This window comes from Streptomyces griseiscabiei, assembly GCF_020010925.1.
In the GTDB taxonomy this organism is placed as follows: Bacteria; Actinomycetota; Actinomycetes; order Streptomycetales; family Streptomycetaceae; genus Streptomyces; species Streptomyces griseiscabiei.
On sequence record NZ_JAGJBZ010000002.1, the window covers coordinates 631,729 to 689,399 of the forward strand.

The window sequence follows — 57,671 nt, forward strand, 5'->3', positions numbered from 1 at the left end:
ACGACGAGTCGGTGAAGGGCACCGACCTCACCAAGGGGGACGCCGCCGAGGAGGGCGCCACGACGGAAGCCGTGGCGGACGCCGGTGGCGCGGCCGAGGCCGACGGCTCCGGTGACGCCGCCGACGACCCCGGCGAGGCCGGGGAGTTCGACGAGGAGTTCCCGCCGGCCGCCGCGAAGGCGACGCCGGGTGTGGGGCAGGGTGCCGCCGGCATCGTGTCCGTGGTGCTGGGCCTGGTCTCGCTGACCGGCGGCTGGGTCGGCACGGTCGCCTCCGCGCGCCAGGAGATCACCGGCCAGATCGAGATGCAGGCCGCGACGAACGCGACCGTCGCCACCCAGCTCCAGGCCGTCTACGGCGACGCCTGGCAGGCCAACGCGCTCTGGGGCGGCGTCTTCGCGCTCGTCGGCCTGCTCGTCGGTGTCGCCGTGCTGGTGCGGCCCGCGTTCGGCGACCCCGACCAGGTGCAGGCACCGTGGATCAAGTCGGTGGCCTGGGCGGGTGTCGCGGTCGGCTTCATCGGGCTGGTGCTCGCCGCCCTGAAGTACTCCGACCTCCTGCTGGCACTGCCGAGCACCTGACGCACCCGCCCCGCCCCGGACAGGGCGGCGGACGCGGCTTCTGAGGGGCCTTAGGCCCGCCGTGGGCATCCCTACGGCGGGCCTAAGGCCCCTCCCACGTGTGAAGATGCGGAACTCTCCCGATGTGGCGGACCCCCCTGGCGGACGAAGGTTGAGGCATCGCGACAACGCGATCCGAGACCGACTCTTCACCAGGGGTTACGAGATGTTCGAGCACGAGCTGCACCAGATCCGTTCCGCCGAACTGATCCGTGAGGCGGAGCACTACCGTCAGGTCCGCGAGGCCCGCCGCGCCCGCCGCGAGGCCGCACACGACTCCAGGACCGCACGGAGGTCCGCGTCGGGAGGGGGCGACAAGGACGCCGAGGGGCGGGTCCTCGGCGAACGCCTGCGCCGCCTCCGCTTCCCCCGCGCCGCGTGAGCGCGGGGCCGGCGACGGGTCCGGCTCCCCGGGCACTGCGGATAATCGGTGCCGCGGTGTCCGAGGGTCGTGCGATGCTCGGCGATGTGGAGACCAGGTCCGTCAGTCCGGTGTTCGTCGGTCGAGTCGGCGAACTGGAGGTGTTGCGTGAGGCGTTGACCCGCGCCGGCGGAGGCACCGCGCGCGGGACGGAGAACGGGGGAGCGGCCGACGGGCCGCAGGCGCTGCTGCTCGGCGGGGAGGCCGGGGTCGGCAAGACCCGTCTGGTCGAGGAGTTCACCGGTGAGGCCGCGCGCGGGGGCGCGGTCGTCGCCCTCGGCGGCTGCGTCGAGATCGGCGCCGACGGCCTGCCCTTCGCCCCCTTCTCCACCGCGCTGCGCGCCCTGCGCCGCCGGCTGCCCGACGAACTGGCCGCCGCGTCCGCCGGACAGGAACAGGAACTGGCCCGGCTGCTCCCCGAGTTGGGCCAGGCCGAGACCGGACGCCACGACGAGGAGGGCACCGCCCGCCTCTTCGAACTCACCGCCCGCCTGCTGGAGCGCCTCGCCGCCGACCGCACGATCGTCCTCGTCCTGGAGGATCTGCACTGGGCCGACGCCTCCACCCGCCACCTCCTCTCCTACCTCCTGCGCACGCTGCGCACCGGCCGCCTCGTCGTCCTCGCCACCTACCGCTCCGACGACATCCACCGCCGCCACCCGCTGCGCCCCCTCCTCGCCGAACTCGACCGGCTCCGCACGGTCCGCCGCGTCGAACTGCCCCGCTTCAACCACGCCGAGGTCGGCCGCCAGCTCGCCGGCATCCTCGCCGCCGAACCCGCGCCGGAGCGCGTGGACGAGATCTTCGACCGCTCCGACGGCAACGCCTTCTTCGTCGAGGAACTCGCCGTGGCCGCCCATGACGGCGGCTGCCCCGGCCTCACCGACACCCTGCGCGATCTGCTCCTCGTCCGGGTCGAGCGGCTCTCCGAGGACGCCCAGCGGGTCGTCCGCATCGTCGCCGAGGGCGGCTCCACCGTGGAGTACGCCCTGCTCGCGGCCGTGGCCCGGCTCCCCGAGGACGACCTCATCGCCGCCCTGCGGGCCGCCGTCGGCGCCAACATCCTGCTCGCCGCACCCAGCGGCGACGGCTACCGCTTCCGTCACTCCCTGGTCCGCGAGGCCGTCGGCGACGACCTGCTCCCCGGCGAACGCTCCCGCCTCAACCGCCGCTACGCCGAGGCCCTGGAGGCCGAGCCCACCCTCGTCCCCGCCGACGGCCGAGCCACCCGACTGGCCAGCTACTGGTACCACGCCCATGACGCCGCCAAGGCCCTGCCCGCCGTCCTCGTCGCCTCCGCCGAGGCCCGCTCCCGGCACGCCCACGCCGAGCAACTACGCCTCCTGGAGCGGGCGATGGAGCTGTGGGACGCCGTCCCCGACGCCGTCCGCGCCACGCTGCGCCCCGTCGACTACACCGAGGTCTACCCGCCCTGCGGCTGCGCCCCCGGCACCCATCCGCTGCGCTATCTCGACCTGATGGCCGAGGCGGCGGTCGCGGGACGGCTGTGCGGGGAGCGGGAGCGGGCCCTCAGGATCACCCGCCGGGCCCTCGACCGGCTCGCCGACGGCAGCAGCCCGCTGCGCGCCGCCTGGTTCTGGGTCCAGCGCTCCCTGCTGACCGAAGGCCTGTCCCGGGGCGACGGCTGGAAGGAACTCGCCACCGCCCAGGAACTCGTCCGCGGCCTGCCGCCCTCCGAGGTGCACGCCGAGGTCCTCTCCCGCGTCGCCTGCTGGTCCATGCTCCACGCCCCCGGCCCCGACGCGCTCAGTGACGCCCAGCGCGCCGTCGAGTACGCGCGCATGGTGGGCGCCGAGGACATCGAACTGAACGCCCGCATCACCCTCGGCGGTCTGCTCGTCGAAGCCGGTGACGTCGAGGCGGGCATCGCGGAGATGGAGGACGCCCGCCGCCGCACCCTGGAGCGCGGCCCCGCCGCCGTCACGGGACGCGCCTATGTGAACGTCCCATCCTGTCTGGAGAGCGTCGGCCGCTCGCAGGAAGCGGTGCAGATGCTGCGCGAGGGCGTCGAGGTCATCCGGAGCAGGGGCCTGTCGACGTCCGAGTCCTGGATCTGGTGCAACCTCGCCGAGTCGCTGATCTCCCTGGGCCGCTGGGACGAGGCGAGGGAAGCCGCCAGGCAGGGCCGGGCCACCGGACCGAGCCCCAAGCCGGGCGGCCTCAGCGCCCTGTGCACCGGCACCGTCGCGCTCGCCCGGGGCGACCTCGCCGAGGCCCGGCACCAGCTCGCCACCGCCCGCGACCTCTACGGCCGCCACAACCCCATGCCGCAGAACGACCTGCCCCTGTCCACCCTCACCATCGGCGTCGCCGCCGCCGACGGCCGCCTCCCCGACGCCCGCGCCGAACTGGCCCACGTCCTCGACACCGGCTTCCCCGTCGGCACCCAGCGCTACGCCTGGCCCCTGCTGCTCGCCGCCGTCACCGCCGAGGCCGACGCCCGCGCCCTGCCGATCGCCGGGCCCGGTCGCGCCGAGATCCTCGACCGGATCCTCACCGTGGCCAAGAGCCTCACCACCGGCGCACCGATCTGGCTCGCCCACGAACACTGGGTCCGCGCCGAACTCCAGCGCGCCGAGGGCGTGATGGCCCCGGACACCTGGTCCGACGTCGTCACCGCCTTCGAGCCCCTGGACCGGCCCTACGACCTCGCCCGCGTCCGGCACCGCCTCGCCGAGGCACTGCTGTCGGGCGGCCCCGACGACGAGGCCCGGGACCGCGCGACCGAGCTGCTGCGGCTGGCCGCCGCCGTCGCCGACCACCTCGGCGCCCGCCCGCTCGCCGACGAGGTCACCCAGCTCGCCCGCCGCGCCCGCCTCGGGCTGAACCGCGCCCCCGAGCCCGCCCTCGCCCCGGCCGACCCGGTCGCCGCACTCGGCCTCACCGACCGCGAACACGACGTGCTCCGCCTGGTCGCCGCCGGCCGCACCAACCGCCAGATAGCCGAGGCACTCTTCATCTCCCCCAAGACCGCCAGCGTGCACGTCTCCAACATCCTCGCCAAGCTCGGCGTCTCCGGCCGGGGCGAGGCGGCGGCGGTGGCGCATCGGGTCGGCCTGTCTCCGGCGGGGGAGGGGGAACGGCTCGTCGCGGGATAGTGGAGGCAGGGCCATGAATCCCGGAGGAGCCGTGTCGTACCAGATCGAGTTCACGGAGCGGGCTGCCGCACAGAGGGACGCGCTGCCCGAGGACAGGCGCAAGCTTTTGGAGCGGGGGCTTCACAAGCTGGCCGAGGACCCCTTCACTCCGGTGTCCCAGGCCGTGAGCGGTGAGGACATCCGCGTGGTGTCCGTGGCCCCAGGACTGACCGTCGGCTACATGATCCACCGAGCGTTCCTGATCCTGGTGTCGGTGGCGATCCTCGACCGGTCGCTGATCGACGACGAGTGACCCGGCCGGCTACGTCACCCTCAGCTCCAGGATCTTGTCGTCGCCCTTCTCCGGGCTGCCCCGGCCGTCCGTCTCGCTGGTGACCAGCCAGAGCTTGTCACCGCCGGCGGAGAGGACCGTACGGAGGCGGCCGTGGTCGCCCTCCAGGAAGGCCTCGGGGTCGGCTGCGGTTTCGGTGCCGTCGAGCGGGACGCGCCACAGGCGCTGCCCCCTGAGGCCCGCCATCCACACCGAGCCCTCCGCGATGGCGATGCCACTGGGGGAGGCCTCGTCCGTGGTCCAGACGGCCACCGGGTCGATGAAACCGGACCTGCCCTCCTTGCCCTCGACCTCGGGCCAGCCGTAGTTCCCGCCGGGCTCGATGAGGTTCAGCTCGTCCCAGGTGTTCTGGCCGAACTCCGAGGCCCACAGCCGCTGTTTGCCGTCCCAGGCCAGACCCTGGACGTTGCGGTGGCCGTACGAGTACACGACGGAGTCGTCGAAGGGGTTGCCCGGGGCCGGCTCGCCGTCCGGGGTCATCCGGAGGATCTTGCCGCCGAGGGAGTCCTTGTCCTGGGCGAGGGGGCCTTCGTACCGCTCGCCCGTGCTCGCGTACAGCATCTTGTCGGGGCCGAAGGCGAGACGGCCGCCGTTGTGGTTGGTGCCCTTGGGGATGCCCCGCAGGACGGTGTCGGGGGCGCCGAGCTGCTCGCCCGCGGGCTTCTCGGGGTCGTACAGCATCCGTACGATCCGGTTGTCGGACTCCGAGGTGAAGTACGCGTAGATCATGTGGTCCGAGGCGTACTCCGGGGAGACCGCGATACCCATCAGTCCGCCCTCGCCCGCCGGGGCGACACCGGGGACCTCACCGAGCACGGTCTTCTTGCCGGACTCCTCGTCGATTCTGCTGATCGTGGCCCCGTCACGGGACGACACCAGCAGTCCGCCCTCGGGGAGGGCCGCGAGGCCCCAGGGGGTGTCGAGGCCCTCGGCGACGGTGCGGACCACCTTCACCGAGCCCTTCGCGGGGGGCACCGGGTCCGCCGTCCCCCGGTCGGGCGGGGACGACCCGGCACTGCTGCTGCTCGGGGGTGAGCTGCCGGCCGCGTCCGTACCCTCCCCGTCGTCGGAGGAGCAGCCGGTCGTCACCAGAAGCACGGCTGCGGCCAACACGGCCGTCACCACTCGACGTTGCACCATCACGATCCCTTCGGCGTGGAACTTCTCCTTGTCTTACACCGCGGGTGCCCCACAAGTTCCGCCTCCGCCCGATCACGAGGAATTTCCGCCGAAGAGGCGGCCCGCCGTCGATGCCGCCGGCCGCCGTCCCCTCGGTCCGGGACCGCCCTCAGTCCCAGGATCCCCGCGCCGGCGGCAGCCCCGCCACCTCCGCCAGATCCCCGGCCGTGAGCCGTAGCGCGTGGGCCGCCGCGTTCTCCGTCACCCACCGCGCCTGCTTGGCGCCCGGCACCGGGACCACCTGCGGGCCGAGGGACAGGATCCAGGCCAGGGCGACCTGGGCCGGGGTCACCGCAGCCCCGTGCCGGGCGGCGATCCGGCGCAGCCCGACGACGAGGGGCTGGTTGGCGGCCATCATCTCGGAGGTGAAACGGGGATGACGGGCGCGGAGGTCGTCGGGCTCGAAGCCCCCGCCCGGAGTCAGGGTCCCGGTGAGGAAACCGTTCCCCAGGGGCATGGCGGCGAGAAAACCGATTCCGCGGGCCACACACCAGGGGAGGAGGGAGCCCAGCGCCTCCCGCGACCAGACCGACAGCTCGGCCTGCACGGCGCTCACCGGGAAGACCTGCTGGACCCGCTGGAGCTGGCGGAGCGTGGTGTCGTACATGCCCGCGCCCGGCCGTCGCCCGGCCCGCGCGCCCACCGCGCAGAGGCCCAACGCCCGTACCTTCCCGGCCTGCACCAGCTCCGCCATCGCGCCCCACGTCTCCTCGACGGGGACCTCGGGATCCGCCCGGTGCAGCTGGTAGAGGTCGATGACATCGGTCTGGAGCCGGCGCAGCGAGGCGTCACAGGCCCGCCGTACATAGCCGGGGCGGCCGTTGGCCACGATGTGCTGCTCGCCCACCAGCAGCCCCACCTTGGTGGAGACGAAGGCCTCCGCGCGCCGCTCCTTCAGCACCCGGCCCACCAGCAGCTCGTTGGTGAAGGGGCCGTACATGTCGGCCGTGTCCAGCAGCGTGGTGCCGAGATCGAGCGCCCGGTGCACGGTCCGCATCGACTCGTCGCCCCGTTGCCGCGACCCGGTGTACGCCCAGCTCATCGGCATGCACCCGAGTCCTACGGCCCCCACCTCGAGCGTCGCCGCGCCGATCGTCCTGCGCTCCACCTGGTCGTGACCCTCCCTCTCCCGAACCCCCAACCTAACCTCTGCCGTACCGCGTACCTGACATAGCCTCCGGAGCATGACTGCTGACGCGACTGGCGACCCGACCGCGGACGTGACCGGTGAGGTGTGGCTCTCCATCCCGCCGGACGAGATCGAGGGGCTCCCGCAGGGCCCCACCTACCTCTTCTGGGACGGGGGCGAGGACGGCACCCAGCCCTATCCCGGTGATCCCGCGGACTGTGTCCTGTACGTGGTCCCCTACATGAAGAGCCGGTCGATGACCGTGGCCCCGCTGGAGTCCATGCGCAGCCTGCAAGTCGTCCAGACCCTCACGGCGGGCGTCGACGACGTCCTGGGCCGGCTGTCCGCACTCGCCCCCGGGGTGCGGCTGTGCAACGCGCGCGGAGTGCACGAGGCCAGCACCGCCGAACTCGCGCTCACCCTGACCCTCGCCTCGCTGCGCGGCGTCCCCGACTTCGTACGGGCCCAGCAACAGGAGCACTGGCAGGGCGACTTCCGGCCCGCGCTCGCCGACAGGTCCGTCCTGATCGTCGGCTACGGCGCGATCGGCGCCGCCATCGAGGACCGGCTCGTGCCCTTCGAGGTGGCGCGGGTGGCGCGCGTCGCGCGCTCTGAGCGCACCACGGCGCGCGGACCGGTGCATTCGTTCACCGAACTGCCCTCCCTGCTGCCGCAGGCCGACGTCGTGATCCTGTCCACTCCGCTCACAGAACAGACGAAAGGCCTGGTCGGCGCCGATTTCCTGGCCCATATGAAGGACGGCGCCCTCTTGGTGAATGTTGCCCGCGGAGGCGTCGTCGACACCAAGGCGCTGCTGGCGGAACTGGACGCCGGGCGCATCACCGCCGCACTCGACGTCACCGACCCCGAGCCGCTGCCGCCGGGGCACCCGCTCTGGCGCGCGCCCGGCGTGCTCATCAGCCCTCACGTCGGCGGCCCCACGTCGGCCTTCCTGCCGCGTGCCAAAAGGCTGCTGGTGGACCAGTTGGGGCGATTCGTGAACCGGGAGCCCCTGCGCAACGTGGTCCTTACGACGGGCGAGACGGACGACGCGTAATCCACTTCGGGCACCCTCCGCGTTCCTTCGGAAGCGGACCGTGCTCGTGTTGCCAGAGGTGGTCACTGAGCGTAGAGGAACTATGTCCCTGAGTGACGAGACTGGTGTATCGTCCCGACAGGGGCTGCGCCGCGCACCGTTCGGCGCCGGGGACGGGACTTGAGACAGCGAGGGGGGCGACGGGCGATGCACGGCCTATGGACGAACGATCCGACGCGGCGGAGCCGCCGACGGCGGCCCTGGCGCGCCGCGACGCCGAGGCACCCGCACGGGAGTCACGGCGGCCCCGGCGGTCACGGTCATCACCGCAGGCACAGCAACCGCAGAAAGCACACCCACCCGACGCACCGCGACCGGCGGGACACCGCGGCGGCGCTCACCGGGGAGATCCGGTGAGTGCCCGCCCGTCCGCCGCCTCCACGCTGAGCCCCACGCTCCGGGCCGCCAAGCCGTCGGCCGGGCCGCTGACGCCCGGCGGGCAGGCGCCCGACCGAGGGGGCGCGAGCCTACGGGCCCAGCTCGTCCTCGCCCTGCTCTGCGCGGCCTACGCCGTCGGTGCCGCGCTCGGCTGGGGCAATGAGCAAGTCGCGCTCGTCATGGGCGACTTCGGGCTCAGCGCGGCCGCCGCCGCGGCCGCCGTCTCCTGCTTCCGCTACGCGCGCAGCCGCCGCAGCCGCTTTCGACCCGCCTGGCTGCTGTTCGCCCTCTCCTCCGCCATGGCGGCCCTGGGCAACGGCGTCTGGGGGTGGTACGAGGTCGTCCTGGAGCGGCCCGTGCCCGAGCCGAGCTACGCGGACCTGTTCTTCCTCTGCTTCGCGCCACCCGCCATCGTCGGTCTGCTGGTGCTGGCCAAGAGGCCCGTGACCAAGGCCGGCTGGATCTGCCTCGCGCTGGACTCCTGGCTCATCGGCGGCTCCCTGGTCACCCTCTCCTGGAGCCTCGCCCTGGCGCAGAACGCCCAGCTCGACGACTCCGACACCGCGCACACCGCGCTCTCCCTGGCGTATCCGCTGCTCGACATCGCCCTGGTCAGCATGGTGCTCGCCCTGCACTTCCGCCGCTCCTCGATGCACCGCTCCGCGGTCAACACCGCGATCGGGGCCCTCGCGCTCACCGTGATGTGCGACGCCCTGTTCACCTCGCCCCTGCTGCACACCAGCTACCAGTCCGGTCAGCTCCTCGACGCCGGCTGGTTCGCGGGATCCCTGCTCCTCGCCTACGCCCCCTGGGCCGGCCAGCGGCACGGACAGCCGGACGAGGGCGGGCACGCACGCGTGGTGCACGAACACATCCCGGGCCAGCGGCACGACCTGAAGCCGGGCCGCCGCCACGAGGTCCAGCCCGGCCACCGGCACGACGGCCCCCAGGCAGGACACGTGCATGTGCTCCTCCAGGGAGGAGGTCACAGTCGGTATCCGGCCACCCGCCCGATCGCCGGATCCCTGGCCGCGCTCACCCCCTACCTGGCCGCCGCCGTCTGCACCCTGGGCATCCTCTACAACGTGCTCAACGGCCGCAGCGTCGACCGCGTGGTGCTCATCACCGCCTGCACGGTAGTGCTCGCCCTCGTCGTCCGCCAGGGCATCATGCTCCTCGACAACATCACCCTCACCCAGGAACTGGCCCAGAAGGAGAACCACTTCCGCTCCCTGGTGCAGAGCTCCAGCGACGTCATCATGATCGCCGCACCGAACGGCATCCTCCGCTACGTCAGCCCGGCCGCCGCCGGGGTCTACGGACGCCCCGCGGAGGACCTCGTCGGCAAGGAGCTGGCCTCGATCATCCACCCCGAGGACCTCGGCTGCGTCGTCCACGAGGTGCGCCGCTTCCTCGCCGCCAGCCCCGCCGACGAGCCCACCACCCGCATCGAGTGCCGCTTCAAGTCCGGCGGCGGGGGAGGCTGGCTGAACGTCGAGTCCACGGTCAACCGCCACCACGGCGGCCTCATCTTCAACAGCCGGGACGTCACCGAGAGAGTGCGCCTGCAGGCCCAGCTCCAGCACAACGCCGAGCACGACCCGCTCACCGACCTGCCCAACCGTGCCCTGTTCACCAAGCGGGTCCAGCAGGCGCTCTCCGGCCGCCGCTCCTCCGACCGGGGCGTCGCCCTGCGCAACACGGCGGTCCTCTTCATCGACCTCGACGGCTTCAAGGCCGTCAACGACACCATCGGGCACCAGGCCGGGGACGAACTGCTCGTCCAGGCCGCCCGCAGACTCCAGGACGCCGTCCGGCAGGGGGACACCGCCTCCCGTCTCGGCGGCGACGAGTTCGCGGCCCTCATCGTCGGGGACGGCTCCCGCGACCGCACGGCCCGGGAGCAGCACATCCTGGAGCTGGCCGACCGGCTCCGGATCGCCCTGTCCCAGCCGTACACCATCGACGGCAACGATGTCCGGGTCGCCGCCTCCATCGGGGTCTCCTTCGCCGAGCCCGGTCTCGGCGCGGGCGAGCTGCTGCGCAACGCCGACCTGGCCATGTACCGGGCGAAGGCGTCCGGCAAGGGCCGCGTCGAGCTGTACAAGCCGCAGATGCAGCAGGACGTCGTACGCAAGGCCGAGCTGGCCACCCGGCTGCGGGCCGCGCTGCACGACGGCGAGTTCATGCTGCTGAACCAGCCCGTGGTGGAGCTGGAGACCGGCCGGATCTCATCGGTCGCCACCGCGGCCCGCTGGCGCTCGTCCCAGGGGGTGCTGTTCACGCCCGCCGAGTTCCTGCGGGTCTCCGAGGACAGCGAGAAGACCGCCGAGCTGGGCCGCTGGATGCTGGAACAGGCCGTCGAGCAGGCCGCCGACCGCCTCACCGGCGGCCTGAACGTCCCGGTCTCGGTCCGGATGAGCGCCCGGCGTCTGCTGGACCGCTCCCTGCCCCCGGGCTCGATCGAGACGCTTCTGACCCGCCACGGGCTGCCCTCCGGTTCGCTGGTCGTCGAGCTGTCCGACACCGAGCTGAAGTGCCCCCTGGACGAGTTGGAGCGCCGGCTGAACCAACTGCGGCGCCTCGGTGTCCGGATCGCCCTGGACGGCCTCGGCAGCGGCCACGCGGCCATCACGGCGCTGCGCCGGCTCCCCGTCGACGTCCTGAAGCTGGACCGCGGCCTGATCGAGGGGGTCGTGGAGTCGACCCGGCTGCAGAAGATCACCCGAGGGCTGCTGCGGATCGCCGACGACCTCGGGCTGCAGTCCGTGGCCGACGGGGTGGATCTGCCCGAGCAGGTCGTCGCCCTGCGCGCGATGGGCTGCACCCACGGCCAGGGCGCCGCCTTCTCCGGACCGCTGGACGAGTACCGGCTCCGCCGGGCCCTGTCCCTCGGGCACTACCCGGTGCCCAGCGGACCGGCGGAACCCGCCTTCGCGGGCGGCGCGCGCGAGCCCGAAGGACGCGTCGGCGCCGAGAGCGGCGGAGTGCGGAGGTCCGAGGCGCTGAGCGCGGTCGTGGCGTCGCCACCCCTGACACCTCGGAGGTGAGCGGGCATCGACGGGCTCGGGGGTGTACACAAGGGGGGTATTCGCTGTCGACGGAGGCAGACGTGCCCATCGCTCACATATTGAGACTCCCGTCCCACGCGCTTGACACGCGGTGCGCGCCGGGGGGAGGGTCAGTGCCATGCGCACCCGAATCCTCGTACTTGGAAAGCGCGTCGGCTGAAGCTGGGACCCACCGGACCATGTTCCGGAATCCCCGGCGACCGTACCCGGCGCGCTCCCCTCGCTTGCCTCGTGGCAAGGAGGGGTTTTTTGTTGCACGGGCACCAGTCGGCGTGAGCCGCACACCGCACGAACCTCGCAAAACACCCTCAGCATCGAGAAGAGAATGCCGATGACCGAGCAGGCCACCGGGGCCCACCATCCGCAGCCGCGGCCCCGATCCGGAGGACCGTCCACCCCTGTCGAGCACGTCACGGGTGCGCAGTCCCTCATCCGCTCGCTTGAGGAGGTCGGGGCCGACACCGTATTCGGCATCCCCGGGGGCACCATCCTGCCGGCGTACGACCCGATGATGGACTCCAAGCGGGTGCGCCACGTGCTGGTCCGCCACGAGCAGGGCGCCGGCCACGCGGCCACCGGCTACGCGCAGGCCACCGGCAAGGTCGGGGTGTGCATGGCGACGTCCGGGCCGGGCGCCACCAACCTGGTCACCCCGATCGCGGACGCGCACATGGACTCCGTGCCGCTCGTCGCGATCACCGGTCAAGTCGTGTCCAAGGCGATCGGTACGGACGCCTTCCAGGAGGCGGACATCGTCGGCATCACCATGCCGATCACCAAGCACAGCTTCCTGGTCACCAAGCCGGAGGACATCCCCAAGGCCATCGCGCAGGCGTTCCACATCGCCTCCACCGGCCGCCCCGGCCCGGTCCTGGTGGACATCCCCAAGGACATCCTCCAGGCCAAGACCACCTTCAGCTGGCCGCCCGCCATGGACCTGCCCGGCTACCGGCCCGTCACCAAGCCGCACGCCAAGCAGATCCGCGAGGCCGCCAAGCTGATCACCGCCGCCAAGCGGCCCGTCCTGTACGTCGGCGGCGGCGTCCTCAAGGCGCACGCGACCGCCGAGCTGAAGGTGCTGGCCGAGCTGACCGGCGCGCCCGTCACCACCACGCTGATGGCGCTCGGCGCGTTCCCCGACAGCCACCCGCAGCACCTGGGCATGCCGGGCATGCACGGCTCGGTGGCCGCCGTCACCGGACTGCAGAAGGCCGACCTGATCGTCGCCCTCGGCGCCCGCTTCGACGACCGGGTCACCGGCAAGCTGGACAGCTTCGCGCCGTTCGCCAAGATCGTCCACGCGGACATCGACCCGGCGGAGATCGGCAAGAACCGCGCCGCGGACGTGCCGATCGTCGGTGACGCCCGCGAGGTCATCGCCGATCTGATCCAGGCCGTGCAGAAGGAGCACAGCGAGGGCGTCCGGGGCGACTACAGCGCCTGGTGGAAGGACCTCGACCGCTGGCGCGAGACCTACCCCCTCGGCTACGACCAGCCGGCCGACGGCTCGCTCTCCCCGCAGGCGGTCATCGAGCGCATCGGACAGCTCGCCCCCGAGGGCACGATCTTCACGGCGGGCGTCGGCCAGCACCAGATGTGGGCCGCCCACTTCATCCAGTACGAGAAGCCCGCCACCTGGCTGAACTCGGGCGGCGCCGGAACGATGGGCTACGCGGTCCCGGCCGCCATGGGCGCCAAGGCCGGTGCCCCGGACCGGACCGTCTGGGCGGTCGACGGCGACGGCTGCTTCCAGATGACCAACCAGGAACTGACCACCTGCGCCCTGAACAACATCCCGATCAAGGTCGCCATCATCAACAACGGCGCCCTCGGCATGGTCCGCCAGTGGCAGACGCTGTTCTACAACCAGCGCTACTCCAACACCGTCCTGCACAGCGGCCCGGACGACGTGAACCCCAACGCCCGCGGCACCCGCGTCCCCGACTTCGTGAAGCTGTCGGAGGCCATGGGCTGTTACGCGATCCGCTGCGAGTCCCCGGACGACCTCGACAAGGTCATCGAGGAGGCGAACTCGGTCAACGACCGCCCGGTCGTCATCGACTTCGTCGTCCACGAGGACGCGATGGTGTGGCCGATGGTCGCCGCCGGCACCTCCAACGACACGATCATGGCCGCCCGGGACGTCCGCCCCGACTTCGGCGACAACGAAGACGACTGAGAGCCGTAGGTAAAGGAACCGACCATGTCCAAGCACACGCTCTCCGTCCTGGTGGAGAACACCCCCGGCATCCTGGCCCGGATCGCCGCCCTGTTCTCCCGTCGCGGCTTCAACATCGACTCCCTCGCGGTCGGTGTCACCGAGCACCCCGAGATCTCCCGGATCACCATCGTGGTGACGGTGGTCGAGGAACTGCCGCTGGAGCAGGTGACGAAGCAGCTCAACAAGCTCGTCAACGTCCTGAAGATCGTCGAACTGGAGCCGGGCTCCGCCGTTCAGCGGGAACTCGTTCTGGTGAAGGTGCGCGCCGACAACGAGACGCGCTCCCAGATCGTCGAGATCGTCCAGCTGTTCCGCGCGAAGACCGTCGACGTCTCCCCGGAGGCCGTCACCATCGAGGCGACCGGCTCCAACGACAAGCTGACCGCCATGCTCAAGATGCTGGAGCCCTTCGGCATCAAGGAGCTGGTCCAGTCCGGCACGATCGCGATCGGCCGCGGCGCCCGTTCCATCACGGACCGCTCGCTGCGCGCGCTCGACCGCTCGGCCTGAACACTTGAACACGGGCGGCCGGCCGTCGACCATCGACTCGGCCGCCCGTATGCCGAGACCCGCAGACTTTCATTCCGCCCGCCGTCATACGGTGGGACGCAACACCTGCACTCAAGGAGAGAACCCAAAGTGGCCGAGCTGTTCTACGACGCCGACGCCGACCTGTCCATCATCCAGGGCCGCAAGGTCGCGGTCATCGGCTACGGCAGCCAGGGCCACGCCCACGCGCTGTCCCTGCGCGACTCGGGCGCGGACGTCCGCGTCGGTCTGCACGAGGGCTCCAAGTCCAAGGCGAAGGCCGAGGAGCAGGGCCTGCGCGTGGTGACCCCGTCGGAGGCCGCCGCCGAGGCCGACGTCATCATGATCCTCGTCCCGGACCCGATCCAGGCCCAGGTCTACGAGGACCACATCAAGGACAACCTGAAGGACGGCGACGCGCTGTTCTTCGGCCACGGCCTGAACATCCGCTTCGGCTTCATCAAGCCCCCGGCCGGCGTCGACGTCTGCATGGTCGCCCCCAAGGGCCCCGGCCACCTGGTCCGCCGCCAGTACGAGGAGGGCCGCGGCGTTCCGTGTATCGCCGCCGTCGAGCAGGACGCGACCGGCAACGCCTTCGCGCTGGCGCTCTCGTACGCCAAGGGCATCGGCGGCACCCGCGCCGGCGTCATCAAGACCACCTTCACCGAGGAGACCGAGACCGACCTCTTCGGTGAGCAGGCCGTCCTCTGCGGTGGTACGGCCGCGCTGGTCAAGGCCGGCTTCGAGACGCTGACCGAGGCCGGCTACCAGCCGGAGATCGCGTACTTCGAGTGCCTGCACGAGCTGAAGCTGATCGTCGACCTCATGTACGAGGGCGGCCTGGAGAAGATGCGCTGGTCGATCTCCGAGACCGCCGAGTGGGGCGACTACGTCACCGGCCCGCGGATCATCACCGACGCCACCAAGGCCGAGATGAAGAAGATCCTCGCCGAGATCCAGGACGGCACGTTCGCCCAGCAGTGGATGGACGAGTACCACGGCGGTCTGAAGAAGTACAACGAGTACAAGACCCAGGACTCCGAGCACCTGCTGGAGACCACGGGCAAGGAGCTGCGCAAGCTCATGTCGTGGGTCAACGACGAAGAGGCCTGATCCTGTGAGGCCGGCCGTGGCGGGGTTCACCCGGTGCCACGGCCGGCCTTGTTTCACGTCCGGGTGATCCTTCCGCAGTGGCGTGAGGCGACGCCCCCGGCGCCACTACACTGCTGCACTACATACGCGTCGGGCCCACAGCGTCGTGCGTCTTCCACGCGGACACCACCCTCCACCGCCTGCGGCCGTCGGGACGGCCGTCCGCAGCATTGGACTTGTGAGGACTCACGTGAGCTCGAAACCAGTCGTACTGATCGCTGAAGAGCTGTCGCCCGCCACCGTCGACGCGCTGGGCCCGGACTTCGAGATCCGGAACGTCAACGGAGCGGACCGAGCCGAACTGCTTCCGGCCATCGCCGACGTCGACGCGATCCTGATCCGCTCGGCCACCAAGGTCGACGCCGAGGCGATCGCCGCCGCGAAGAAGCTGAAGGTCGTCGCGCGTGCCGGCGTCGGCCTGGACAACGTGGACGTCTCCGCCGCCACCAAGGCCGGCGTGATGGTCGTCAACGCCCCCACCTCGAACATCGTGACCGCCGCCGAGCTGGCCTGCGGTCTGCTGCTCGCCACCGCCCGCCACATCCCGCAGGCGAACACGGCGCTGAAGAACGGCGAGTGGAAGCGCAGCAAGTACACGGGCGTGGAGCTGGCCGAGAAGACCCTCGGTGTCGTGGGTCTCGGCCGCATCGGCGCGCTGGTCGCCCAGCGCATGTCCGCGTTCGGCATGAAGGTCGTCGCCTACGACCCCTATGTGCAGCCCGCGCGGGCCGCGCAGATGGGCGTGAAGGTCCTCTCGCTGGACGAGCTGCTGGAGGTCTCCGACTTCATCACCGTCCACCTGCCGAAGACCCCCGAGACGGTCGGTCTGATCGGCTCCGAGGCGCTGCAGAAGGTCAAGCCGTCGGTGCGGATCGTCAACGCCGCGCGTGGCGGGATCGTCGACGAGGCCGCGCTGTACTCGGCGCTCAAGGAGGGCCGGGTCGCCGGCGCCGGCCTCGACGTGTACGCGAAGGAGCCCTGCACCGACTCGCCGCTCTTCGAGCTGGACGAGGTCGTCTGCACCCCGCACCTGGGCGCGTCCACCGACGAGGCGCAGGAGAAGGCCGGTATCGCGGTCGCCCGTTCCGTGCGTCTCGCCCTCGCCGGTGAGCTGGTCCCGGACGCGGTGAACGTCCAGGGCGGTGTCATCGCCGAGGACGTCAAGCCGGGCCTGCCGCTCGCCGAGCGCCTCGGCCGGATCTTCACCGCGCTCGCCGGTGAGGTCGCGGTCCGCCTCGACGTCGAGGTGTACGGCGAGATCACCCAGCACGATGTGAAGGTGCTGGAGCTGTCCGCGCTCAAGGGTGTCTTCGAGGACGTCGTCGACGAGACGGTGTCGTACGTCAACGCTCCGCTGTTCGCGCAGGAGCGGGGTGTCGAGGTGCGGCTGACGACCTCGTCCGAGTCGCCCGACCACCGCAATGTCGTCACCGTGCGCGGCACGCTCGGCAGCGGCGAGGAGGTGTCGGTCTCCGGCACGCTTGCCGGGCCGAAGCACCACCAGAAGATCGTCGCGGTCGGTGAGTACGACGTGGATCTGGCGCTCGCCGATCACATGGTCGTCTTCCGGTACGTCGACCGGCCCGGCGTCGTCGGCACGGTGGGGCGGATCTTCGGCGAGGCCGGGATCAACATCGCCGGAATGCAGGTGGCGCGGTCCGCGGCGGGCGGGGAGGCGCTGGCCGTGCTGACCGTCGACGACACGGTGCCGCAGCCGGTGCTCGTGGAGGTCGCGGAGGAGATCGGCGCGACGTCCGCGCGGTCGGTGAACCTGGTCTGAGGTTCGGTCTGTCGTTTTCGGGTGGGGCCTGGTCGCCGGGGGCGACCGGGCCCCTTCCTTTTCGCTGCGCGGACGGGGTGCGTTGTCGGGCGCGGGTCCGGTGGGGCTTCTCGCGCAGTTCCCCGCGCCCCTAAAAGCTTCAGGCCCCTGCGGGCCTGAAAAGACCAGCCCTCCACGGCCTGAAAGGCGAGCGGTGGCGGGGCCGAAAGGCGAGCGGTGGCGGGGCTGAAAGGCGAGCGGTGGCAGGGCTGAAGGCGACCGGCGGCTGGGCTGAAAGGCGGTCGGTGGCGGGCCTGAAAAGTGACCGGCGGCGGGGCCGAAAGGCGAGCGGTGACGGGGCTGAAAGGCGAGCGGTGGCAGGGCTGAAGGCGACCGGCGGCTGGACTGAAAGGCGGTCGGCGGGGGCCTGGAAAGTGACCGGCGGCGGGTCTGAAAGGTGACCGGTGGCGGGGCTGAAAGGCACGGGGCGTAGCCCCTGCTTTTCAGGGGCGCGGGGAACTGCGCGACCAGCCCCCACCGGACGCGCGCGTACCCACCCACCCCCGCGCGGAGCGCGAAAATGGGGGGGCGAAGGGGCGCAGCCCCTGGGGCATGGGACGGGTAGGGGCGGCGGGGGCGAGGAAAACCCGGTGCGTGCCAGGATGGCCGGGTGGCTCAGAACATCGTTTACGCGCCGTTCGTCGGGCGAAATGCCGAGATGGCTCGGCTGAGAGACGTGGTGGACCGGGCAGGCCGCGGAGAACCGCGGGCCGTACTGGTGGCAGGCGACGCGGGGGTCGGAAAGAGCCGCACGCTGACGGAGGCCGCGGCGTACGCGACCGCCAGGGGGACCGTCGTCTTCACCGGGCACTGCGTGGACCTAGGCGACGTAGGTCTGCCCTATCTCCCGTTCACCGAGATCCTCGGCGCCCTCGCCGCGGACGACCGGTTCGCACCGCTGCTGGAGGCCCACCCCGCCGCGGCCCGCCTCCTCGGCGGCGGAGCCGACGGCGGCGACCGGCTCCAGCTCTTCGAGGGCGTCGCCGCGCTGCTGACCGACCTCACCGCGACGACTCCCGCCCTGCTCGTGCTGGAGGACCTGCACTGGGCCGACCAGTCCTCACGGGACCTGCTGCGTTTCCTGCTCAGCCGGGGCGTCCTCCAGCGCCCCACCCCCGGCACCCCCGTCCACCGCCTCGCCGTCTTCGCCTCGTACCGCGCCGACGACCTGCACCGCCGCCACCCCCTGCGCCCCCTGCTCGCCGAGCTGGTGCGGCTGCCCGCCGTGGAACGGCTGGAGCTGCGGCCGATGCCGGACCAGGAGGTCGCCCGGCTGGTGCGTTCGCTGCGTGCCGAGCCGCTGCCCGAGGCCACGGTCGGCCGGATCGTCGAACGGGCCGAGGGCAACGCCTTCTACGCGGAGGAACTGCTGGCGGCGACCGCGGACGAGCCGGAGGCGGTCCTGCCGAGCGGGCTGGCCGACGTCCTGCTGATCCGGATCGAGCAACTGCCCCCCGCCGCCCAGCAGGTGCTGCGCACGGCGGCCGTGGCGGGCCGCCGGGTCGGGCACGACCTGCTGCGGGAGGCCGTGCAACTCTCCGACGACGAGCTGGAGTCCGCGCTGCGGGAGGCGGTCGGCCGCCAACTGCTGGTGCCGGGCCGGGAGTCGACGTACGAGTTCCGGCACGCCCTCACCCGGGAAGCGGTCTACGCGGATCTGCTGCCGGGCGAACGGGTGCGCCTGCACGGGGTGTTCGCGAAGCTGCTGGCCCGCCGGGGCCGGGCGGCGGAGAGCGCCGAGCGGGCGCACCACTCGCGTGAGAGCCATGACCTCGCCGACGCGCTGACCGCGTCCGTGGAGGCCGCCGACCACGCGCACGGGATCGGCGCGCCCGCCGAGGAGTTGCGGCATCTGGAGGGCGCCCTCGATCTGTGGTCGTCCGTGGAGTGCGGGGCCCGGCCCCGGGACCTCGACACGGTCACCCTCACCCTGCGGGCCTCGTCCGCCGCCGCGCGCGCCGGGGAGAACCACCGCGCGGTCTCGCTCTCCCGCTCGGCGCTCGCCGGAGCGAGCCCGGACGCCGACTCCGAACTCGCCGCCCGGGTGCGCTACACCCTCGCCGGTGACCTGATGCGCGTGGACAGCCTGCAGGCCGCGTTCCGGTACAGCAGCGAGGCGCTGGCGATGATCCCCGCCGAACCCCCGTCCCGTACCTGGGTGTGGGCGGCGGCGACCCATGTGATGGCGGCGCGGTACGTGGGGGAGGACGAGGAGGCCGGGCGGGTCGCGCGACAGGCGCTGGGCGTCGCCGGGCGGCTCGCGCTGGCCGACGCGGAGGCCGACCTGACCATCTCCGTCGTCGGTCTCGACCCCGGGAGCAACCGGCGCTCCCGGGAGGGCCGGGCCCGGCTGAAGGACGCCCGGGAACTGGCCCGGCGGGCGGGCAACGTCCCGGTGGAGATGCGCGCCCTGTTCAACCTCGCCGTCGGCTGCTTCGAGTCCGGCGACCTGGACGACTGCCTCGGCTGGCTCTCCGAGGGGCTGGAGCGGGCGGGCAGCACCGGGCTGCTCTCCTCCCCGTACCCGGTGGAGATGCGCTACCTCCACTCCCTGTGCCTGTACACGCTGGGCCGCTGGGACGAGTGCGTCCGTTCGGCCGCCGACGCCGACCGGCTGCCCGCGACCGCCGGTTACGCGGTCGGCCCCGCCCTGTACGTCGCCCTCGCACGCGGCGACGAGAGCGCGGTGGAGAGGGCGCGGGCGCTCCTGGACGGGCCGTACGACTTCATGGCCGCCCTCGTCGCGGGGATCACCCTCACCGAGGCGGCCGTCCTGCGGCACGACCCGGAGGGCGCCGTCGCACAGTTCCGTACGAGTGTCGCCGTCCTCACCGAGCAGGCCGGGGCGCGGCCCGACGCGACCGTACGGCTCGCCGCGCTCACCCTCGGGGCCGTCGCGGACGCGGTGGCGGAGCGGCGGTCGGCCGGGGACGAGACGGGGGTACGGCACTGGGTCCCCACGGGCGAGGAGCTGGTGGAGGCCGCGCGGATCACCGCGGCCGAGGGGGAGGACGGGGGCCGGCAGGGTCCGGAGGGGCTGGCCTGGCTGGCGCGGGCCGAGGCCGAGTGGACGCGGATGACGACCGGCCCCGATGTGCGGGCCTGGCGCAGGGCGGTGGACGCGTTCGCGTTCGGTGATCCGTACGAGCGGGCGCGGTGCCGGCTGCGACTGGCGGAGGCGCTGCTGGGCGCGGGCGCGCGGGAGGAGGCCGGGGCCGAGGCGCGGGCGGTGGGGGAGGCCGCCGACCGGCTGGGGGCGGTGGCGCTGCGCGCCGACCTGGACGCGCTGGTCCGTCGGGGACGGCTCGCGGAGGCGTCGGCGGCCGGGGACCTGCCCGCGCTCACCGCGCGGGAGAGCGATGTCCTGCGGCTGCTCGCCCTCGGGCGCACCAACCGGCAGATCGGCGACGAACTGTTCATCACCGGGAAGACGGCGAGCGTCCACGTGTCCAACATCCTGGCCAAGCTCGGGGCGGCGAGCCGTACGGAGGCGGTGGCCATCGCGTACCGGGAGGGGCTGATCACGGCGGGCTGATCACGGCGGGCCGGCCCTGGGGCCCTTGCGGGTCCTGGTCCTAGTCCGTCGGCCAGACCGTCATGTCGCCGTTGACGAAGCTGACGCCGCTGTCCGGCAGCGCGGTGGACTTCACCTGGACCACGAACAGGGCGATGTCCCCGGCGGGGGTCTTGAAGCACAGCTCGCTGCCGGCCGCCGCCGCGGCCAGCGGGAAGCGGTGGCTCGTGGCCCCGGTGAGGGCGATGCGGCACGATTCGAGCGTGGCGCCCGGCTCGGCGTACAGCATGGTGAGCACGCTCTTCTCGCTCTCCAGAGCGCAGCTGTCCTGCGCGCAGGTGAAGCGGATGTCGCCCTTGCGGTCGTCACGGACGTTCTTGTAGAGCGGTGCCCTGATGTCGAGGGAGTTCTTCTGGTTCAGGAACACCAGAGGGTTGGCGATGCCGCGGGGCTCGGCGGACCCGGTCGGGGAGGAGCCGGACGCCTCGGACGTGCCGCTGTCGGCCCCCTGAGATCCCGTGGTCCCCTCGGATTCCTTGGTTCCTCGGGATTCCTCGGTTTCCTTGGCCGACGAGGACGAGGACGAGGACGACGAGGAGGTCGTCACCCGGTCGCGGATCCGGTCCACCCCCTGCGCGACCGTCCAGACCAGGCCCGACAGCAGCAGGGAGCCGCCGACGACGGCCACGGCCGTGATCAGCGCGGTCCGGCGGCGTCGGGCGCGCCGCTGCTGAGGCCCCTCCGGTCTCGCGGGCCCGTGCGGACCCGTCACCGTCATGGGCCCGTGCAGCACCAGCGGCCCGTGCGGACCGAAGGACCGGGTCGGCGACAGCGGCGGCACCGGGTGGGCGACGGTGGGCCGTTGGGACGCCGCCGGGGGCGGTACCGGGACCTCCGGGCCCGTGACCTCACGCCAGACGGCCGGGCCGCCGCCCGTCCCGGTGTCCGGGCCCAGCTGGTCACGGCACCACGCGACGATCTCCGCCGGGCCGGGCCGCCGCGCCGGGTCGACGGCGAGACACCGGGCCATCATCGGGCGGAGCCGCTCCGGCAGCAGGGAGAGGTCGGGGGCCGAGTGCACGATCCGGTACAGCACGCCGACCGAGGGCCCGTCGCCGTACAGCGGTTCGCCGAGCGCCGCGAACGCCGCCGTCTGCCCCAGCGCGAAGACATCGGTCGCCGTCGTGACGTCACCCCCGGTCGCCTGTTCGGGGGCCATGAACTGGGGGGTGCCGACCGCGGTGCCGGTGGCCGTGTGCGAGGTGAGGTCGGCGGCCACCGAGATACCGAAGTCGATCACCCGGGGCCCGTCGGCGGCCAGCAGCACGTTCGACGGCTTCAGGTCGCGGTGCACGATGCCCTCGTCGTGGATGGCCTGCAGCGCCTCGGCCACCCCCGCCATCAGCCAGAGCACGGCGGGCACCGGCAGCGGGCCGCGTCTGCCGACGGCCTCCGCCAGGGAGGGGCCGGGCACGTAGAGCGTGGCCAGCCAGGGCGGTACGCCGTCCGCGTCGGCGTCGATCAGCTCGGCGGTGTACGCGCCCCGGACCCGCCGGGCCGCCTTGATCTCCCGGCCGAACCGCCGCCGGAAGGCCGGATCGTCGGCCAGCTCCGGGCGGACCACCTTGATCGCCACCGGTCTGCCGCCCTGTGTGTGCGACAGATAGACCCGGCCCATGCCACCCGCCCCGAGCCGGGCGGCGAGACGGTAGCCCGCCACCTGTGACGGGTCGTCCGACTGGAGCGGCTGGAACACCTCGGTCGCGTTGTTCAACGGTGTACGTCCCCCTGCTGTCCTGATCTCCCCCGAAGCATCGGTCCGATGATCCGACCGACAGGAGCAGCCTAAAGGTTGTTGTGTGCACGCTGATCCGAGTTGCGTCGGAAGGGGACCGAGGCCGGCCCGACCGGACGTCAGAGCCGCGCTCCCTTGAGCGCCATGTGCAGCAGCAGCCGGTCCTCGCCGTCCGTCAGGCGCAGCCCGGTGAGCGCTTCGACGCGGGAGAGGCGGTAGTAGAGCGTCTGACGGTGGATACCCAGCTCGGCGGCGGTGTGCCCCGCCCGGCCCGCGTGGTCGAGGAACGCCTCGGCGGTGCGGGCGAGTTCGCGGTGGGCGGGGGCCAGGAGGGCGCGGACGGACGGGTCCTGCGGGGTGTCGCGGGGGAGCGCGGTGAGCAGGCGGTACGGGCCGATGGAACGCCACTGGGCGACCGGGCCGAGCCGTGGCTCCGCCAGCGCCGCGCGGGCCGCCGCCGAGGCCTCCCGCCAGTCGGTGCCCAGTTCGGAGAGCCCGGCGCGAGCGCCCGAGACACCCGCCGCCGCGTGCGCGCCCGCGCGCTCCAGGAGCCGGGCCGCCGCCGTGAGCGCCGGGGCAGGAACGTCCGCCGAGCGGAGCCGCACCAGCAGGGCCAGGCCCTGGCCCGCCGCACCCCACGGCACCGTGCACAGCGCGGTCGCCCCCGGCACCGTACGGAACGACGGGGCGTCGTCCGGGTCGGCGGACGGCCAGGGGGCGACGCACACCATCGTGTGGACGCCGTCGGCGCGGGGGCCGAGGGCCGCGCGCAGCTCCGCCACCGCCATGTCGTGCTCCCAGTCGCGCTCCGCGGTGAGCACCGCGCGCAGCTCGCGGGTGAGGTCCGCGCCGGCCTGGGCCTCGTCCGCGAGGAGGGCGCCGATCCGGGAGGCGACCGCCATCGCGGCTTCCAGCTGGGCGTGGGTCGGGCCCGGGTCGCCGTCCAGGAGCCAGACGTAGCCGAGGACGACACCCCGGTGGCGTACGGGGAGGCAGACGCGGCCCCGGAGCACCCCGGCCTCCGGGGTCGGCGGGATACGGACCGGGGCCGTCGCCCGGGTGATGCCGAAGCCCTCGAACCACTCCCGGACCGCCGCCGTCGAGCGGCGGGTCAGGATCGAGCGGGTGCGGACCGGGTCCAGGGCCGACGGATCGAGATCGCCCTCGCTGTCGTACGCGCCGAAGGCGATCAGCTCGAAGTCGCGGTTCTCCAGCGTCGCCGGGGCGCCGAGCAGCCCGGAGATCTCGTCGACGAGGTCCTGGTAGGCACCCACGGGGTGGGGCGAGGGGCTTTCGGGCGTCACCCGGGCATTGTCGCGTACTCCCGGGGATCCTTCATACATCTGTCTGAGATCTGCGGCACGGATACGTGACAGCTGTCGATGGCCGCCGTACGGGGGGATCCTTAGGTTTCACGGTGGTTCTATCTGCTGGTCTGTGGAGGTGCCCCGTGCTGGGTCCCGTGATTCTCGCCGCGTCGCGCAGCGACCGGATGCGACGCCTGATCTCGGCGGCGCCCGTCACCAAGCAGGTCGTCGACCGCTTCATCCCCGGTGAACGGGTCGACGACATCGTCCCGGTCGTCCGGGACCTCACGGGCAGGGGCCTGGAGGTGACGCTGGACGTCGTCGGCGAGGACATCACCCGTCCGGAGCAGGCCGCCGCCGCCCGTGACGCCTATCTGGAGCTGATCGACCGGCTGAAGGAACTGGAGCTGGGCGAGCGCGCCGAGATGTCGGTCAAGCTCTCCCTCTTCGGCCAGGCGCTGGAGCGCGGTCACGAGCTGGCCCTCGCCAACGTCCGCCCGGTCGTCGAGGCCGCCGCGGCGATCGGGACCACGGTCACGCTCGACGCCGAGGACCACACCACCCTCGACTCGATGTTCGCCATCCACGACGAGCTGCGCCGGGACTTCCCGCAGACGGGGTGCGTCATCCAGGCCTACCTGTTCCGCACCGAGGCCGACGCCCGCCGCCTCGCCGAGAACGGCAGCCGGGTGCGGCTGGTCAAGGGCGCCTACAAGGAGCCCGTCTCCGTCGCCTTCCAGCAGAAGGCCGAGATCGACAAGGCGTACGTCCGCGTCCTGAAGATCCTGATGGACGGGGAGGGGTACCCGATGATCGGGTCCCACGACCCGCGCCTGATCTCCATCGCCCAGGAACTCGCCCGCCGGGCCGGGCGCAAGCCCGACGAGTACGAGTTCCAGATGCTGTACGGCATCCGCGGCGACGAGCATCTGCGGCTCGCCGCCGAGGGACACCGGATGCGGGTCTACACCGCGTACGGCACCGACTGGTACGGCTATTTCATGCGCCGCCTCGCGGAGAAGCCGGCGAACCTGCGCTTCTTCGCCCGCTCGATGGTCAGCAAGGGCTGAGCCGCCGCTCGCCGAGGACACCACCCGGCACACGACACCGCTCACGACACCGCTCACGTCAAGGAGACATGGAAACCATGGACGCTGTGACCCAGGTCCCCACCCCCGTCAACGAGCCGGTGCACGGCTACGCCCCCGGCTCGCCCGAGCGGGCCCGGCTGGAGGCCAGGCTGAAGGAGCTGGCCGAGAACCCGGTCGAGCTGCCGATGACCATCGGCGGGGAGAAGCGGATGGGCGGCGGCGACCGCTTCGACGTCGTCCAGCCGCACAACCACAAGGCCCGCCTCGGCACCTACGCCAACGCCACCCGGCAGGACGCCCGGGACGCCATCGACGCGGCCCTCGCCGCCGCGCCCGCCTGGCGCGCGATGTCCTTCGACGACCGCGCCGCGATCATCCTGCGCGCCGCCGAACTGCTCGCCGGCCCCTGGCGCGAGACGCTGGCCGCCTCCACCATGCTGGGCCAGTCGAAGACCGCCCAGCAGGCCGAGATCGACTGCCCCTGCGAACTGGTCGACTTCTGGCGCTTCAACGTCAAGTACGCCCGTGACCTGCTCGCCGAGCAGCCGCCGGCGAACTCCCCGGGCGTCTGGAACCGCCTCGACCACCGCCCCCTCGAAGGCTTCGTCTACGCGATCACGCCCTTCAACTTCAGCGCGATCGCGGGCAATCTGCCGACCGCCCCGGCCCTGATGGGCAATGTCGTCGTCTGGAAGCCGTCGCCGACCCAGACCCACGCCGCCGTGCTGCTGATGCGGCTGCTGGAGGAGGCGGGGCTGCCCAAGGGCGTCATCAACCTCGTCACCGGCGACGGCATCGAGGTCTCCGAGGTCGCCCTCGAACACCGTGACCTCGCCGGCATCCACTTCACCGGCTCGACCAAGACCTTCCAGTACCTGTGGAAGACGGTCGGCGCGAACATCGAGAAGTACCGCTCCTACCCGCGCCTGGTCGGCGAGACCGGCGGCAAGGACTTCGTGGTCGCCCACCCGAGCGCCGACCGCGCGGTGCTCAAGACCGCGCTCACCCGGGGCGCCTTCGAGTACCAGGGCCAGAAGTGCAGCGCGACCTCCCGGGCGTACATCCCGGCGTCGATCTGGAACTCCGGCTTCAAGGAGGAGTTCGCCGCCGAGGTCGACTACCTGACCATGGGCGATGTCACCGACCTCGCCAACTTCGTCGGCGCCGTCATCGACGAGCGCGCCTTCGCCAAGAACAAGGCGGCCATCGACCGCGCCAAGGCCGACCCGACCTGCACGATCGTCGCGGGCGGCTCCTACGACGACTCGGTCGGCTACTTCGTCCGCCCGACCGTCGTGGAGTGCACCGACCCGGCCAACGAGGTCTTCACCACCGAGTACTTCGGCCCGTTCCTCGCCGTGCACGTGTACGAGGACGACGAGTACGACGCCATGCTGGCCCAGATGGAGTCGGTCTCCGACTACGCCCTGACCGGCGCGGTCATCTCCGGGGACCGCGCGGCGGCGGCGTACACGATGGAGAAGCTGCGCTACGCGGCCGGCAACTTCTACATCAACGACAAGTCCACCGGTGCGGTCGTCGGGCAGCAGCCCTTCGGCGGCGGGCGGGCCTCCGGCACCAACGACAAGGCCGGGGCCCCGCAGAACCTGATGCGCTGGACCCTGACCCGCGCGATCAAGGAGACCCTGGTGGCGCCGACGGACTACACGTACCCGCACATGGGCTGAGATCGGCCACGCCCCTCTTCCGTGACCCCCTGAGCGCGTTCCGGCTCGGGGGGTCCGGTGCGTGGGCGGCTGCGGGTGCGCGAGAAGCCCCCACCGGACCCGCACCCGACATGTGACGCAACCCGCCGTCTCAGATAGTAGGAAGTCCGACTACTTGTAGAGACAGACGCGCGCCTCTCGCCTAGCTTTGTAGGAGCCGAACGTCTCGCTCGATCCAGCGAATGGCGGTCGTGAGCCGGAGCCCGAGGCAGGCAACCCCTGCGGCCCCGCTCCCCGCCCCACCCGGCGTCTCGTACCCCTCCCGTTTCCGTACTCCGGAATGCCTCGAAGGAGTCGATTCCCCATGGCCGAGACGACCGTCCGCCGCCGAGTCCGTCACATCTCCCGGACCACCGAGTCCGACCGCAAGAACGCCGCCGCCGCCCTTCAGCGCGCCCTCGACCGCAGGGACAACGGCGGTTCGACCGGGCACTGAGCGCCCCCGTCAGCCGGGAGCCGCACCCCTTCGGCGTGCGGCGCGGCCACGGGTGGACGCCCGCGCCGCGCCGTACCCCGAAGCGGACTCACGCCCCGCGCCGCACCTCGAAGTGGTCCACGCGCTCGCCGTCCTGGGCCAGCGCCGACACCTTCAGGACCGGGCGCGCGCCGCTCTCCACCTCCACGGAGAGCAGGGAGAAGCCCCGGTAGCGCACCCGTGACCACTCCACCGTCTCCGCCTTCGACCTGCGCGACTTCGTCCACTCGAAGGTCTCGACGGCGTCGTGGCGGGTGACGTGCCCCTCGTAGCTCTCCTTCACGCCCGACGGGAAGCCGTACAGGTCGCGCCCGCCGCCGCCCGCCGTGACGTACACGATCCCGTCCCGGGTCGGGTCGGTCGACGCGCCGATCGGGACCGCCCTGCCGACCTCGCCGTCCTTGACGGCGTCGGTCCGCTCGTAGACATGGTTGTGGCCGTTGACCACCAGATCCACCTGGTGCTTGGTGAACAGCGGCAGCCAGGTGTCGCGGACACCGCCGTCGGAGGCGTGCGCGGACGTCGAGTAGGCGCAGTGGTGGAAGAAGACGACGATGAAGTCGACGCCCTTCGCCGCCCGCAGCTCGCCGAGCTTCCGGTCCAGCCACGCGGTCTGCCGGCCGCCGGAGTAGCCGAAGTTGGCGGGGATCTCGTACGAGACGTCGTTCGCGTCCAGCGCCACGAAGCCGACGTTGCCGTAGGTGAACGCGTACACCCCCGGGGACGAGCGCGGGTCGAAGCCGTTGTCCGGGAGGGACCAGCGGGCGAGCTGGCCGCCGTAGCCGTCCGGCGAGTACCAGGCCTCCATGTCGTGGTTGCCGGTGGTCACCATCCACGGCACGGACCGGGCCACCGACTCGTTCTGCTTGAGGAACAGGTCCCAGAACGCGGGGTCGTAGCCGTCCGACTCCACCCCCTTGCCGTTGCCGTTCGCGTAGCAGATGTCGCCCGCGTGGAGATGGAAGGCGGGCTTCTGGCGGACGATCAGGTTGTCGTTGGCCGCCGCGGCCTTGCCGACGCCCTGGTCGCCGAACGCGGTGAACACGAACGTCCCGGGCGCGGCCGGCGCGGTGCGGAAGCTGCCGATCGTCGAGCGGCGCTCCGGGGAGGCCGGGTCGAAGCCCTCGTGCCCGACGCCGTAGTAGTACGTCGTGCCGGGGCGCAGCCCGTCCAGCGCCGCGTGCAGGTAGTACTGCTCCAGTTCCAGGCGTACGCCCTCGACGCCCGGCGTGTGCAGGGCGCGGACCTCGGCCTCGATCCTCCGGGTCAGCTCCTCCGGCTTCAGACCCACCCGGAGGTACGGCTTCCTCACCGCGAGCGGTACCTGCCAGGAGATCCGCATCTGGGTCTTCGGGTCGCCGCCGAAGGCCAGATGGCGGCCGAAGGGGGTGACGGCGGAGCCGGGGAGCCCGGACGTGGCGGGCGACGGGGACGAGGACGACGAGGTCGTCGCGTTCGGCGAGGCCGACGATCCGGAGCCGCCGCAGCCGGTCAGCAGCCCGCCCGCCGCGAGCGAGCCGGCCGTCACCAGCGTGCGGCGGCGCGTCAGCTTCGTACGCAGGTACTCGTGCTGCTCGGCCATGCTCATCCGGCGCGCGAGCTGCGGCGGGATGCCGAAGTCGGGTATATCCATGCAGTCGAAGTTCCCAGCGAATCCCAACACCCGCCCCCCGTACGGGTGAACGCGGGGTGACGTGTGGGCACCGTCACCCTCCGCCGCCGCCCTCCGGTCACCCCTTCGCGCGTCCGTATCGCGGACACCCCATGTCATCCCCTGGGACAAGGAGTACGGTGCCGTCATGTCTCGCAGCCTGAATCTCGCAGTGATCCCCGGTGACGGCATCGGTCAGGAAGTCGTGGCGCAGGGGCTCAAGGTCCTCTCCGCCGTCCTTCCGCAGGACGTGAAGCTGGAGACCAAGGAGTTCGACTTCGGCGCCCGGCGCTACCACGCCACCGGTGAGACCCTCACCGACGCCGACCTCGACGCGCTGAAGAAGCACGACGCGATCCTGCTCGGCGCCATCGGCGACCCGAGCGTCCCCTCCGGGGTCCTGGAGCGCGGCTTCCTGCTCAAGCTCCGCTTCGCCTTCGACCACCACGTGAACCTGCGTCCGTCGAAGCTGCTCCCCGGTGTCGCCACCCCGCTCGCCGGTCAGCCCGAGATCGACTTCGTCGTGGTCCGCGAGGGCACCGAGGGCCCGTACACGGGCAACGGCGGCACCATCAGGAAGGGCACCGAGCACGAGGTCGCCACCGAGGTCTCCGTGAACACGGCCTTCGGTGTGGAGCGCGTGGTCCGCGACGCGTTCGCCCGCGCCCAGGCCCGCCCGCGCAAGAAGCTCACCCTCGTCCACAAGAACAACGTGCTGACCTTCGCCGGTCACCTGTGGACGAACATCTTCAACAAGGTGGCCGAGGAGTTCCCCGAGGTCACCACCGACTACATCCACGTCGACGCGGCCACCATCTACCTGGTCACCGACCCGGCCCGGTTCGACGTGATCGTCACCGACAACCTCTTCGGCGACATCATCACCGACCTCGCCGCGGCCGTCTCCGGCGGCATCGGCGTCGCCGCCAGCGGGAACATCAACCCGTCCGGCGAGTACCCCTCGATGTTCGAGCCGGTGCACGGCTCCGCGCCCGACATCGCCGGCCAGGGCAAGGCCGACCCCTCCGCCACGGTCCTGTCCGTCGCCCTGCTCCTGCGCCACCTCGGCTACGAGACCGAGGCCGCGCGGATCGAGGAGGCCGTCTCCACCGACCTCGCGGAGCGCGTGGGCAAGCCCGCCCGTTCGACGGACGAGATCGGCGACGCGCTCGCCGTACGAGTAGCCGGCTGACCCGCCGCGCCACTCGAAGTTCTTTCGAAGCCGCCGGGTCGCACCAGCACCCGGCGGCTTCCGTATGACTTCCCCATGGTCCCGCCGGGTGTCACCATCATCCCTGGGTCGCATTCACGCCGTTTTCGTCCGCCGACTCCGCTTGCGATAATCGAACGCGGAGCCGCCGAATGAGGCAATGCTCGGACGTCCTAGCAGTCGCCACCGGCAGTGCGGACGTGAGCGCGGCCCGTCACACACAACCGGTGAAGGACAACCACTCATGACGACGCCCACGATCGAGCTCAAGCCCTCGGCCTCGCCACTTTCCGACGCGCAGCGCGACGCGGTCCTGGCCGACCCCGGCTTCGGCCGCCACTTCACCGACCACATGGTCGTCATCAAGTGGACCGAGGGCCGCGGCTGGCACGACGGCCAGCTCGTTCCGTACGCGCCGCTCTCCCTCGACCCGGCCACCATGGTCCTGCACTACGCGCAGGAGATCTTCGAGGGCCTGAAGGCCTACCGGCAGCCCGACGGCTCCGTCGCCACCTTCCGCCCGGAGAAGAACGCGGCGCGCTTCCAGGCCTCCGCCCGCCGCCTCGGCATGCCGGAGCTGCCGGTCGAGACGTTCATCGAGGCCTGTGACGCGCTGGTCCGGCAGGACCAGGCCTGGGTTCCGGCCCATGGCGGCGAGGAATCCCTCTACCTGCGCCCCTTCATGATCGCCACCGAGGTCGGCCTGGGCGTCAAGCCCGCCAACGAGTACCTGTTCCTGGTCATCGCCTCCCCGGCCGGCGCCTACTTCCCCGGCGGCGTGAAGCCGGTCTCCATCTGGGTCTCCGAGGACCACGTCCGCGCCGTCCCCGGCGGCATGGGCGACGCGAAGACCGGCGGCAACTACGCGGCCTCCCTGCTCGCCCAGGCCGAGGCGGCGGCCGAGGGCTGCGCCCAGGTCTGCTACCTCGACGCGGTCGAGCGCACCTGGGTCGAGGAGCTGGGCGGGATGAACCTGTACTTCGTGTACGGCGACCGCATCGTCACCCCCTCGCTCACCGGCTCCATCCTGGAGGGCGTCACCCGTGACTCCCTGCTGACCGTCGCCGCCGACCTCGGGTACACCGCCGAGGAGGGCCGGATCTCCGTCGACCAGTGGCAGGCCGACGCCGAGAGCGGTGCCCTCACCGAGGTGTTCGCCTGCGGTACGGCCGCCGTCATCACCCCCGTCGGCACGGTCAAGCGCACCGGCGCCGCCTGGCAGCAGTCCGCCGGCGAGCCCGGCCCCGTCACCCTCAAGCTCCGCGAGGCGCTGCTGAACATCCAGCGCGGCACGGTCGAGGACAAGCACGGCTGGATGCACGAGCTGGGCTGACCCCGGCCGCACCACTTCCTCGTCAGGGCCGCCACGGACGCCTCGTCCGCGGCGGCCCTGCCGTGTTCGGGCCCGCTTCTCCTGGCGCCCGCCTCTTAGAGCGTTGCTCAATCGAGAGCCGCCCTTGCATCTCGCACCCTTCCCTGCTCGGGTTCCCTCTGCTTAGAGTGGCGTTCTAAGACATGGTGAACGAGGGCGCAAGGAGGTGTCGCCGTATGCGACTCACCCCCACCGAACGCGACCGGCTGCTCCTCTTCGGCGCCGCCGAGCTGGCCAGGGCCCGCCGGGCGCGGGGCCTGCGGCTGAACGTGCCCGAGGCGACCGCCCTGATCGCGGACACGGTGTGCGAGGCGGCCCGGGACGGGGTGCGGCTCGCCGAGGCGATCACGCGGGCGCGGAGCGTGCTCGGCCCCGACGACGTCCTGCCGGGTGTCGCGGACATCGTCACCGAGGTCCAGGTCGAGGCCGTCTTCGACGACGGGTCACGGCTGGCGGTGGTCTCCGACCCCCTCGCCGCCGCGGGGCTCGGGTCCGGCGCGCCCGGCGCACTCCTGCCGGGTCCGGCACACACCGAACCCGAGGCGGTCGTCCGGCTCACGGTCACCAACACCGCCGGTGTGCCGGTCTCCGTCACCTCCCACTTCCACTTCTTCGAGGCCAACCCCCGGCTCGACTTCGCGCGGGCGGCGGCGTACGGGATGCGGCTCGCCGTCCCCGCCGGGTCGTCGGTGCGGTTCGGGCCGGGGGAGAGCGCGGAGGTCGGGCTCGTGCCGATCGGGGGCGCCCGGACCGCGATCGGCTTCGCCGGTCTCGTCGACGGGGAGCTGGACGCGCCCGGCGCCAAGGAGGAGGCCCTGCGCCGGGCCGCCGCCTGCGGCTACCTGGGGGCGGACCGATGAGCGCCGATCCCCATGCCTACGCGGCCACCCACGGCCCCCGCGCCGGCGACCGCCTCCGGCTCGGGGACTCGGGGCTCGTGATCCGCGTCGAGTCGGACTCCCAGCGGTACGGCGACGAGTTCCTGGCCGGCTTCGGGAAGACCGCGCGGGACGGGCTGCACCTCAGGGCGGCGGCCGTCCGGGAGACCTGTGACGTCGTGATCAGCAATGTCGTGGTGATCGACGCGGTGCAGGGCGTCCGGAAGGTGTCCATCGGCATCCGCGAGGGGCGGATCAGCGCGATCGGGCGGGCCGGGAACCCCGACACCCTCGACGGGGTCGAGGTCGTCGTCGGCACGGGCACCTCCATCGTCTCCGGCGAGGGGCTGATCGCCACCGCCGGGGCCGTCGACACCCATGTCCATCTGCTGTCGCCGCGGATCATGGAGGCCTCGCTCGCCTCCGGGGTGACCACGATCATCGGGCAGGAGTTCGGGCCGGTGTGGGGCGTCGGGGTCAACTCGCCCTGGGCGCTGCGGCACACCTTCAACGCCTTCGACGCCTGGCCGGTCAACATCGGCTTTCTGGGCCGGGGTTCGTCGTCCCACCCGGCACCCCTGGTCGAGGCCCTCGCCGAGGGCGGCGCCTCCGGTTTCAAGGTGCACGAGGACATGGGCGCCCACACCCGGGCGCTGGACACGGCCCTGCGGGTCGCCGAGGAGCACGACGTCCAGGTCGCCCTGCACAGCGACGGGCTGAACGAGTGCCTGTCGGTCGAGGACACCCTGCGGGTGCTGGAGGGCCGGACCGTCCACGCCTTCCACATCGAGGGCTGCGGCGGCGGCCATGTACCGAACGTCCTGAAGATGGCCGGGGTCCCGAACGTCATCGGCTCCTCCACCAACCCGACCCTCCCCTTCGGCCGGGACGCCGTCGCCGAGCACCACGGGATGATCGTCTCCGTCCACGGCCTCAAGACCGACCTGCCCGGCGACGCGGCGCTGGCCCGCGACCGCATCCGCGCCGGGACGATGGGCGCCGAGGACGTCCTGCACGACCTGGGCGCCATCGGCATCACCTCCTCGGACGCGCAGGGCATGGGCCGCGCGGGGGAGACCGTCCGGCGGACCTTCGCGATGGCCGGGAAGATGAAGGCCGAGTTCGGCTCCCCGGACGACGGCGACGACAACGAGCGCGTCCTGCGCTACATCGCCAAGCTGACCGTCAACCCGGCCGTCGCCCACGGCCTTTCGCACGAGATCGGCTCCATCGAGGTCGGCAAGCTGGCCGACCTCGTGCTGTGGCGGCCCGAGTACTTCGGCGCCAAGCCCCAGCTCGTGCTGAAGTCCGGCTTCCCGGCGTACGGCGTGGTCGGCGACCCGAACGCGGCGACGGACGTCTGTGAACCCCTGGTCCTGGGGCCGCAGTTCGGGGCGTACGGCGCCACGCCCGCCGACCTCTCCGTGGCCTTCGTCGCACGGGCCGCCCTCGACCAGGGCGGTGACACGCTGCCGACCCGGCGCCGCAGGGTCGCCGTGCACGGCACCCGGGGGATCGGCCCGGCCGATCTGCGCCTCAACTCCCGTACCGGATCGGTCGACGTGGACCAGCGCACCGGACTGGTCACCCTCGACGGCGAACCGCTGCGCTCCGCGCCGGCCGAGTCCGTCTCCCTCAACCGCCTCTACTTCCTCTGAGGACCGCCATGTCCGCTGCCGCCGACGGTTTCCGTATGCCCCCCGAGTGGGCCCCGCACGAGCGCACCTGGATGGCGTGGCCGGGGCCGAACCCGACCTTCGAGGACCCGGACGACCTGGCGGAGGCCCGGCGGGCCTGGGCGTCCGTCGCCCGTGCCGTGCGCCGGTTCGAACCGGTGACCGTGGTGTGCGGGCCGGGGCAGTCGAGGCAGGCGCGCACCCTGCTGGGCGAGGACGTCGACACCGTGGAACGGGAACTGGACGACGCCTGGATGCGGGACATCGGGCCCACCTTCCTCACCGACGGAAGTGAACTGGCCGCCGTCGACTGGACGTTCAACGGCTGGGGCGCCCAGCCCTGGGCCCGCTGGGAGCACGACGCGCGGATCGCCGGGCAGGTCGCCGAGCTGGCGGGCGCCCGGACGTACACCTCGAAGCTGGTCAACGAGGGCGGGGCGATCCATGTCGACGGCGAGGGGACGGTCCTGCTCACGGAGACCGTGCAGCTCGGCCCGGAGCGCAACCCCGGCTGGAGCCGCGAGCAGGCGGAGGCGGAGGTGCACGCCCTGCTCGGCACCCGCAAGGCGATCTGGCTGCCGTGCGGCCTCACCGGCGACTATCCGCCCCACGGCTACGGCACCCTCGGCCATGTCGACATCGTGGCGGCCTTCGCCCGGCCCGGCGTGGTCGTGGCCCACTCCCAGCCGGACCCGGCCCACCCCGACCACCGGATCACCCGGGAGATCATCGGCCTGCTGCGGGCCGAGACCGACGCGTGCGGGCGGCGCCTGGAGGTCGTCGAGGTCCCCGCGCCGACCGTGCTGGAGGCGGACGGCCGCTGGGCCGACTACTCCTACATCAACCACTACCTCGTCAACGGCGGAGTCGTCCTGTGCGGCTTCGACGATCCGCGCGACGAGATCGCCGCCGGGATCTTCCGCCGCCTCTTCCCGGAGCGGACGGTCACGCTCGTCGACGCCCGCACCGTCTTCGCGGGCGGCGGCGGCATCCACTGCGTCACCCAGCAGCAGCCGAGGACAGCCCCCCGGCGTCAGGTAGAAACGTACGGATGACCACGCCACCGCCCCCGCCGCAGCCGCCGCTCACCACGGCCCGGCGCCGCAACACCGCCCCGCCCCGCGAGGACGTCCTGGCCGCCGCCATGGGCATGATCGCCGAACGGGGTCTGGAGAAGCTGACCATGGCGGCGCTCGGCCGCGAGGTCGGCATGAGCAGTGGCCATCTCCTCTACTACTTCCACTCCAAGGACGAACTCCTGCTGCGGACCCTGGAGTGGAGCGAGGGCCGGCTCGGCGCCGAACGCGCCCGGCTGCTCACCCGTACGGACACCGCCCGCGAACGGCTGGAAGCGTACGTGGACCTGTATGTCCCGGACGGCCACCGCGACCCGCACTGGACGCTCTGGCTGGAGGTCTGGAACCGCTCGCAGAACGCCGACGACGACGCCCGCGACCGGCAGGCCGCCATCGAGGGCGCCTGGCACCGCGACCTGGTGGCCCTGCTCGCGGAGGGTGTGTCGAAGGGGGAGTTCCGCGAGGTCGACCCGGACCGGGTCGCCGCCCGGCTGCGGGCCCTGCTCGACGGCTTCTCCATCCATGTGGCCATCGGGCTGCGCGGGACGGACCGTGGCCAGATCCTGTCCCACGTAGGGGAGTTCCTCGACGAGTCACTCGGCTGAGCGCACCGGTCATGGCGCGTGCGGTGTTCGCGGACAGGCGATCAGCCGCCCGGGTTGTACGTAATCGAGCGCATTGACCCGGGGTGGGTGATGCGTTTGTATCGCCGTGAGCCCTCGGCGAAGGGCCGGGGGACGACAAGGTTTCGGGGGAGCCGTGTCCAGAGCCGCACAAGTGTCCAAGCACCGCGACGCCCGCTCAGGTGCCGTGTCACCGGTCTCCTTGGCCTCGGCGCTGCTGCTCGCGCTCACCGCCGCCCCGAGCGCCACCGCGGCGACGCCGCACCCCTCACCCGACGGGCACGCCCCGCGCGTCGAACGCGTCAGCACCGCCCCCGACGGCGGCCAGCTGCCCGGCGCCTCCTCCGGCGCGGCCGTCAGTGCCGACGGCCGGTACGCGGTGTTCGCCACGGCCGACCCCGGCGGCGGCTCCGACCAGCTCCTGTACGTCAAGGACCTGCGCACCGGACGGCTCACGCAGGTCCCCGAGGACCTGCAGTACACCGGCGGCCCGATGATCGGCGCCGACGGCCGCCGTATCGCCTACAACAACAGCAACCGCTTCCCGCGCCCGTACGTGTACGACCGCGCGACCGGCCGGACACAGGCGCTGTGGCCCGCGCGGGAGCCGGACGGCAGCTCCTACGAACTGGGCACGGTGAGCGCGATCAGCGCCGACGGCCGGCCCGTCGCCTACACGATCGGCAACCGCCACGGTGACCAGTTCGCCCGGGTGCTGTACGTCCGCGACCTGGTCACCGGCACCGACGAGCAGATCACCGCGCTGCCGCCCGAGGGCATGATCACCCACGCCCGGCTGAGCGCGGACGGCCGTACCGTCGCCTACGGTGTCCTGGTGCGCACCGCCTCGGGCCCGCTCGGCCGGGTCTACGTCAAGGACCGGCGGACGGGCACGACCCACCGGGTGGACCCCGACCCGGCCGCCGGCTCCACCCTCGCCCAGCTCTCCGACGACGGCCGCCGGGTCCTCCTCACCACGACACCGGCCACGTCACCGACCCCGGGCACGCCCCAGCCGTACGTCCACGACCGGCGCACCGGCCGCACCGAACCGGTGGGACCCGCGGGCAGTACGGCGGTCGCCGGCGACGCCACCGGCCGGTACGCCCTGCTCGGCCGGGACGGCGCACTGACCCTCCTCGATCTGCGCACCGGCGCGCACCGGCCCGTGACCACGACCGGTACCGCGCTCCCGGGCGCGGTCACCCGTCACGGCCGCGCCGTGGTGTTCACCTCCACGGCTGACGACCTGGTCCCGGACGACACCAACGGCGTCGCGGACGTGTTCATCCGGTGGGGCCGCTGAACCGGCCCTCCACACACCGGAGTTCACCGGGCACACAGGGGGAACGGATCTTGTACGCCAGCACACGCATCGCACTCGGCGCCGCGTTCGTCGCGGTCGCGGTGGCGCTCACCGGGCTTCCGGCCGGTGCCGCGCCCACCGCTCGGGCCGCGGCACCGCACACCGAACCGATCAGCGTCACACCCGGCGGGAAGGCGGGCGGCGGCGACTCCGGGCACGCGGTGATCAGCCGCGACGGCCGGTACACGGCCTTCTCCTCGACCGCCACGGACCTCGTACCGGGCAAGCCCGGCGGTGTCTTCGTCCGCGATCTGCGCACCGGGAAACTGGAGCGCGTGGCGGCCGGCCTCGCCCCGTCGATCAGCGCCGACGGCCGGTACGTCGCCGTCGGCAGCACCTTCAGGCTGCACGACCGGCGCACCGGCCGCACCGAACGGCTCGACACCGGCCTCCCGAAGGGCTTCACCCCCTCCGGCGAGATCTCCCTCGGCGCCGACGCCCGCCACGCCGTCTACGTCGCCTCCAGCGAGGAGGAGGGCTACGTCGTCTTCCTGCGCGACCGCGCCAAGGGCACCACCGAGCGGATCAGCCACCCGAAGCCGACCTGGGAGACCCGCAACGCCTTCGCCCCGACCGTCAGCGACGACGGCAACCGGGTCGTCTACCAGTACACGTACGCGGGCGGACCGCGCGGCGACGACTGGGGCGACATCTGGATGCTCGACCGCGCCACGGGTAAGCGCACCCTGATCGACCGCTCGTACGACGGCTCCCCGACCGAACGGGAGTCCCTGGAACCCTCGATCAGCGGCGACGGACGCACGGTCGTCTTCGAGTCCCGCGACACCCACCTGGTCCCCGGCGACGACGACGGCAGCTGGAACGTGTTCGCGCACACCGTCGCCACCGGCAAGAACCGCCGTCTGCACGCCACCCACGGCGGACCGCACGCCGCCCACACCCGCAACCCGGCGGTCGGCGCCGACGGCCGTTTCGTCACCTTCACGTCCTGGGTGGAGGAGGCGGGCAGCCAGGACGGCGCCGAGTACCCGGTGTACCTCCGGGACCTGAAGAAGGGCACCACCGTCCTGCTCACCCCGGACACCACCGGCGGCACGGCCACGGCGTACGTCGAGCCCGGCATGATCGCGGACGGCGCCGCCCGGATCGCCTTCGAGTCCCAGGACCCGTCCCTGGTCCCGGGCGGCGACACCAACGACGCCCGGGACGTCTTCGTACGCCACACGCGGTGACGGGGTGCCCATGAGGTGATCGGCGCGCTGTTCGCATCCTGAGACGGACGGTGAGCACGGGGGCGGTCTGTGCCAGACTGCCCCCGTGCTCTCGTTCGCCACGATTATTGGCAGCAGGCGCGCCGGTCCGCAGTGACCGCCACGTACGACCAGGTACGGGCGGACACCGTCGTCCTCGACCCGCGCGCAGACCTCTCGCACCCGCGAGGGGTTTTTCGCTTTTCTGGCCCATCTTCAGCCGGGAGCGCAGCGCGAGGGACCATTGGGGGCGGTGGAGCCGGTCATTCCGGTACAGACCGAGATCCAGCGGGATCCAACAGCAGGAGCCTTGACACCATGACGGACACCAGCGAACTCGACGACTCGTTCCACGTCTTCGACACCACCCTGCGCGACGGCGCCCAGCGTGAGGGCATCAACCTCACGGTCGCGGACAAGCTGGCCATCGCACGGCACCTGGACGACTTCGGCGTCGGTTTCATCGAGGGCGGCTGGCCCGGCGCGAACCCGCGGGACACCGAGTTCTTCGCCCGCGCGCTGAAGGAGATCGACTTCAAGCACGCCCAGCTGGTCGCGTTCGGCGCCACCCGCCGCGCGAACGCCAAGGCGAGCGAGGACCCGCAGGTCAAGGCCCTGGTCGCGTCCGGTGCGCCCGTCGTCACGCTCGTCGCCAAGTCCCACGACCGCCATGTGGAGCTGGCGCTGCGCACCACCCTGGACGAGAACCTGGAGATGGTCCGCGACACGGTGTCCTACCTCCGGTCCCAGGACCGCCGGGTCTTCGTCGACTGCGAGCACTTCTTCGACGGCTACCGCGCCAACCCCGAGTACGCCAAGGCCGTCGTCCGCGCCGCCTCGGAGGCCGGCGCCGACGTGGTGATCCTCTGCGACACCAACGGCGGCATGCTCCCCGCCCAGGTCCAGGCCGTCGTCGCCACCGTCCTCGCCGACACGGGCGCCCGCCTCGGCATCCACGCCCAGGACGACACCGGCTGCGCGGTCGCCAACACCCTCGCCGCCGTCGACGCGGGCGCGACCCACGTCCAGTGCACCGCCAACGGCTACGGCGAGCGCGTCGGCAACTCCAACCTCTTCCCGGTCGTCGCCGCGCTGGAGCTGAAGTACGGCAAGCAGGTCCTCCCCGAGGGCGCGCTGCGCGAGATGACCCGTATCTCCCACGCCATCGCCGAGGTCGTCAACCTCACGCCCTCGACCCACCAGCCGTACGTCGGTGTCTCCGCCTTCGCGCACAAGGCGGGCCTGCACGCCTCCGCGATCAAGGTCGACCCGGACCTGTACCAGCACATCGACCCCGAGCAGGTCGGCAACACCATGCGGATGCTGGTCTCCGACATGGCCGGCCGCGCCTCCATCGAGCTCAAGGGCAAGGAGCTGGGCGTCGACCTCGGCGGCGACCGCGAGCTGGTCGGCCGGGTCGTCGAGCGGGTCAAGGAGCGCGAGCTGAAGGGCTACACCTACGAGGCCGCCGACGCCAGCTTCGAGATCCTGCTGCGCGACGAGGTCGCGGGCGAGCCGCGGCGGTACTTCCGCACGGAGTCCTGGCGGGCGATCGTCGAGGACCGCCCCGACGGCAGCCACGCCAACGAGGCCACGGTCAAGCTGTGGGCCAAGGACGAGCGCATCGTCGCCACGGCGGAGGGCAACGGGCCGGTGAACGCGCTCGACCGCGCCCTCCGGGTCGCCCTGGAGAAGATCTACCCCCAGCTCGCCAAGCTGGAGCTCGTCGACTACAAGGTCCGCATCCTGGAGGGCAAGCACGGCACGAACTCCACGACGCGGGTGCTGATCTCCACGACGGACGGGACGGGCGAGTGGTCCACGGTGGGGGTCGCCGACAACGTGATCGCCGCGTCGTGGCAGGCGCTGGAGGACGCCTACACGTACGGGTTGCTGCGGGCGGGTGTCGAGCCGGAGTAGCAGGGCGCCCGACAGCTCGGGGGTGCGGGTTCTTCGGCGGGTGCGGGTCCGGTGGGGCTTCTCGCGCAGTTCCCCGCGCCCCTGAGAAGCAGGGGCTGCGCCCCGTGCTTCTCAGGCCCGCCGCCGGTGGTCTTTCAGGCCGCGGAGGGCTGGTCTTCCAGGCCCGCAGGGGCCTGGGCTCCCAGGGGCGCGGGGAACTGCGTGACCAGCCCCCACCGGACCCGCACCCGACAACCACCCACCCACCCCGCCCGGCGGAGCCCTCAGCACGAGTCCGACGCCAGTTCCTCGAACTCCGCCACACTCATCGCCCGGTAGTCCGCCCACACCTGCCCGCTCGCCAGCCGCCCCAGATCCTCCGTGGTGAAGACGACCGCCCCGTTCGCGTAGTCGTCCGTCTGCCCGTAGAAGACGAACCGGTACGCGTGGCCGGACCGAAGCCGCCGCTCCCCCCTCACCTCGGCCTTCCACGCACCCGGCGGCGAGAAGAGCGGGAACTCCCGGTCCCCCGACCACTCACCGTCCGCCGCCCAGAGCGTCGTGTCCGTCTCGTCGTCACTCGGCTCGTCCTCGTACGCGCCGGCCCAGCCGGAGAGGGCCGGCGCCTCGTAGGAGTCGTCGTCGCACGGCCGCATCAGCACCCGGGGTGTCCCGTCCGCGTCCACGGTCACGGCCGCCAGCGGCAGATCCTCCGCCGAGCAGCCGCTCAACAGCACCGCCCCGGCCACCGCGCCCACCACCGCGAGAACCCTTCGCCGCATCCTGTCCGCCCCCGTCCACATCCCCGTCGTGCCGGATGACCCGCACCCTCTCGAACGGTTGTACAGCCGTCCCGCACCCTCCCGCAGCCCCGCCACCGATCGGATCGTCCTTTTCGCGCCGATCGAGGTAGCTTCGAAGGTATGAAGGGCGCATCGGTCCGACGTCTGCTCCGCCTCCTCATGCTGCCGCTCGCCGCGACGGCACTCGCGACCCTGGCGGTGCTGTCGGCCGGTGCGCCGGGCGCGCACGCGGCCACCGATCTCTCGACGGTGGCCGCGGCCCTGCGCGAGAGCCCCGTCTATGTCGATCCGGACGCCTCCGGTCTGCTCTCCTCGGCGGACGCCGAGGCCCTCGCCGACAAGATCGAGGACGCCGACGAGCCGATCTTCGTCGCGGTCCTCCCGGCCGATCAGCCGACCGCGAACCTCTTCCAGAACCTCCGCACGGAGACGGGCGTCACCGGTCTCTACGCCGTCCGCCTGGGCGACCGCTTCGACGCCCGCGCCGACAGCGGAGTCCTGAGCCGCGAGGCCGTACGGAACCTGGTCACCTCGGTCCAGGGCGCCGGGGACCCGAAGGCCCAGCTCAACGACTTCGTGGACGACGCCCTGCGCAGCAACCCCGGCGGCACGGCCCCGGCCGGCTGGAGCGACGGCGGCGACACGGGCGTGGACGCGGGCGCCCTGGCCGTGGCGGGCGCGGTGGTGGCCGCGGGCGGCGTGGGAGCGTACGCGCTGGTCCGCCGGAACCGGCGCAAGAAGGAGGAGGAGCGCCGCGAGGCGCTGGCCAGGCTCGCCGTGGTGGTGGACGAGGACATCACGGCCTTCGGCGAGGAACTGGACCGGCTGGACTTCCATCCCGCCGAGGCGGGCGCCGACGACGCGATGCGCGCCGACTACGAACGGGCTCTGGACGCCTACGAGAAGGCCAAGTCGCTCATGGCGGCGGCCACCCGCCCCGAGGAGGTCCGCGCGGTCACCCAGACCCTGGAGGACGGCCGTTTCTCCCTCACCCAGCTCGCCGCCCGCAGACAGGGCCTCCCCCTCCCCGAACGCCGCGCCCCCTGCTTCTTCGACCCCCGCCACGGCCCCTCCGTCGCGGACGTCCCGTGGACCCCGGGCACCGGCACCGAACGCGAGGTCCCGGTCTGCGCCGCCGACCGGGCCCGGCTCGCCGACGGTCAGGACCCCATGATCCGCGAGGTGGAGACGGTCTCCGGCGGACGCCGCCCCTACTGGGACGCGGGCCCGGCCTACGGCCCCTGGGCGGGCGGCTACTACGGCGGCGCGCTCCTCCCCGGCCTCCTCGTCGGCACCCTGCTCGGCAGCATGATGGCCACCCCGTCCTACGCTGCCATGTACGGCTCCGGCTACGGCGACTTCGGCGCGGCCTCCGGCTACGGCGGCGGAGACGTCTCGGGCGGCGACTTCGACACCGGCGACTTCACCGGCGGTTTCGGCGGCGGTGACTTCGGTGGCGGCGGGGACTTCGGCGGCGGCTTCTGAGCACGCGGCCGGCGCGCCCCGCCGAGAGAACGGGCACAGGAACGGGCACGGGCCCGGCGCTGGGAGCCGCCGGACCCGTGGACGTCGTACGAGAGCTGGTGCGGGACTCCGCTCAGAGCGTGGCCGCACCCGCCGCTATCTGGGACGCGAAGGTGGACACCTCGGTGTAGACACCGGGCGCGTTGCGCTGGGCGCAGCCGTCGCCCCAGCTGACTATGCCGACCTGGATCCAGGCGCCGGCGTTGTCCCTGCGGAACATCGGGCCGCCGGAGTCGCCCTGGCAGGTGTCGACGCCGCCCGCGGCGAAGCCGGCGCAGATCTCCTCGCTCGCGACGAGGCCGCTGTACAGACCGCCGAAGGCCCGGCAGGTGGCGTCGCCGATGAACGGCACCGTGGCCTTGAGCATGTGCCGCTGCTGGGCACCGCCCTCGACGGCCGCGCCCCAGCCGGCGACGGTGAAGTCACCGGTGTTGTACTGCGTGGTGGTGGCGATCTTCAGCGTGGGCAGGTTGATCGGCTGGGCGAGCTTGATGAGGGCCCAGTCCTTGCCGGTGCCGTTGTAGCCGGGGGCCCGGTACACCTTGGTGGAGCGGACCTGGACCCGGCCGCTGGTGCTCTGCAGGTCCGCGACACCGGCCGTGGCCGTGATGCTGGTGTTGTTGCCGGTCGCGCCGACACAGTGCGCGGCCGTCAGCACGATCTGCTGCGTGTAGAGCGCGCCGCCACAGCCCATCGACAACCGGACCATGAACGGGAACTCGCCCTGCGCGGCGCGCGTTCCGCCGACCACCGGCGCCGGCGCGGCCGTGGCCGCCGACACGGGCTGGAGACTGGCGACCGCGAGCGCGGCGGCACCGACAACCGCGCATCTCTTCAGAGCGGTGATGAGTCGCTTCAACGTGATGCCTTCCGTGGGGGGTTGACATGCGATGACTTGTGCGTTGACGTGTGAACCGAAGCAAAAATGACGCAGGCATGCCAAAGGGGCGACAGGAAATCACCCTTGATGGCATGCCCAGGTCAATTTCTGTTGCAGGATTATGAGAACGCCGAAAGCCCCCACACAAGAGGCGTGAACCAGCCAGCTTCCGAAGATCGGCGGAAGGGACACCGCCCCGGCGGTGGCGAGGCCGGAACGGCCCGGCCCTCCTGAAACGCCGAGCACCCGCCCTCCCGGCACGGGGCCGGGGAGCGGGTGTGCTCGACAGGGGTCGGAACGGCGGGGTGCCGCCGCCGACGGATCACGCGTTGCGGATCGCCGAGATGTCGAAGCTCAGCTTGATCTTGTCCGAGACCAGGACGCCACCGGTCTCCAGCGCCGCGTTCCAGGTGAGGCCCCACTCGGAGCGCAGGATCTCCGCCTTGCCCTCGAAGCCGACGCGCTCGTTGCCGAACGGGTCCTTGGCGGAGCCGTTGAACTCCAGGTCGATGGTGAGCGGCCTGGTGGTGCCGAGGATGGAGAGGTCGCCGGTGATGCGGTAGTCGTCGCCGCCCAGGGCCTCCGCCCCGGTCGAGCGGAAGGTCATCGTCGGGAACTCGTCCGTCCTGAAGAAGTCCGCGCTCTTCAGGTGACCGTCACGGTCGGCGTTGCCGGTGTCGATGCTCTCCATCTTGACGTCGATGGAGGCGGTGGACCGGGACGGGTCCGAGCCGTCCAGGTGCAGGCTGCCGGAGAAGTCGAGGAAGCCGCCCTTGACGTTGGTGACCATGGCGTGCCGGGCCGTGAAGCCGATCGTGGTGTGGGACGCGTCGATCGCGTAGTCACCGGTCAGCGCGGCCAGCTCCGGGTTCACCGCGGCGACGGTGGCGGTGTCGGTGGTCGTGGTGCTGCGGCCGAAGATGCCCATGACGTGCTCCTTGAGTGATGTTGTTCAACGTTCAACGAACTGAACACGGCCTACCGTAGACCTATTCCGTTCAAGTTTCAACCGTGTCGATCCAGTGATCATTGTGTCACGCATTGTTGATCCCGCGGCACTCAGGTGATACACGGCAGGGGCATGACCCCCACGCGCCGTACCGTCCTGCTCCTCGCCGCGACCCTCGCCGCGGCGACCGCACCCACCCCCGTCGCGCACGCGGCCGACGACGAGTACGACACCCTCCGCCGCCGCTGGTCGGCCCTCGCGCTCGGCACCGGCTACGACCCCGCCGCCGAGCCCTACGCGAGCCGGCTGCGCGAGACCGGCGACCTCGCCCACGCGTTCCGCGCGGCCATGGCCCCCACCGCCGGCTCCCTCTGGCCGGGCCACCCCTTCGACCCGCCCGCCGGGATCACCCAGAGCTACAGCCGTCTGTGGACGATGACCCAGGCCTACGCACAGCCGGGCACCGGCTCGACCGGCGACCCCGGCCTCCTCGCGGACATCGTGCGCGGCCTCGACCACCTCACCGCGACCGTCTACCACCCCGCCACCACCCGCTACGGCAACTGGTGGGAGTGGCAGATCGGCAGCCCCCGCCTCCTGCTGGACATCGTCACCGCCCTCCACGACGACCTGACCCCCGACCGCCGCGCCGCCGCCTGCGCCGCCATCGACCACTTCATCCCCGACGACCTGCTCCGCGACTACACCGGCACCTCCACCGGTGCCAACCGCGTCGACCTCTGCCGCTCCGTGGCCCTGCGCGGCATCCTCGGCCGCGCCCCCGAGAAGATCGCCCTCGCCCGGGACGCCCTCTCGCCCGTCTTCCCGTACGTCACCCGGGGCGACGGCCTCTACGCCGACGGCTCCTTCGTGCAGCACACCTGGGTCGCCTACCCGGGGACGTACGGGCAGGTCCTGCTCGACGGCCTCGGGCGGCTCTTCGCGCTGCTGGCCGGGTCGACCTGGGCGGTGACCGATCCGAACCGGCAGATCGTCCTCGACTCCGTGGAGCGGGCGTACGCCCCCCTCATCCACGACGGGCTGGTGATGGACAGCGTCAACGGCCGTGCCATCAGCCGGGGTTACCTGAGGGGCGACGACCGCCACATCCTGCGGAGCGACCACTTCCACGGCCAGGGCATCATCGCCGCCATCGCCCTGCTCGCGCTCGGCGCCACCGCCGCCGAGCGCGAGCGGTGGCACGGGCGGATCAAGGGCTGGATCGCACGCGACACGGTGACACCGATCCTCACAGCACGGCAGTTCGGCGTCGCGGATCTCGCCCGGCTGCACGCCGTCGCCGCCTCCCCGGTCGCCGCCGCGCCCGAGCCCGTCGGGCACCGGCTCTTCCCCGCCATGGACCGGGCCGTCCACCGCCGCCCGGACTTCACCGTCAACATCGCCATGGCCTCCGACCGCATCGCCCACTACGAGTGCGGCAACGGCGAGAACCCGCGCGGCTGGCACACGGGCGCGGGCCTGACCCTCTGGTGGGCCGAGGGCCACGGCGGCCGGGCCGATCAGTACACGGACTGGTTCTGGCCCACCGTCGACTGGTACCGCCTCCCCGGCACCACCGTCTCGACGCGACGGCTCGCCGACCGGGAGGGCGGCGAATGGGGAGCGCCGAAACCCGACGTCCGCTGGGTCGGCGGCACCACGGACGGCGAGTACGCGGCGATCGGCCAGCACCTCAAGGGGCTCGGCTCCACGCTCGCCGCCCGCAAGTCGTGGTTCTGCGTCGCGGACGCCGTCATCTGCCTGGGAGCGGGCATCAGCTGCGCGGACGGCGTGCCGGTGGAGACGGTCGTCGACAACCGGAACCTGGGCGAGCCGGGGAGTACGGCGGCTCTCCGGCCGCTCGCCCGGGGCCGCCGCTGGGCGCATCTGGCGGGCCACGGCGGCTGGGTCTTCGACGACGCGACGGAAGCCGCCCTGCGCACCCTCCGCGAGGACCGCACCGGCGCCTGGTCCGACATCAACACCGGCAGTACGACCGAGCGCCGCACCCGGCGCCGGCAGACCCTCTGGCTGGACCACGGCACCGATCCGGTGAACGCCCGCTACGCCTATCTGCTCATGCCCGGAGCCTCCCGCCACGCCGTCGAGGCCCGTGCCGCCGACCGCCGCTGGTTGTCGATCCCCGCCAACGACAGCACCTGTCAGGCCGTCCACGTCCCCTCGCTGGGGCTGATCGCCGCCAACTTCTGGCAGCCCGGTACGGTGGGCCCGCTGACCGCCTCCGCCGGAGCGAGCGCGCTGGTCCGCTTCCGGGGGAGGACCGCTACCCTCTGCGTGAGCGAACCTCCGCGCACCGGCGAGCCGATGGAGATCATCTGGAATGGCCCGTTCCGCGAGGTGGTCCGGGCGGACGACCCGGTCGAGGTGCTGGAGGCGGCCCCCGGTCGGCTACGGCTCCGCGTCACCCCGGGCACGGCCTGCGCCACCCACACCTGTGAGCTGACTCTCCCCTGAGCGACCCGACCCGCCTTTGTGTGACCTCTACAAGCCCCACACCCCCTGAGCAGTCGGTTCGGCTGCATGCCGACCGGGTTCTGTTCAGGGGTACCAGGAAAACACGCCGGAGACTGTACGGAGTCGACGGACCGCTTTCCTCGCTCGGCTTCGTATGGTCGCTACATGACCGTTTTGGATGAGGCACCGGGTGAGCCGACGGACGCGCGCGGGCGAGTGGCCGAACTGCACGAGATCCGTGCCCAGGCGTTGGCCGGCCCCAGCGAGAAGGCGACCGAGGCGCAGCACGCCAAGGGCAAGCTGACCTCCCGGGAGCGCATCGAGCTGCTGCTGGACCCGGGCTCCTTCAACGAGGTCGAGCAGCTGCGCCGGCACCGGGCCACCGGATTCGGTCTGGAGGCCAAGAAGCCGTACACCGACGGTGTCGTCACCGGCTGGGGCACGGTGGAGGGCCGCACGGTCTTCGTCTACGCCCATGACTTCCGCATCTTCGGCGGCGCGCTGGGCGAGGCCCACGCCACCAAGATCCACAAGATCATGGACATGGCCATCGCGGCCGGTGCCCCGCTGGTCTCGCTGAACGACGGCGCGGGCGCCCGTATCCAGGAGGGCGTCTCGGCGCTGGCCGGCTACGGCGGCATCTTCCAGCGCAACACCCGGGCGTCGGGCGTCATCCCGCAGATCTCGGTCATGCTGGGCCCCTGCGCGGGCGGCGCGGCCTACAGCCCCGCCCTCACCGACTTCGTCTTCATGGTCCGCGAGACCTCGCAGATGTTCATCACCGGCCCGGACGTCGTCAAGGCGGTCACCGGCGAGGAGATCACCCAGAACGGCCTCGGCGGCGCCGACGTGCACGCCGAGACCTCCGGCGTCGCGCACTTCGCGTACGACGACGAGGAGACCTGCATCGCCGAGGTGCGCTACCTCCTGTCGATGCTGCCGCAGAACAACCGCGAGAACCCGCCGCGCGTGGAGGCCTCCGACGCCGCCGACCGCCGCAGCGACGTCCTGCTCGACCTGGTCCCGGCCGACGGCAACCGGCCGTACGACATGGCCAAGGTCATCGAGGAGATCGTCGACGACGGCGACTACCTGGAGGTCCACGAGCGCTGGGCCCGCAACATCATCTGCGCCCTGGGCCGGCTCGACGGCCAGGTGGTGGGCATCGTCGCCAACCAGCCGCAGTCCCTCGCGGGTGTCCTGGACATCGAGGCCTCCGAAAAAGCTGCACGCTTTGTCCAGATGTGTGATGCTTTTAACATCCCGATCATCACGCTGCTGGATGTGCCCGGGTTCCTCCCGGGAGTCGACCAGGAGCACGGCGGAATCATCCGCCACGGCGCGAAGCTGCTCTACGCCTACTGCAACGCGACCGTTCCCCGGATCTCCCTGATCCTGCGCAAGGCGTACGGAGGTGCCTACATCGTCATGGACAGCCAGTCCATCGGCGCGGACCTCACGTACGCGTGGCCGACCAACGAGATCGCCGTCATGGGCGCCGAGGGTGCCGCCAACGTCATCTTCCGGCGGCAGATCGCCGAGGCCGAGGACCCCGAGGCGATGCGGGTCCGGATGGTCAAGGAGTACAAGGCCGAGCTGATGCACCCGTACTACGCGGCCGAGCGCGGCCTCGTGGACGACGTGATCGACCCCGCGGACACCCGCGCGGTCCTCATCCGCTCCCTCGCGATGCTCCACACCAAGCACGCGGACCTGCCGTCCCGCAAGCACGGCAACCCGCCGCAGTAACCCGACGGTTCCTTCGCGGTTCCGCTGCGGAAACCTCATCCACGGAGACTGACACCCATGAAGCTGCCTGATATTCGCGTCGAGAAGGGCCACGCCGAGCCCGAGGAAGTGGCCGCGATCACTGCCCTCCTCCTGGCCCGCGCCGCCGCCCAGCCCGCCGAGACCGTCCCGGTCCACCGAGGCCGCCTCCGCGCGGGGTGGCGCCGCCTGGAGCGCGAGCCGGGATTCCGGGCGCCGCACAGCTGGCGCTGAGCCCAAGTTCGTCGCAAGGGCCCCCTTCCGCATGGGAGGGGGCCCTTCGCGTGCGTCGTCGGCTGGCGGCCGGTGGGGCTTCTCGCGCAGTTCCCCGCGCCCCTTAAGGGCCTACGGCCCTTTCGGGACGAAAAGCACGGGGCGCAGCCCCTGCTTTTCAGGGGCGCGGGGAACTGCGCGAGAAGCCCCACCGGACCCGCACCCGACAACGAACAAGGACCCCTCCCACGAAGGAAGAGGTCCCTGTTCAAGGCTCGGTGGCTAGCGGAGCCGCGCCATCAGCGCGTGCTCGACCAGCGTGATCAGCGCCGACTTCGCGTCCGACCGGTGCCGCGCGTCCGTCGTGATGATCGGAGTGTCCGGACCGATCTGCAGCGCTTCCCGGACCTCGTCCGGGTTGTACGGCTGCTGGCCGTCGAAGCCGTTGAGCGCGATCACGAACGGCAGGCCGCTGTTCTCGAAGTAGTCGACGGCCGGGAAGCAGTCGGCGAGACGCCGGGTGTCCACCAGCACGATCGCGCCGATCGCGCCACGCACCAGGTCGTCCCACATGAACCAGAAGCGGTCCTGACCGGGGGTGCCGAACAGGTACAGGATCAGGTCCTGGTCGAGGGTGATGCGGCCGAAGTCCATGGCGACCGTGGTGGTCGTCTTGTCCCCGGTGTGGGTGAGGTCGTCGATGCCCGCGGACGCGGACGTCATCACGGCCTCGGTACGCAGCGGGTTGATCTCCGAGACGGCCCCGACGAACGTGGTCTTGCCCACGCCGAAGCCACCCGCCACCACGATCTTCGCCGAGGTGGTGGAGCGGGAAGGACCGCCGCTAGAGCTTGCGAAGTCCACTGAGCACCCTTTCGAGCAGTGTCACGTCTGGCTGGCCGCCGGCGCTCTCGTCGCCGCCGGGCTGATGAATGGCGACCAGGCCCGCCTCCGCCAAGTCGGCGACGAGGATCCTGGCCACGCCGAGGGGGATGGTCAGGAGCGCCGAGATCTCGGCGACCGACTTGATCTCTCGGCAGAGGTTGCAGATCCGCTGATGCTCGGGCAACTGGCCCTGCATCTGGTGCGGCTGCGCGGTGGTGTGCACCAGCGCCTCGATGGCTAGCTGGTAACGCGGCCTGGTGCGTCCGCCCGTCATGGCGTACGGGCGCACCAGGGGGTTGTGCGCGCCCCCGGAGGGGGAAGGGTCAGGAGTGCGGCGCTGCGGCTGCACGGGCTGGATGCGCGGCGCCGGAGGCTGGTCGTACGGCGAAGGGCCGGGGCCCTGCGGTGCGTACGGCTGCTGGCGGCTCGGTGCGGAGGGGAAGTTGTACCGGTTCTGGTCACCCTGGCCCGGCCCCTGGCCAGGGTAGGACCAGTTGCCCGACGATGAACCGCCTGGGGGTGTTGCCACGTTCTCTCCTCCTCCGACTGTGCTGGCATCCATGGCTCATTGGAAGCCGCGTCCCGAAACCTTACGGCCCCGGGACGCCAAAACGCACCGTCTGACTGTTAGTTGAGCAGGCTGCCCTGGAGCTCCGCACGAAGATCGGGCGTCAGGACCGAACCGGCACGGTCCACCAGAAGCGCCATCTCGTACCCGATGAGGCCGATGTCGGCTTCCGGATGTGCGAGAACGGCGAGCGACGAACCGTCGGATACGGACATGATGAACAGGAATCCCCGCTCCATCTCCACAACCGTCTGATTGACGCTGCCACCTTCGAAGATGCGGGAGGCACCCGCGGTCAGGGAGGTCAGACCCGACGCGACGGCCGCCAGCTGGTCGGCACGGTCGCGGGGAAACCCTTCGGACATCGCCAGAAGGAGTCCGTCGGCGGAGACCACCACCGTGTGCGACACCCCGGGGGTGTTGTCCACGAAATTGGTGATCAACCAGTTCAGGTTCTGTGCCGCCTGGCTCATCGGGCTCACACTAACGCTCCTGGTTGTAGGTGCTGTCAGGACCACTGTGCTGATTTCTAGTGGCCTGGCCGTTCGTTTCACTGCCTGCGTTGCGCCCACGCTGGACACCCCGGCGCAGGTTGCTCAGCCTGCCCCGGACGTCCTCGGGAGCACGGGAGATCTGTGGACCTCCCTGCGGGGTCGTCGTGGCCGCGCCCTCGACCAGGTTGGCCTTGGGCACCCGCCGCGGCAGGCCGGAGGAGGTGACCCCGCCCGCCTTGGGCTTCTTCAGCTGGGAGGCCTGCTGCCAGCGCTCGTCGTTGGCCGAGCGCCAGTCGCCGTTCGGTCCCCCGGCCGTCGGCTGGTCCTGGGCCACTTCCTGCCGTCCGTTCACGGCGCCCGCGCTCGTGCCGCCCGCACTCGCGGTGGAACCGCGACGGGGCAGACCGGCGTCGGTCAGCGCGTGGCGGCGGAAGGGGTGGGTCCCGGACGGTCGAAGCCTACGCGGTCCGGCTCCTTCACGTCAGCGGCCTGCGCAGATTCCGGTTCCGGAGCGTACTCGGAGCGGTACGAGCCCTGGTACTCCTGCTGCTGCGGCCAGTCGTCCTGATAGGACTGCTCTTCGAAGCCCGGGTACGTCTCCGGGGCGTTCGCGGCGGCCGCCGTGTGGTCCTCCTGCACGGGCTCCGCATAGGCGGGCTCGGGGTAACCGCCGGTAGCGGTGAACGTGTCGTTCCCGCCCGGGAGGTGCCCGTTGCCGTTCGCCACGCCGTTGCCCTGGCCGAAGTACGCCTCGTCGTACGACGGCTGCCGCGGCTCCTCGTACGCCGTCTGCTGGTCGAACGACCGCTGCGGGTCCACATAGGCCGTCGCGCCGTTGTCGTAGGACGGCTCGGGCGACTGGAAGTCGTCGCCGTAGCGCGGCGCCTCGCCGGCGGGCAGCTGCGGGTTCTGGTGGGTCTGGGACTCCAGGGCCGCGCGGCGCTCCTCGCGGATCAGGGAGCGGCCCACGGGGTCCAGGTCCCGGATGTCGTCCGGCACCTCGTAGCGGCTGTCGTCGAAGCCCAGTTCGGCGGCGGTCCGCATCGGGGCGAGGCCCGGCTGCTGGAAGGAGTGCTGCTGCTCGGGGATGATCTGCGAGACCGTGAACTGGTCGGCCTGCGGCTGCTGCTGCTCGCCACCGCCACCATGGGTGATGACATCCGGGAGCATGACCAGCGAGGTCGTACCGGCCTGCTCGCCCGAGGGGCGGAGCTGGACGCGGATACCGTGCCGGTCGGACAGCCGGCCGACCACGAACAGACCCATGCGCTGGGAGATCGCGGCGTCCACGGTCGGCGGGTTGGCCAGCTTGTGGTTGATGTCCGCGAAGTCCTCGGCGGTGAGGCCGATGCCCTTGTCGTGGATCTCGATCATCACGCGGCCGTCGGGGAGACGGGTCGCGGTGACGCGGACCTTGGTCTGCGGGGAGGAGAACGTGGTGGCGTTCTCCAGGAGCTCGGCGAGCAGGTGCACGAGGTCGGTCACGGCACGGCCGTGGATCTCGGCCTCCGGGACACCGGACAGCTCGATGCGCTCGTACTGCTCCACCTCGGAGGAGGCGGCGCGCAGCACGTCGATCAGCGGGACCGGCTGGTCCCAGCGGCGGCCGGGCTCCTCGCCGGCGAGGACCAGGAGGTTCTCGCCGTTGCGGCGCATACGGGTCGCCAGGTGGTCCAGCTTGAAGAGGTTCTCCAGCTGGTCCGGGTCGGCCTCGTTGTTCTCCAGGTCGGTGATCAGGGTCAGCTGGCCCTCGATCAGCGACTGGTTGCGGCGCGAGAGGTTGGTGAAGATCGCGTTGATGTTGCCCCGCAGCAGGGCCTGCTCGGCGGCGAGCCGGACGGCCTCGCGGTGGACCTGGTCGAAGGCGCGAGCGACCTCGCCGATCTCGTCCGTGGTGGTGATCGGGATCGGCGCCACCCGGGTGTCGACCCGGCCGGGGTCGGTGCGCGAGAGCTGGTCGACCAGCATCGGCAGCCGCTGCTCGGCGATGCCGAAGGCGGCGTTGCGCAGCTGGCGCATCGCGCGGCTCATCTGGCGGGCCATGATCCCGGCGAGGATGAACGCGGCGAGCAGGGCGACGATGACGATCGCGCCGTTGATGTAGGCGTCGCGCTGGGCGTCGGAGGCGATCTGGCCGGCCTCGTCCACCGCGCGGTTGATCAGCTCGGTCTCGACCTCGCTGTACCCCTCGAACTTCAGGGTGGAGGCAGCCATCCAGTTCTGGTAGGTGACGCCCTGCGCCGCGAGCTGGTCGGGCGAGGCGCCGCTGCCGATCAGCTGGATCATCTTCAGCATGGAGTCCGGCGGCGCCTTGTAGTCGGCGTCGGCGGCAGCGGCCTCGGCGGCCTGCTTCTTGCCCTCTTCGGTCTTCTGCGCCATGACCGACTCCAGGCGCGCGGCGTCGGCCTCGGTGCCACCGGAGATGTACTCCTGTACGGCGATGTTCTCCAGGTAGGCGTACGAGGTGAACGCGGTGACCTGCTGACGGAAGATCTGCTGGTCCTCGCTGGGGCGGACCAGCAGGTGGGTGCCGATCGAACGCTGCAGCGAGGCGGCGCCCTTGGCGAGCGTGACCGCGTAGACCGTACGGCCGTAGGCGGTGATGTTGCCGGTACCGAGGCCGAGCTCGTTGGAGAACTCCGCCAGGAGGTGCTCGACGGTGACGTAGCCCTCTTCGGTCTGTACCGGGTCGGCGGCCCGGGTGAAGGCGGTCTGCCGGAGCTTCTCCAGCGACGGCTCGGCCTCCTCCACCAGACGCAGTCGGCGCTCCAGGCCCTGCCCGGCGGGCATCCCGACGACCTCCGCGTGGAAGGCGTCCGCCTTCTCGTCGGTGAAGGCGCGGGCGTCCTTGACGACCTCGCTGTCGCGGTTGCCGTCCAGCAGCGGCTGGGCGGAGAGGTCGCGCTCGTTGAGCAGGGCCTCGGCGTAGACACCGGCGGCGGCCACGATCTTGGCCACCTTCTCGGCGTCCCGCGCCTCCTGCCAGGTGTCGATCGATCCCTTCACCTGGAAGCCGCCCATGACCAGGCCGACCAGCACGGGTATGAGGAGGATCGCGTTCAGGCGAGTGGGTACACGCCAGTTGCGGGGGAGAGACGACTGCCGCTGGCTGCGGGAGCTGCCGTCGGCTCCGGACCGGTCACTTGTGCGGGTGCCGCTCCGCGCGGCGGCGGGGTGAAGTTGCCCCGCGCCGACGGCTCGGGACCTTTCTTGCTTCGCCTCACTCGACCAACAACCTCTCGGCGCCGGCACCTACGTCGTGCCGCGGGTGACTCCACGCCCTAGTACGTCTTTGACTAATGGGCAGTTCAGGCATTCCAGCACGTCACGCTGAGGACTTCCAAACACTGGGAGGCAACGATTCCGCGTGATGTAAGTCCCAGATAAAACGGTCATAAAGAGCGAGCCCCGGCAAAAAGCGGGGCCATGGTGAGCGCAGCGGCACCGATCGACCGCGACGCGTGGTCGTACCACCATATTTCTCTGTCGAAACGTTATGAACACCGGGGCCGACCGTGTCAAAGGACACAGCCGGCTCCGGTGTAGCTACGACAACTGCCGTATGCGGTTGTGGACTTGGGTCCTGTTTTGGCCCCAGGTGTGGTGCTTCGGCCTCTGAGGCCCTAGCGCAGCCGCGCCATGAGCGCGTGCTCGACCAGGGTGATCAGGGCCGACTTGGCGTCCGCGCGGTGGCGGGCGTCCGTCGTGATGATCGGGGTGTCGGGCCCGATCTGCAGCGCCTCGCGCACCTCGTCGGGCGTGTACGGCTGGTGCCCCTCGAAGCCGTTGAGCGCGATGACGAAGGGGAGGCCGCTGTTCTCGAAGTAGTCGACGGCCGGGAAGCAGTCGGCGAGACGCCGGGTGTCGACGAGGACGATCGCGCCGATGGCGCCACGTACCAGGTCGTCCCACATGAACCAGAAACGATCCTGCCCCGGCGTACCGAAGAGGTAGAGGATCAGGTCCTGGTCGAGGGTGATGCGGCCGAAGTCCATGGCGACCGTGGTGGTCGTCTTGTCCCCGGTGTGGGTGAGGTCGTCGATGCCCGCGGACGCGGACGTCATCACGGCCTCGGTACGCAGCGGGTTGATCTCCGAGACGGCCCCGACGAACGTGGTCTTGCCCACGCCGAAGCCACCCGCCACCACGATCTTCGCCGAGGTGGTGGCCCGCCCCGCTTCAGAGCTTCCGAAGTCCACTGAGCACCCTTTCCAGCAGAGTCACGTCCGGGGCACCACCGGCGTTCTCGTCGCCACCGGGCTGGTGGATCGCGACGAGTCCGGCCTCGGCGAGGTCCGCGACAAGGATCCGTGCCACACCGAGCGGCATGGACAGCAGGGCCGACACCTCGGCCACCGACTTCACCTCGCGGCACAGGTGGCAGATCCGCTGGTGCTCGGGGAGCAGTCCCATCAGATGCGCGGGGTCTGCCGTCGTGCTGATCAGTGCTTCGAGGGCGAGCTGGTATCGCGGCCGCGTCCGGCCACCCGTCATGGCGTACGGCCGAACCAGAGGCTGGTCGCCCTCGTCTCCGTACGGCTCTGCGTACGGATCGTGAGGAGCGGTGGGCGGGGTCATTGATCCTCCGAGCGGGACAGCAAGTCGGTCAGTCGTGCCGTCTGACGGGGGCCGGTGGGGGACTGTGTCGGCCGGACGGTGATGTTGTGAGTTCTGTGGATCCGCAGGCGTCAGTGGAGCAGACTGCCTTGGAGTTCGGCGCGCAGATCGGGCGTGAGCACGGCGCCCGCGCGGTCGACGAGCAGTGCCATCTCGTAACCGACCAGGCCGATGTCGCACTCGGGGTGGGCGAGCACGGCCAGGGACGATCCGTCGGAGACGGACATCAGGAAGAGAAACCGCGCTCCATCTCGACCACGGTCTGGGCCACGTCCCCGCCCTCGAAGATCCGGGACGCCCCGGCCGTGAGCGAGGTGAGCCCCGAGGCGACGGCCGCGAGCTGATCGGCACGGTCGCGCGGAAAGCCCTCCGACATCGCCAGGAGAAGACCGTCGGCGGACACGACGACGGTGTGGGACACCCCGGGGGTGTTGTCCACGAAGTTGGTGATCAACCAGTTGAGGTTCTGTGCCGCCTGGCTCATCTGGCTCAACTAACGCTCCTGCTGGTGAGTGGGGCTCGGGAAGCTGCCGGTCTGGCCGGTACCGGCCTGTCGACCCTGCGCGATGCCCCGACGGAGATTGGTCAGCCGGCCGCGAACGTCGTCAGGCGAACGCGAGACCTGCGGACCGGTTTGGTGCTGTTGCTGCTGAGCCGTGCCCGGCACGAGGTTGGCGCGCGGGACCCGGCGCGGCAGGCCGGAGGTGGTGACCCCGCCCGCCGAAGGCTGACGGGCTCGTTCGGCCTGGCGGACCAGGTCGTCGTTGGGCGTGCTGCGCCAGGTGGGGGAAGCGGGCGCGGCGGGTGTCGCCGGACGCTGTGGGGCGGCCGGAGTCTGAGGAGCGGGCGCGGCCGGCGCCTGCGGCGCGGAACCGTTGCCCTGCCGGTGGCCCTGCTGCTGACCGTCCTGTCCGCCCTGACCGTGGAACCAGTTGGTCTCCAGCGTGTCGTACAGCGGCGTACGGCCGTCCATCGGACCCGTCGCCGGGGCAGCGCCTCCGGCTCCTGCGGGCGCGCGGGGCGCTGCGGGGCACCGGGGGACGCTGCGGCGGCACCGGCGGGCGGGGCGCGCCGAAGCTCTCCCCGTTCACCTGCGGCCGCTCGAACTGACCGGTGTCCTGGCCGTTCTGGCGGCCCGGCACGTCGAACTGCCCGGTGCCCTGGCCGTTCTGCCGCCCCGGGGCCCCGAACTGGCCGGTGTCCTGCGGGTTCTGCCGACCCGGCGCCGGGAACTGGCCCGTGCCGGAGCCGTCGTAGCCCTGGGTGGCGAACTGGCCGGTGGACGACGGGTCCTGCGGCGCGCCCCGGGACGGACCGGTGGGCGCCGGCGGAGCACCGGCCCCGCCGAACACGTCGGAGCGGACGTAGGAACCGGTGCCGTTCTGCGGTGCGGGCGTGCCCGCGCCGGGACGGCGGCTGTCGAAGTCGGCGCCCGGGGAACGCGGGAAGCCGCTGGGGAGCCCGGAGCCTGGGCGGGGTCGACGCGCGGCATCGGCGCGGTGACGTCCGGCTGCTCCTCGTGGCCGCGCGGGGCGTCCAGCGAGGCACGCGGCACGGGCGGCTGCGCGGTCTCGTCGCTCCAGCTGGGCGTCCGCGACGGGGAGTTGTTGCCGCCGGGCAGCTCGGCGCGTGCGCCACCGCGGCCGGGCAGCTGCGGGCGGCGCCTGCCGGAACGTTCCTTGCCCTGCTTCGGCGGCACGGCGCCCGGACCGTTGTCGGTCCCGCCGGGCCGGCCCGCACCCGCGTCACCCGGGCCACCGGCCGGGCGCAGGCCCGAGCCGCCGACCGGGAAGCCGCCCTGGCGTCCGGAGTCGTCGAAGCTCTCGAAGCCGCTCGGCACACCGGTCCCGGCGGCCTGCAGCCCTGCGGGGCCCCCGGCGCCTGGCCGCCGCCGAACCCGCCGGCCCCGGTACCCGCCGGCGGCCGACCGCCCTGCGGAGGCACCGGCGGACCGCCCTGCGGCCCACGCGGACCGCCGGGGTTGCCGAAACCGCCCGGACCACTGGGGTTGCCGGGCAGCGCGGCCCGCGGACCCTGGCCCGCGCCGACCTGCCCGCGCTGCGGCGGGCCACCGAGCAGACCGCCACCGGCGGACGGGCCGCCGAGCGGCGGACCCGACTGGTTGCCGGCCTGGCGGCGCGCGGCGGCGGCACCGGCCGCGGCCTGCGCGGCGGCCGGACCACCGGTGGACGGCCCGCCCTGGCCGGGCTTGCCCGGGGTGGGCTTCTTGTTGCCCTGCGCCACGTCCACGGGAAGCATGACGAGCGCGGTCGTACCGCCCGAGTCGGACGGACGCAGCTGGATACGGATGCCGTGGCGCTGCGACAGCCGGCCGACCACGAACAGACCCATGCGGCGGGATACCGAGACGTCCACGGTGGGCGGCGAGGCGAGCCGCTCGTTGATCGCGGCGAGGTCCTCGGGGGAGAGACCGATACCGGTGTCGTGGATCTCGATCAGCACCCGGCCGTCGGGCAGGGCGTGACCGGTGACCTTGACCTTGGTCTGCGGGGAGGAGAACGAGGTGGCGTTCTCCAGCAGCTCGGCGAGCAGGTGCACGA

40 protein-coding genes and 3 pseudogenes (2 of these 43 only partly in view) are annotated in these 57,671 nt (G+C 71.8%); 27 read left to right on the top strand and 16 right to left on the bottom strand.

Annotation, left to right across the window (positions count from 1 at the left end; translation table 11 throughout):
* The 4 genes from J8M51_RS20360 to J8M51_RS20375 all read left to right on the top strand — a co-directional run.
* A protein-coding gene (locus J8M51_RS20360; protein ID WP_086751143.1) for a hypothetical protein crosses the window boundary here: on the top strand, nucleotides 1-581 show its 3' portion. Its footprint begins 58 nt before the window's first position; only the last 581 of its 639 coding nucleotides appear in the window; its start codon lies off the left edge, out of view; it ends in the stop codon at nucleotides 579-581.
* A gap of 205 nt (nucleotides 582-786) precedes the next feature.
* Nucleotides 787-1,002 (top strand): hypothetical protein, encoded by a 216-nt coding sequence (locus tag J8M51_RS20365; RefSeq protein WP_086751145.1) that lies wholly within the window; start codon nucleotides 787-789, stop codon nucleotides 1,000-1,002.
* Between the two features lie 74 nt (nucleotides 1,003-1,076).
* Nucleotides 1,077-4,160 carry a helix-turn-helix transcriptional regulator gene (locus tag J8M51_RS20370; protein ID WP_086751147.1) on the top strand — a complete coding sequence of 1,028 codons (3,084 nt, stop codon included), beginning with the start codon at nucleotides 1,077-1,079 and terminating at the stop codon, nucleotides 4,158-4,160.
* A gap of 13 nt (nucleotides 4,161-4,173) precedes the next feature.
* Nucleotides 4,174-4,452 carry a type II toxin-antitoxin system RelE family toxin gene (locus J8M51_RS20375; RefSeq protein ID WP_086751149.1) on the top strand — a complete coding sequence of 93 codons (279 nt, stop codon included), beginning with the start codon at nucleotides 4,174-4,176 and terminating at the stop codon, nucleotides 4,450-4,452.
* A 9-nt stretch (nucleotides 4,453-4,461) separates the two neighbouring features.
* On the opposite strand, the gene J8M51_RS20380 is transcribed toward J8M51_RS20375, so the two are convergent.
* Nucleotides 4,462-5,631, bottom strand: coding sequence for a PQQ-dependent sugar dehydrogenase (locus tag J8M51_RS20380; protein WP_086751151.1), 1,170 nt, complete (start codon nucleotides 5,629-5,631; stop codon nucleotides 4,462-4,464).
* 148 nt (nucleotides 5,632-5,779) lie between these two features.
* The gene (locus tag J8M51_RS20385) at nucleotides 5,780-6,778 is read right to left on the bottom strand and encodes an aldo/keto reductase (protein WP_086751153.1); all 999 of its coding nucleotides are present in this window, start codon (nucleotides 6,776-6,778) and stop codon (nucleotides 5,780-5,782) included.
* Between the two features lie 76 nt (nucleotides 6,779-6,854).
* Between J8M51_RS20385 and J8M51_RS20390 the strand changes: the two genes are divergently transcribed.
* The 7 genes from J8M51_RS20390 to J8M51_RS20420 all read left to right on the top strand — a co-directional run bounded on the left by J8M51_RS20390 (nucleotide 6,855) and on the right by J8M51_RS20420 (nucleotide 20,599).
* Entirely contained in the window at nucleotides 6,855-7,856 is a 1,002-nt protein-coding gene (locus J8M51_RS20390; protein ID WP_179202824.1) for a 2-hydroxyacid dehydrogenase, read from the top strand.
* 392 nt (nucleotides 7,857-8,248) lie between these two features.
* Nucleotides 8,249-11,323 carry a putative bifunctional diguanylate cyclase/phosphodiesterase gene (locus tag J8M51_RS20395; RefSeq protein WP_216588756.1) on the top strand — a complete coding sequence of 1,025 codons (3,075 nt, stop codon included), beginning with the start codon at nucleotides 8,249-8,251 and terminating at the stop codon, nucleotides 11,321-11,323.
* A gap of 352 nt (nucleotides 11,324-11,675) precedes the next feature.
* Complete coding sequence (locus tag J8M51_RS20400; protein ID WP_086754664.1) at nucleotides 11,676-13,523, top strand: acetolactate synthase large subunit; 1,848 nt, start codon at nucleotides 11,676-11,678, stop codon at nucleotides 13,521-13,523.
* A 24-nt stretch (nucleotides 13,524-13,547) separates the two neighbouring features.
* A complete protein-coding gene (gene ilvN, locus J8M51_RS20405; RefSeq protein ID WP_086754663.1) occupies nucleotides 13,548-14,075 on the top strand; it encodes an acetolactate synthase small subunit in 528 nt (175 codons plus the stop codon).
* Between the two features lie 129 nt (nucleotides 14,076-14,204).
* Complete coding sequence (ilvC, locus tag J8M51_RS20410; protein WP_086754662.1) at nucleotides 14,205-15,206, top strand: ketol-acid reductoisomerase; 1,002 nt, start codon at nucleotides 14,205-14,207, stop codon at nucleotides 15,204-15,206.
* 229 nt (nucleotides 15,207-15,435) lie between these two features.
* Nucleotides 15,436-17,025 carry a phosphoglycerate dehydrogenase gene (gene serA, locus J8M51_RS20415; protein WP_086754661.1) on the top strand — a complete coding sequence of 530 codons (1,590 nt, stop codon included), beginning with the start codon at nucleotides 15,436-15,438 and terminating at the stop codon, nucleotides 17,023-17,025.
* Between the two features lie 649 nt (nucleotides 17,026-17,674).
* Entirely contained in the window at nucleotides 17,675-20,599 is a 2,925-nt protein-coding gene (locus J8M51_RS20420) for a helix-turn-helix transcriptional regulator (RefSeq protein ID WP_216590486.1), read from the top strand.
* 40 nt (nucleotides 20,600-20,639) lie between these two features.
* Here J8M51_RS20420 and J8M51_RS20425 read toward each other — a convergent pair whose 3' ends face one another.
* Both J8M51_RS20425 and J8M51_RS20430 read right to left on the bottom strand, forming a co-directional pair.
* On the bottom strand, nucleotides 20,640-22,352 hold the full coding sequence (locus J8M51_RS20425) for a serine/threonine-protein kinase (RefSeq protein ID WP_267299369.1): 1,713 nt from the start codon (nucleotides 22,350-22,352) through the stop codon (nucleotides 20,640-20,642).
* 140 nt (nucleotides 22,353-22,492) lie between these two features.
* On the bottom strand, nucleotides 22,493-23,716 hold the full coding sequence (locus J8M51_RS20430; protein ID WP_216869836.1) for a PucR family transcriptional regulator: 1,224 nt from the start codon (nucleotides 23,714-23,716) through the stop codon (nucleotides 22,493-22,495).
* A gap of 107 nt (nucleotides 23,717-23,823) precedes the next feature.
* On the opposite strand from J8M51_RS20430, the gene J8M51_RS20435 reads away from it, so the two are divergent.
* The 3 genes from J8M51_RS20435 (at nucleotide 23,824) to J8M51_RS20445 (ending at nucleotide 26,934) form a co-directional block, all read left to right on the top strand.
* A complete protein-coding gene (locus J8M51_RS20435) occupies nucleotides 23,824-24,750 on the top strand; it encodes a proline dehydrogenase family protein (RefSeq protein WP_086755439.1) in 927 nt (308 codons plus the stop codon).
* Nucleotides 24,751-24,827: 77 nt separating this feature from the next.
* Nucleotides 24,828-26,459, top strand: a complete 1,632-nt coding sequence (gene pruA, locus J8M51_RS20440) for an L-glutamate gamma-semialdehyde dehydrogenase (protein ID WP_086755438.1) — start codon at nucleotides 24,828-24,830, stop codon at nucleotides 26,457-26,459.
* A gap of 343 nt (nucleotides 26,460-26,802) precedes the next feature.
* The gene (locus J8M51_RS20445) at nucleotides 26,803-26,934 is read left to right on the top strand and encodes a hypothetical protein (RefSeq protein ID WP_267299370.1); all 132 of its coding nucleotides are present in this window, start codon (nucleotides 26,803-26,805) and stop codon (nucleotides 26,932-26,934) included.
* An 88-nt stretch (nucleotides 26,935-27,022) separates the two neighbouring features.
* Here the strand turns inward: J8M51_RS20445 and J8M51_RS20450 are convergent, their stop codons facing one another.
* Nucleotides 27,023-28,606: a purple acid phosphatase family protein gene (locus J8M51_RS20450; RefSeq protein WP_216590482.1), complete on the bottom strand. Its 1,584-nt coding sequence runs from the start codon at nucleotides 28,604-28,606 to the stop codon at nucleotides 27,023-27,025.
* 166 nt (nucleotides 28,607-28,772) lie between these two features.
* Here J8M51_RS20450 and J8M51_RS20455 point away from each other — a divergent pair, with 166 nt between their 5' ends.
* The 9 genes from J8M51_RS20455 to cimA all read left to right on the top strand — a co-directional run bounded on the left by J8M51_RS20455 (nucleotide 28,773) and on the right by cimA (nucleotide 39,956).
* Nucleotides 28,773-29,816 (top strand): 3-isopropylmalate dehydrogenase, encoded by a 1,044-nt coding sequence (locus J8M51_RS20455; RefSeq protein ID WP_086761917.1) that lies wholly within the window; start codon nucleotides 28,773-28,775, stop codon nucleotides 29,814-29,816.
* Between the two features lie 262 nt (nucleotides 29,817-30,078).
* Nucleotides 30,079-31,167, top strand: coding sequence for a branched-chain amino acid aminotransferase (locus J8M51_RS20460; RefSeq protein WP_086761915.1), 1,089 nt, complete (start codon nucleotides 30,079-30,081; stop codon nucleotides 31,165-31,167).
* Nucleotides 31,168-31,382: 215 nt separating this feature from the next.
* Entirely contained in the window at nucleotides 31,383-32,066 is a 684-nt protein-coding gene (gene ureA, locus J8M51_RS20465) for an urease subunit gamma (RefSeq protein WP_086761913.1), read from the top strand.
* Nucleotides 32,063-33,742 (top strand): urease subunit alpha, encoded by a 1,680-nt coding sequence (locus J8M51_RS20470; protein ID WP_086761911.1) that lies wholly within the window; start codon nucleotides 32,063-32,065, stop codon nucleotides 33,740-33,742. Before ureA ends, J8M51_RS20470 begins: the two co-directional genes overlap by 4 nt.
* Nucleotides 33,743-33,750: 8 nt before the next feature.
* Complete coding sequence (locus tag J8M51_RS20475) at nucleotides 33,751-34,815, top strand: agmatine deiminase family protein (RefSeq protein WP_086761909.1); 1,065 nt, start codon at nucleotides 33,751-33,753, stop codon at nucleotides 34,813-34,815.
* The gene (locus J8M51_RS20480) at nucleotides 34,812-35,441 is read left to right on the top strand and encodes a TetR/AcrR family transcriptional regulator (RefSeq protein ID WP_216590478.1); all 630 of its coding nucleotides are present in this window, start codon (nucleotides 34,812-34,814) and stop codon (nucleotides 35,439-35,441) included. Before J8M51_RS20475 ends, J8M51_RS20480 begins: the two co-directional genes overlap by 4 nt.
* A 172-nt stretch (nucleotides 35,442-35,613) precedes the next feature.
* On the top strand, nucleotides 35,614-36,765 hold the full coding sequence (locus J8M51_RS20485; RefSeq protein WP_256966378.1) for a TolB family protein: 1,152 nt from the start codon (nucleotides 35,614-35,616) through the stop codon (nucleotides 36,763-36,765).
* A 50-nt stretch (nucleotides 36,766-36,815) separates the two neighbouring features.
* Entirely contained in the window at nucleotides 36,816-38,018 is a 1,203-nt protein-coding gene (locus J8M51_RS20490; protein ID WP_086764766.1) for a TolB family protein, read from the top strand.
* 336 nt (nucleotides 38,019-38,354) lie between these two features.
* Entirely contained in the window at nucleotides 38,355-39,956 is a 1,602-nt protein-coding gene (gene cimA / locus J8M51_RS20495; protein ID WP_086764760.1) for a citramalate synthase, read from the top strand.
* 263 nt (nucleotides 39,957-40,219) lie between these two features.
* Here the strand turns inward: cimA and J8M51_RS20500 are convergent, their stop codons facing one another.
* Nucleotides 40,220-40,717 carry a hypothetical protein gene (locus J8M51_RS20500; protein WP_086761237.1) on the bottom strand — a complete coding sequence of 166 codons (498 nt, stop codon included), beginning with the start codon at nucleotides 40,715-40,717 and terminating at the stop codon, nucleotides 40,220-40,222.
* 141 nt (nucleotides 40,718-40,858) lie between these two features.
* On the opposite strand from J8M51_RS20500, the gene J8M51_RS20505 reads away from it, so the two are divergent.
* The gene (locus J8M51_RS20505) at nucleotides 40,859-42,223 is read left to right on the top strand and encodes a hypothetical protein (protein ID WP_267299371.1); all 1,365 of its coding nucleotides are present in this window, start codon (nucleotides 40,859-40,861) and stop codon (nucleotides 42,221-42,223) included.
* 112 nt (nucleotides 42,224-42,335) lie between these two features.
* On the opposite strand, the gene J8M51_RS20510 is transcribed toward J8M51_RS20505, so the two are convergent.
* On the bottom strand, nucleotides 42,336-43,121 hold the full coding sequence (locus tag J8M51_RS20510) for a S1 family peptidase (protein ID WP_086754765.1): 786 nt from the start codon (nucleotides 43,119-43,121) through the stop codon (nucleotides 42,336-42,338).
* Nucleotides 43,122-43,464: 343 nt separating this feature from the next.
* The gene (locus tag J8M51_RS20515; RefSeq protein WP_086754764.1) at nucleotides 43,465-44,070 is read right to left on the bottom strand and encodes a YceI family protein; all 606 of its coding nucleotides are present in this window, start codon (nucleotides 44,068-44,070) and stop codon (nucleotides 43,465-43,467) included.
* A 153-nt stretch (nucleotides 44,071-44,223) separates the two neighbouring features.
* Here J8M51_RS20515 and J8M51_RS20520 point away from each other — a divergent pair, with 153 nt between their 5' ends.
* The 3 genes from J8M51_RS20520 (at nucleotide 44,224) to J8M51_RS20530 (ending at nucleotide 48,567) form a co-directional block, all read left to right on the top strand.
* Entirely contained in the window at nucleotides 44,224-46,566 is a 2,343-nt protein-coding gene (locus tag J8M51_RS20520) for a polysaccharide lyase 8 family protein (protein ID WP_086754763.1), read from the top strand.
* Nucleotides 46,567-46,731: 165 nt separating this feature from the next.
* Complete coding sequence (locus tag J8M51_RS20525; protein WP_086754762.1) at nucleotides 46,732-48,315, top strand: acyl-CoA carboxylase subunit beta; 1,584 nt, start codon at nucleotides 46,732-46,734, stop codon at nucleotides 48,313-48,315.
* 57 nt (nucleotides 48,316-48,372) lie between these two features.
* Complete coding sequence (locus tag J8M51_RS20530; protein ID WP_086754761.1) at nucleotides 48,373-48,567, top strand: acyl-CoA carboxylase epsilon subunit; 195 nt, start codon at nucleotides 48,373-48,375, stop codon at nucleotides 48,565-48,567.
* A gap of 261 nt (nucleotides 48,568-48,828) precedes the next feature.
* Here J8M51_RS20530 and J8M51_RS20535 read toward each other — a convergent pair whose 3' ends face one another.
* The 8 genes and pseudogenes from J8M51_RS20535 to J8M51_RS20570 all read right to left on the bottom strand — a co-directional run.
* Complete coding sequence (locus J8M51_RS20535) at nucleotides 48,829-49,410, bottom strand: GTP-binding protein (protein WP_013000463.1); 582 nt, start codon at nucleotides 49,408-49,410, stop codon at nucleotides 48,829-48,831.
* On the bottom strand, nucleotides 49,391-49,960 hold the full coding sequence (locus J8M51_RS20540) for a DUF742 domain-containing protein (protein ID WP_086754760.1): 570 nt from the start codon (nucleotides 49,958-49,960) through the stop codon (nucleotides 49,391-49,393). Before J8M51_RS20540 ends, J8M51_RS20535 begins: the two co-directional genes overlap by 20 nt.
* 98 nt (nucleotides 49,961-50,058) lie before the next feature.
* Nucleotides 50,059-50,472: a roadblock/LC7 domain-containing protein gene (locus tag J8M51_RS20545; RefSeq protein ID WP_037781109.1), complete on the bottom strand. Its 414-nt coding sequence runs from the start codon at nucleotides 50,470-50,472 to the stop codon at nucleotides 50,059-50,061.
* A gap of 10 nt (nucleotides 50,473-50,482) precedes the next feature.
* Nucleotides 50,483-53,717 (bottom strand): annotated as a pseudogene (locus J8M51_RS20550) (nitrate- and nitrite sensing domain-containing protein).
* A 399-nt stretch (nucleotides 53,718-54,116) separates the two neighbouring features.
* Nucleotides 54,117-54,692: a GTP-binding protein gene (locus J8M51_RS20555; RefSeq protein WP_086754758.1), complete on the bottom strand. Its 576-nt coding sequence runs from the start codon at nucleotides 54,690-54,692 to the stop codon at nucleotides 54,117-54,119.
* The gene (locus tag J8M51_RS20560) at nucleotides 54,673-55,071 is read right to left on the bottom strand and encodes a DUF742 domain-containing protein (RefSeq protein WP_086754757.1); all 399 of its coding nucleotides are present in this window, start codon (nucleotides 55,069-55,071) and stop codon (nucleotides 54,673-54,675) included. Before J8M51_RS20560 ends, J8M51_RS20555 begins: the two co-directional genes overlap by 20 nt.
* A 110-nt stretch (nucleotides 55,072-55,181) precedes the next feature.
* Nucleotides 55,182-55,594, bottom strand: a pseudogene (locus J8M51_RS20565) (roadblock/LC7 domain-containing protein).
* Between the two features lie 9 nt (nucleotides 55,595-55,603).
* Nucleotides 55,604-57,671 (bottom strand): annotated as a pseudogene (locus J8M51_RS20570) (nitrate- and nitrite sensing domain-containing protein); it runs 1,812 nt beyond the window's last position.

Excerpts from the sequence above, each read along its gene's own strand:
- J8M51_RS20365 (WP_086751145.1), top strand. The coding sequence starts at position 787 with ATGTTCGAGCACGAGCTGCACCAGATCCGTTCCGCCGAACTGATCCGT.
- J8M51_RS20370 (WP_086751147.1), top strand. The coding sequence starts at position 1,077 with ATGCTCGGCGATGTGGAGACCAGGTCCGTCAGTCCGGTGTTCGTCGGT.
- J8M51_RS20375 (WP_086751149.1), top strand. The coding sequence starts at position 4,174 with ATGAATCCCGGAGGAGCCGTGTCGTACCAGATCGAGTTCACGGAGCGG.
- J8M51_RS20380 (WP_086751151.1), bottom strand. The coding sequence starts at position 5,631 with ATGGTGCAACGTCGAGTGGTGACGGCCGTGTTGGCCGCAGCCGTGCTT.
- J8M51_RS20390 (WP_179202824.1), top strand. The coding sequence starts at position 6,855 with ATGACTGCTGACGCGACTGGCGACCCGACCGCGGACGTGACCGGTGAG.
- J8M51_RS20400 (WP_086754664.1), top strand. The coding sequence starts at position 11,676 with ATGACCGAGCAGGCCACCGGGGCCCACCATCCGCAGCCGCGGCCCCGA.
- ilvN (WP_086754663.1), top strand. The coding sequence starts at position 13,548 with ATGTCCAAGCACACGCTCTCCGTCCTGGTGGAGAACACCCCCGGCATC.
- J8M51_RS20430 (WP_216869836.1), bottom strand. The coding sequence starts at position 23,716 with ATGTATGAAGGATCCCCGGGAGTACGCGACAATGCCCGGGTGACGCCC.
- pruA (WP_086755438.1), top strand. The coding sequence starts at position 24,828 with ATGGACGCTGTGACCCAGGTCCCCACCCCCGTCAACGAGCCGGTGCAC.
- J8M51_RS20445 (WP_267299370.1), top strand. The coding sequence starts at position 26,803 with ATGGCCGAGACGACCGTCCGCCGCCGAGTCCGTCACATCTCCCGGACC.
- J8M51_RS20450 (WP_216590482.1), bottom strand. The coding sequence starts at position 28,606 with ATGGATATACCCGACTTCGGCATCCCGCCGCAGCTCGCGCGCCGGATG.
- J8M51_RS20455 (WP_086761917.1), top strand. The coding sequence starts at position 28,773 with ATGTCTCGCAGCCTGAATCTCGCAGTGATCCCCGGTGACGGCATCGGT.
- J8M51_RS20460 (WP_086761915.1), top strand. The coding sequence starts at position 30,079 with ATGACGACGCCCACGATCGAGCTCAAGCCCTCGGCCTCGCCACTTTCC.
- ureA (WP_086761913.1), top strand. The coding sequence starts at position 31,383 with ATGCGACTCACCCCCACCGAACGCGACCGGCTGCTCCTCTTCGGCGCC.
- J8M51_RS20470 (WP_086761911.1), top strand. The coding sequence starts at position 32,063 with ATGAGCGCCGATCCCCATGCCTACGCGGCCACCCACGGCCCCCGCGCC.
- J8M51_RS20475 (WP_086761909.1), top strand. The coding sequence starts at position 33,751 with ATGTCCGCTGCCGCCGACGGTTTCCGTATGCCCCCCGAGTGGGCCCCG.
- J8M51_RS20480 (WP_216590478.1), top strand. The coding sequence starts at position 34,812 with ATGACCACGCCACCGCCCCCGCCGCAGCCGCCGCTCACCACGGCCCGG.
- cimA (WP_086764760.1), top strand. The coding sequence starts at position 38,355 with ATGACGGACACCAGCGAACTCGACGACTCGTTCCACGTCTTCGACACC.
- J8M51_RS20500 (WP_086761237.1), bottom strand. The coding sequence starts at position 40,717 with ATGCGGCGAAGGGTTCTCGCGGTGGTGGGCGCGGTGGCCGGGGCGGTG.
- J8M51_RS20505 (WP_267299371.1), top strand. The coding sequence starts at position 40,859 with ATGAAGGGCGCATCGGTCCGACGTCTGCTCCGCCTCCTCATGCTGCCG.
- J8M51_RS20515 (WP_086754764.1), bottom strand. The coding sequence starts at position 44,070 with ATGGGCATCTTCGGCCGCAGCACCACGACCACCGACACCGCCACCGTC.
- J8M51_RS20520 (WP_086754763.1), top strand. The coding sequence starts at position 44,224 with ATGACCCCCACGCGCCGTACCGTCCTGCTCCTCGCCGCGACCCTCGCC.
- J8M51_RS20525 (WP_086754762.1), top strand. The coding sequence starts at position 46,732 with ATGACCGTTTTGGATGAGGCACCGGGTGAGCCGACGGACGCGCGCGGG.
- J8M51_RS20530 (WP_086754761.1), top strand. The coding sequence starts at position 48,373 with ATGAAGCTGCCTGATATTCGCGTCGAGAAGGGCCACGCCGAGCCCGAG.
- J8M51_RS20545 (WP_037781109.1), bottom strand. The coding sequence starts at position 50,472 with ATGAGCCAGGCGGCACAGAACCTGAACTGGTTGATCACCAATTTCGTG.
- J8M51_RS20560 (WP_086754757.1), bottom strand. The coding sequence starts at position 55,071 with ATGACCCCGCCCACCGCTCCTCACGATCCGTACGCAGAGCCGTACGGA.